Raw genomic sequence first — 57,671 nt, 5'->3', positions numbered from 1 at the left:
CTATAAAACTTGCTGCAACACCAAACCACCAAAACTTATTTTTAGTTTGTTTTTTAGCGTCGGCATTTAATTGTCCTTCCAAACGATGCCAAGCATTTTCAGATGGCGGAAGCGTTCGTTTTTCGAGCTTCTCTTTTATATTTTCTTCAAATTTAATTGGTGCCATAATCTGCTTTGTTTAATGCTTTAATTTTTTGCTGAAGTGCTTTTCGTGCTTTGAATAATTGGGACTTGGAAGTGCTTTCCGAAATACCCAACATGTTTGCTATTTCCTGGTGTTTATAGCCTTCAATGGCATACATCACAAATACTATTTTATAACCTTCTGGTAAATTATCTATGAGTTGCTGAATTTCGGCAACTTCCATATTTGTTTCTATAGGATTAGAATGATGGATATCATCACTTAGATCTTCGGAAGAAAATGGTATTTGCTTTTTTTGTCTTAAAAAGGAAATCGATTCTCGAACCATGATGCGTCTAATCCAGCCTTCAAAACTACCTTCATTTTTAAAACTTTTTAGGTTCTGAAATACTTTAAAAAAACCATTCAACATCGCTTCTTCAGCAAACTGCGTGTCTTTTATATAATAACGACAAACGCTTAGCATTTTGGGTGCATGCATTTGAAACAATACGTGTTGTGCCTCACGATTATTTTTGATTGCCTTTTTAATAAGCAAAGGTTCGTTTTTATACAGTTGTATTATTTTCAAAAAATAAGTATGTTTTGCTTTCTATTTATAAAGACGCAAAAAGGATGCAAAAGGTTGCCTGAAGATTATTTTTTTCTGTCAATTACATAATTCACCATAAGTTCTAGGGAATTTCTGTATTGATTTTCTGGATATTTTTGTAGTATTTGCAGAGCTTCGGTTTGAAATGCTTTCATTTTAGCAACTGCATAATCTAATCCGCCATTATCTTTCACAAAAGCAATAACTTGTTTTACTCGCTTTTGGTCTTTGTTATGGTTTTTAATAGAATTAATTAACCACTTTTTATCTTTTTTGCTCGCGTGATTTAAAACATGAATTAGAGGCAAGGTCATTTTTTGCTCTTTAATATCAATTCCGGTTGGCTTACCTATTTGTTCTTTACCATAATCGAACAAATCATCTTTTATTTGAAAAGCCATACCAATAAGTTCTCCAAACTTTCGCATGGTTTCTACATGTTCGGATTCTGGTTTTACAGATGCAGCACCAAGACTACAACAAGCAGCGATTAAAGTTGCTGTTTTTTGTCTTATAATCTCGTAGTAAATAGCTTCGGTAATATCTAATTTTCTAGCTTTTTCTATTTGAAGTAACTCGCCTTCACTCATTTCGCGAACAGCAATAGAAATGATTTTTAATAAATCGAAATCGTTATTATCTATAGAAAGTAATAATCCTTTAGAAAGTAAATAATCACCAACTAGAACGGCAATTTTATTTTTCCAGAGTGCATTGATAGAGAAAAAACCACGACGACGATTACTTTCGTCTACCACATCATCATGTACTAAAGTTGCGGTATGAATAAGTTCTATAACCGAAGCGCCTCTGTAAGTACGTTCGCTAATTTCGCCATTAGAAACCATTTTAGAAACCAAAAACACAAACATTGGTCGCATTTGTTTTCCTTTTCGGTTTACGATATAGTGTGTTATTCTGTTAAGTAATGCTACTTTAGAAGACATAGAAAGTTGAAACTTTTGTTCAAAAAGTTCCATTTCATAGGCAATAGGCTGTTTTATTTGTTCTACAATTTTCACAAGAAATCAAATATAATAAATACAATGATAGAATTAGCTTTTATTTGCTAGTTGTCCGCAAGCAGCATCAATATCTTTCCCTCTTGAGCGTCTTACAGTAACCGTAATATTATTTTGCTCTAATATAGACACGTACATATCTGTTGCCGCACTATCTGCTTGTTGAAACTCACCATCGTCTATTGGATTGTATTCAATTAAATTCACTTTACTAGGTGCAAATTTACAGAACTGTACCAATGCTTCGGCATCTTCTCTTTTATCGTTAATACCTTTCCAAACCACATACTCGTAAGTAATTCTGTTTTTGGTTTTTTCGAACCAATACACTAAAGCTTCTCGTAAATCTTTTAAAGGAAAAGTGGCATTAAATGGCATGATAGAAGTACGTACCTCATCTATTGCAGAATGCAGAGAAACGGCTAGTTTAAACTTCACTTCATCATCTGCCATTTTTCGAATCATTTTTGGCACTCCCGAAGTAGAAACTACAATTCGTCTTGGCGACATTCCCAATCCTTCTGGGGAAGTAATTTTATCTATGGCTTTTAGAACATTGTTATAGTTCATGAGTGGTTCTCCCATGCCCATGAAAACAATATTACTTAAAGGTTTGTTGTGGTATAATCTACTTTCTTTATCTATGGCAACTACTTGATCATAAATCTCATCTGGATTTAGATTTCGCATGCGTTTTAGTCTGGATGTTGCACAAAACCTACAATCTAAGCTACAACCTACCTGACTAGACACACAAGCTGTGGTTCTTGTTTTTGTAGGAATTAAAACAGACTCTACAATTAAACCATCATGTAAACGCACTGCATTTTTTATAGTACCATCGCTACTTTTTTGCATGGTATCTACATGAATATGATTGATAACAAAGTTATCTTCTAGCATTTGTCTGGTTTCTTTGGAGAGATTTGTCATATCTTCAAAAGTATGTGCAGACTTGCTCCATAACCATTCGTAAACCTGGTTACCACGAAATGCTTTATCCCCTTCTTTTACAAAGAATTCTCTAAGTTGTTCTTTGCTTAATGCTCTTATGTCTTTTTTTGTTGTTGCCATTGCTTTGCAAAAGTAGTGAAAGGAATTACGATTTACGAATTACTGTTATTGAATTTGTGTAAATGCCATTGGTACGTGCATTAGGGATTGCGCAATTGTTGGAGCTCTTTTTATGTTGTTGCGTATATGCAACATAAAAAAGCGACTTGCAAAAGCCCGACGTTTTGCGATCCTGCTAGGTATGAGCAAAAGGTAATGCCATAAAAAAAGCCTCTAAAAAAAGAGGCTTTATATATTTGATAATTTATTTGTTAGATGATTAGCATCGCATCACCATAACTATAGAAATTATATTTTTCTTTTATTGCTTCTTCGTACGCTTTTAAAATAAACTCATGACCTGCAAAGGCGGAAGCCATCATTAAAAGTGTCGATTTTGGCGTATGAAAGTTTGTAATCATACAGTTTGCAATACTAAATTCGTACGGTGGAAAGATGAATTTATTAGTCCAACCATCATATTCGTTTAATGTACCGCTTGATGAAACCGAACTTTCTACGGCACGCATTGCTGTGGTACCTACTGCACAAATACGTCTTTTATTCTTTTGTGCGGTGTTAATAATATTTGCTGCTTTTGCGTCAATAATTATTTCTTCGCTATCCATTTTATGCTTAGACAAATCTTCTACCTCAACGGCATTGAAAGTTCCTAAACCTACGTGAAGTGTTACTTCAGCAAATTGTACTCCTTTAATTTCTAAACGCTTTAAAAGGTGCTTAGAAAAGTGCATACCTGCAGTTGGTGCTGCTACTGCTCCTTCGTTTTTAGCGAAAATAGTTTGGTAACGCTCTTCATCTTCTGGAGTTACGTCACGCTTGATATATTTAGGTAAAGGTGTTTCTCCTAATTCGGTAAGTTTTCTTCTAAATTCTTGGTAAGAACCATCGTAAAGAAAACGCAATGTTCTACCTCTAGAGGTTGTATTATCAATAACTTCTGCTACTAAGGTTTCGTCATCCCCAAAGTATAATTTATTACCAATACGAATTTTACGTGCTGGATCTACAAGTACATCCCAAAGGCGTTGTTCTTCATTAAGTTCTCTTAATAAAAACACTTCGATACGCGCTCCAGTTTTTTCTTTATTACCGTATAAACGTGCAGGAAATACTTTGGTATTGTTAAGTATTAATACATCATCTTCTTCAAAATAGTCTATAATATCCTTGAACATTTTATGCTCAATCGTTTGTTTTTCTCTGTTTAAAACCATTAAACGAGACTCATCTCTATTTTCTGCTGGATGTTCTGCTAATAATTCTTCTGGAAGCTCAAATTGATAGTGAGACAACTTCATTTTAAAGTTCTGCATGTAGTAGTATTAGGTATTGTAATGTATTTTACAAGATTGCAAATATACAATCTCAAAGTAGGCGTTGTCAAGTAAATAGCCAATTATTATTCAGAAATTTTAAATCCGATACTTTTTAAGTCCGACCAAAATGTTGGATACGATTTAGAAACTACGAAGGCTTCTTCAATAATTATGGACGTTTTTAAAGCTAAAGGAGCAAACGCCATCGCCATTCTATGATCTTGGTAGGTTGCGATTTTTATATCTTTATTTATAGCACTAGAAGTTTCTAGTTGTAAGGTTTTATCTGTAATAGTTACGTTACCTCCTAGTTTTTCAATTTCTGTTTTTAGAGCTACAAGTCGGTCTGTTTCTTTAATTTTTAAAGTATGCAGTCCTTTTAAATCGCATGCAATTCCTAGTCCAAAACAAGTGACAGCAATAGTTTGCGCTATATCTGGCGCATTTTTAAGATCTAAAGTTATTACCGTTTCCGGAGCAACCGTTGCTACTTTTTGAAGTGTTATTTTATGATCTTTAAAAGTGGTTTCAACACCAAACTGCGTATAAATTTTAGCTAAGGATGCATCGCCTTGCAAGGAGTTTTCTTTATACGATGCTAATGTAATTTGGGTACCAACCGGACTCATTGCAGCAATACTGTAATAATAAGAAGCGGAAGACCAATCGGATTCGATAGTTAATTTTTGTTTCTTAATTTCAGATTGCGGAGTTACTTTAATTACATTATTTTCAAAGCTTGTTGCTACTCCAATATCGTTAAGTAGCGATAATGTCATGTTTATGTAAGGAATAGAAGTGATTTCACCATCTAAAGTAAGTTCTAAACCGTTTTCTAGTTTTGGCGCTATTAGTAATAATGCCGAAATATATTGGCTACTTACGTTTGCTTTTAAGGTTACTTTATTTTGTGTTATTTGTTTTCCTTGGATTTTTATTGGAGGATAGCCATCGTTTTTTTCATAACTAATTTCGACACCCAATTGGCTTAATGCATCTACCAAAATAGCAATAGGTCTTTCTTGCATTCTTTTAGATCCTGTAAGAATCACTTCTCTATTCTTTTGAATAGAAAAATATGCGGTTAAAAAACGCATTGCGGTTCCTGCGTGATGAATGTCTATGTGATTTTCTACAGAAAGTAATGCTTTTTGCATGACTTTAGAATCGTCTGAATTAGAAACATTATCGATTTCTAAATTTGGATACAAAGCTTGTAATAGCAATAGTCGGTTAGATTCACTTTTAGAACCTGTTACTTGTATTGTAGATTGCTTTGCAATGGTTGATTGTTGAAGGTGTACGTTCATAGGTACTTAAACTTTATGAGATATCTCGACGGTGCTCGATATGACAAAATAATTGTTATTTTAATTTTTCGTTGTTATGGTGGCGATCGTGATCGCGTTTGGTTTTAATGTCTAGCTTTTTGTCGAATGCATCTTGTAGATCGATTCCGGTTTGGTTTGCTAAACATAATACCACAAACATAACATCTGCTAGTTCTTCACCAAGGTCTTTATTTTTATCGCTTTCTTTTTCGCTTTGCTCTCCATAACGTCTTGCAATAATACGAGCTACTTCGCCAACTTCTTCTGTTAGTTGTGCCATATTAGTAAGTTCATTAAAATAACGAACGCCATGGTTTTTAATCCAATTATCGACTTCTAGTTGTGCGTTTTTTATGTTCATGATTTCTTTTCCGCGAAAGCGAAAACCTATTTTAAATTAAACTTTCTGTGAAAAACAAAGTTATCATTTTCTTTTATAAAAGTATAGTACCGCAAGGATTATAAAACATGGAATAGCGATATATTGTAATTCGCTAAAAATTACTTGGATTCCTCTTTCTGAAAAAAACTTTCCAATACCAATTGGGGAAACTTTTATGACTTGCCAAGGAAAGAAATATCTGGAATTATCTAAAGTAATAAAAAAAACAACTCCTTTCCCTCCTGTTGTCATGGCGTCTAAAAGTCCGTGAGATACTGTGGATAAAAACAGAACGATAAAGAAGATGTATTTTCTAGAATTGCAGCATTAGCATTTGGTTCTAATAGATGTTGCTTTTCCTCTAATTCTGCTTTACTTACTTTTCCAGATTTAAAATATTGAGAAAATGTGAATTGCGCGATTAATAACGTAATGATTACTAATATTTTATTCATTAACTAGATTTTAATACTATTTTAGATTTATCATGTTTTGCTACTAACAATAGAAAATCTCTAAATGCTTTATATTCTTCTTTTGTGTAATCTCCTTTTTTTAATTTAAATTTTCTATTAAACAAAAGTGTGTTTTCATCTTTTTGAATAATAGAAAAATGATAATCACCAAACTTATTAGAAATGGTAACACTGTCTTGCAACGCTTCTACTTGTAGCGTATTTGGTAGTTCTATTTCAAAGGTGCTTATATTTACTTTTCCTCTACTAATTTGAAAAGGTAATTTTCTATTTTTATAACGCGGAGGTACATACTCTTCCATTATAAAAACATTAGGTTTCAATAAAATTCTTTCTCCGAGTTTAGATGCATATTTTTTTGCTTTGACATCTAATTTTTCTGTAAAAACAATATCTTCTTTATTATTGTTAAAAGTTACACTATGGATTTCCAGATTATTAACCGTATTAAAACTTTCTTTGTAATGTAATTTTTGATCTTTTTCTAATTCGTTTTCTAAATAATAATGATGAGAATATCTTGTGCCTTTGGAAATAATTTCTACTTGTGCAGTAATATCTCCCGTTGCCTCTAGTTGTATTTTTGCTTTGTTCTCTGTTGTGTTTTCATCTGCAGTATATACTTTGGTGTGTACAATTTTTCCGCCTTCTGGAGTAACTACTAAAACATCTCTATCATCTGTAAAGTTTGCATTATATGCAAAAGGACTTGTTTGACTAGTACATTCTAACCATAAATAACCTTCTTCATCTGGAACGCTTAATATCACATGATTTCCTTGTAATGAAGAAAAACCCTTATCGATATCTATAATATCATAATCACCATGTACCACCGTATAATAAGACACTACTCCCACTTCTGTTAATAAGGATTTGGTGTAATTTGTTAATGCTTTACAATCCCCATAACCCAATCTATCTACTTCTGATGCTAACATTGGTTTCCAGCCACCAATACCTACTTGCACGCTAATGTATCGTGTTTTGTTTTGCATGTACGCATAAACAATTTTTGCTTTCTCTCTATCTGAAGTTGCTGTTGCTGTTTTAGCTCTTATTTCATCTTTTGCTGTTTGTGGTAATTCTTCGGTTCCAGAAATTAATTCATCATACATCCATTTTCCAAAATCTTGCCAATTGTTGTTCACTCCTCGAATACCTTCCATGTTAAAATCTGAAAGTGTAGCTTTTAAATATGGTACATAGGTTTTAAAAGAAGGACTGTAAGATTCACTTTTAATAGCCTTTAGATTTTCAGCAATAAAATGATACTCACTTTTCTTAGTAATATTATAATTTTCAAAATTTAACGTTTGTATCCTAACTTTTGCATCAGATAAATTTGTAATTTTATATTCTGCCTTTTCAGTACTAGCATAAAAACCTTCAACAGGTCTCCAACCATATAAAAAAGCAGTGGATTTATAGACCACTTCTGCTTCAAATTGAATAGTATACGGATAACTTATTGGTGTATATTTTAAATATTTAACACGATTATCTGAGTATAGTGTTCCTCCGCTTACAGCACTTACATCTAAAAAATCTTTTTCTTTAAATTTCTTGATTTCTTCACCTTGAGCGTTATAGATTCTAGCTTCTAATCTTTTAATATTTGTATTCTTATCGTAATATTGATATGTTCTTTGCTTGCTATCTCCTTCTTTATTTAGTATGGTAACTATGCGTTTATTAGTATAGACCATTTGATCATAATCTTTTATTTCAAAATGAATTATCTCTGACCGAATTACAGCATTAGCATTTTCCTTTAAAGCAAAAGGAATTGTTTTATACTTTAATAGGTTTTCATCCTGCGATTGTATTGAAAAAACAGAAATAATGAAGAAAAAAATAAGTAGGAATTGCCTTGAAATCATCTAGTTGGGTTTGCGATTTTAAAAGTACTACTTTTTACAAATTCACAAAACAAAATAGAGATTTTATTCTCTACTTTTAGTATCTATAATGATAGTAACCGGTCCATCGTTTAAAAGGGCGACTTGCATATCTGCACCAAATTCTCCTGTCTGAATAGATTTACCTAAATCTTTTTCTATTTGGGAAATAAAATCTTGATATAAAGGAATAGCAACATCTGGTTTTGCTGCTTTAATATAACTTGGTCGGTTTCCTTTTTTGGTATTTGCGTGTAATGTAAACTGACTAACCACAATGGCGTCACCATTACTATTTAAAAGTGAAGTATTCATCACGTCATCTGCATCATTAAAAATACGAAGGTTTACTATTTTATTAGATAACCACTGGATGTCTTCTTTGGTATCTTCTGGAACGATTCCTAAAAGAATTAACACACCTTGTTGGATGGAAGCTACTTGATGATTTGCAATAGTAACGCTTGCTTGAGAAACTCTTTGTATAACTGCTTTCATATTTATTTTCCAAGAAAGTAAAAATCTGTTCCTTTGTTAAGTTGGGTTCTCGATACAAAATACTTTTGCAAAGCATTTCACTCGAACTGACGTTAATTATAATTATCTGTTCTGTAGTGTTCGTCTTCGCCTTCAATAATACTTACGTAGCTTCGGTAACGAGATTCTGCAATAACACCTTTTTCTACGGCATCTTTTATGGCACATTTTGGTTCTTCGATATGCAAACAGTTATTGAACTTACAATTTTGTTTTAGTTCGAAAAACTCTGGAAAATAATCGCTTATTTCTTCCTTTTCCATATCTACAATACCAAATCCTTTTATTCCTGGAGTATCAATAATTTTAGCATTAAAACTAAGATCAAACATCTCGGCAAAAGTGGTGGTGTGCTGTCCTTGGCTATGTTGGGTAGAAATAGCTTTGGTTTTTAAGTCTAAATTTGGTTCTATCGCGTTTACTAATGTAGACTTACCAACTCCAGAATGACCAGCAAACATACTTACTTTATCATCCATCATGGCTTTTACTTTATCTACATTTTTCCCTGTAGTTGCTGAAACACCAATACATTCATAACCTATTTCTCTATAAATATGTGCTAGAAAACGCACTTCATCTAAAGTCTCTTTATCATAGGTATCTACTTTATTAAAAAGTAAAACGGTTTTTATAGAATAGGCTTCTGCGGTAACTAAAAAACGATCGATAAAAGAAGTCGATGTTGGCGGATTATCAATAGTAATCAATAAAAATACCTGATCGATATTAGATGCAATGACATGTGTTTGTTTAGAAAGGTTTACCGATTTTCTAACAATGTAATTTTTTCTATCGTGAATATATTTAATTACGCCTATCGGATTTTCATTATTATCGGTATCTAAATCAAAATCAACAATATCGCCAACAGCAATAGGATTGGTACTTTTAATACCCTGCAATCTAAACTTCCCTTTTATTCTACAAGGATATGTAGTACCCAGTTCTGTTTTCACTGTGTACCAACTTCCTGTCGATTTATAAACTAGTCCTGTCATTCATTTAATTAAGCTACAAAATAACGATTTTTATATTGATTTTATTAACCTATAATTGCTTTTTTAGTTGGTAATCTTTCATCATCTGCAATTATATTAATAATATAAATTCCTGAAGAAAACCTAGAGAGATCTAAACGCTCTATATTATTTACATTCTGATATATATTAGACTGTATTATTTGACCAGAAATATTAGCAACAAAAATCGCTACTTTCTTATATTTTTTAAGAAATCTTAAATTAAAATCTCCTGTTACAGACGGATTTGGATATAATTTAACTTGGTTTTCCTCTAATGTTTTATCCAAATACATATCGGCTATTTCACGATAGACACCACAACAAGCAAATTCACTTTTACACCTTCCAATACATCCTGCAATTACCACAACTTCTTCTATAGCATTATCTATTTCTAAAACGGTGTTTACACTTTTTTGATTTTTAATTACTACGTCTTTTGTAGTATAACCAATATAAGAAATTGAAATGGTGTCCTTTGGATTTACTTCTAATTCAAAATAACCATCGGGATTGGTTATTGCTCCCATTGTTGTTCCTTTTATTATAATATTTGCACCAGGAAGCACATCTATAGTATCGGAAACTAATCCTGTAATTTTCACTTGGGAAAAGGCTGTAAACGAAAAGCTTAATACTAAAAAGAATATTGTAATTTGTTTCATAACGATTGGTTTTTTGGTTTGTTAATCAAATATAAAACTAATCTGTAGTCTATAAAACCGATAATGAGTGAAACGTATTTTTGACTGCGTGAAAGAGCTGTACATAAAAAAGGCCCACATAATTGTGAGCCTTTTATTAAATTTATAGTGTAAACTATGCTTTTAGAATCTTTTCTTGGTGATTAATAGATTCTTGGTGAATTGCTTTAAACATACGTAAAATAAACTCTTCACTTAATCCTTTTTCATCTCCTTCAAGAACCATTTTACCTAGTATTTCGTTCCATCGTTTGCTTTGTAAAACAGAAACGTTTTTCTGTTTTTTAAGCGATCCAATACCATCGGCAACTTTCATTCTTTTACCTAATAAATCAATAATTTGATTATCTACCACATCAATCTGTGCTCTAAGGTTGTTTAGTTCGGTATTGTATTCTGCTTCTGGATCCGATTCTTTTCTAATACGTAAATCCGTCATGATTTGCACTAAAGTTTTTGGTGTTACTTGTTGCGCTGCATCACTCCAAGCATTGTCTGGATCGTAATGTGTTTCTACCATTAAACCATCAAAATTAAGATCTAATGCTGTTTGTGACACATCAAAAATCATTTCTCTATTTCCTGTAATATGCGAAGGATCGTTAATTAAAGGAAGGTCTGGAAATTTATTTTGAAACTCAATAGCTATTTGCCATTCTGGAATATTTCTATATTTCGATTTTTCGTATGTTGAAAAACCTCTATGAATTGCTCCTAAGTTTTTAATTCCTGCAGTATGTAATCTTTCAATTCCACCTAACCATAAAGCTAAATCTGGATTTACCGGATTTTTCACAAGTACAATTTTGTCTGTTCCTTGTAAAGCATCTGCAATTTCTTGCATGATAAACGGACTTACAGTAGAACGTGCGCCAATCCATAATAAATCAATATCATGTTCTAAAGCTAATTTTACGTGGTTTGCATTTGCAACTTCCGTACAAGTTTTCATTCCTGTTTCGGCCTTTACTTTTTGTAACCATTTTAAACCTAAAGCACCAACACCTTCAAAATTTCCTGGTCTTGTTCTTGGTTTCCAAATTCCAGCTCTAAAATAGTTTACATCAGTATCTTTTAACTCATGTGCAATTTTTAAAACTTGCTCTTCTGTTTCTGCGCTACATGGCCCTGCTATTACCAGAGGATGATCTAAATTCATGTCATCCAACCATGTTCTTAATTCTTTCTTGTTTTCCATACTCATTTTCCACAAAAGTGGAATCTTATTAATTCAACTTATTTTATTTACGCTTCTGACTTCCAATTCACATCTAAAGCCACCTTCCCATAAAAAAGGAAGGAATTTTGTTATTTATATTTACTGTATTCCGTTTAATATATCTTTAATGTAATTGGTGTTTTCCATTTCATTAAAAATGGTTTCAAAATCATCTGCTTTCATACTATCTTTAAAATGGGTAAGATTGCTGATGTATTCTTCTAAAGTTTCAATTACATTTTCTTTATTCTGCTTAAAAATTGGTGTCCACATTGCTGGAGAACTTTTTGCCAATCGTACTGTGGAAGCAAATCCACTTCCTGCCATATCAAAAATATCGCGTTCGTTTCGTTCTTTATCAATTACTGTTTTCCCTAGCATAAATGCACTAATATGCGATAAGTGCGATACGTAAGCAATGTGTTTATCGTGTGCTTCCGGATTCATATAACGAATACGCATTCCCATTATTTGAAAAATAGCCAATGCTTTTTCTTGTAATTTGAAGGCTGTTTTTTCTACTTCACAAATGATATTTGTTTTCTTTTGAAACAAACCTACCATGGCTGCTTTTGGTCCGGAAAACTCCGTTCCTGCAATAGGATGTGTTGCTAGAAAATTTCTGCGTTTTGGATGATTTTCTACCGATTTGCAAATATCTCTTTTAGTAGAACCTGCATCCATAACCAAGGCATCATCACTTACCATATCTAGTATTCCTGGTAATATTTTCACCGAAACATCTACAGGCACTGTAAGTATTACAAAATCTGCCTGTGCGACATCTTTTAATGTTGCTTCAAAATCAATTACATTTAATTCTAAAGCTTGTTTTAAATGCTCGGCATTAGAATCTATACCAAATATGCTAATACTAGGATTTAAGTCCTTCACATCTTTAGCGATGCTTCCTCCAATTAATCCTACGCCAACTATGTATATATTTTTCATTCCCATTTGTCTTTTCAAGACCGCTTCCTAAAAGGAAGCATTTTATCTTTTTTAGACCTACAATTTTGTTTTAAACCTTGCAGGTCATTTCTCTGTTATACTGTAAACGAACTAAATTCTAGCTAGCGCTTCTTCTAAATCCTCGGTCGAAGCACATAGTGAAAACCTTACATAACCTTCTCCTTGTGTTCCAAAAATGGTTCCTGGAGCAATAAATATGTGGTTTTCTTTGAGTAGCACGTCTATAAATTCTTCCGATTTAAAATGTGGCGGTAATTTTGCCCAAACAAATAATCCGGAAGCCTCTTTATTATAAGTACAGTTTAATGCATCTGCCAGTTTCCAAACTAATTTACGTCTTTGCTCATACACACTATTTAAACTCTTATACCACATGCTAGAACATTTCAAAGCTTCTATTGCTCCTTTCTGAATGCCATAAAACATGCCAGAATCCATATTACTTTTTACTTTTATTATCGCTTGAATATGGGTTGCGCTTCCTAAAACCATCCCTACTCGCCAACCAGCCATATTAAAGGTTTTACTAAGTGAGTTTAGCTCTAAACAAACCTCTTTCGCTTTTCTAACGCTTAAAATACTTCTTGGTGTATCGTTTAAAATAAAACTATACGGATTGTCATTTACAATTAAAATATCATGCTTTAAAGCAAAGGCAACCACATCTTCAAATAACTGCTCTGTTGCTTTTGTTCCCGTTGGCATGTGTGGATAATTAAGCCACATAATTTTCACTTTACTTAAGTCTGATTTCTCTAATTCCTTTAAATTAGGAAGCCATCCTTTGTTTTCTTCCAAATCATAAAAAACGGGTTTTGCACCAAGTAATTTTGTCACCGAAGCATAGGTTGGATATCCCGGATTTGGAATTAGCACTTCGTCACCTTCATTTAAGAAAGCCATAGAAATATGCATGATACCTTCTTTGCTTCCCATTAATGGCAACACTTCTGTCATAGCACTTACATGCACCGAAAATTGGTCTCTATAAAAACCAGTAATAGCTTCGCGTAATTCTGGTAAGCCTTGATAGCTTTGGTATTTATGCGCTGTAGCATCTTGAAAACTATTTGCTATAGCTGTTATTACTTTTGTTGGAGGTTGTAAATCTGGACTACCTATACCTAAATTAATAATTGGTTTTCCGTTTGCTTTAAGCAAGTTTACTTCACGCAACTTTTTAGAGAAGTAGTACTCTTCTACGGTATGTAATCTATCTGCTACTTGTATCATTGCTTTGCGTTTTTAAATTCGCCTAATATTTTAAAATCTTGTGCCATTATCTCTAATATCGATTTTGCTTTTTTATAATCTGCATACGCATCAAAAGTGATATCTACAAAAAAAGCATAGGTCCAAGGTGTTTCTATTTTTGGTAGCGATTGTATTTTGGTAAGACTCATCTTACAGTCGCTCATCACATTAAGAATTGCTGCCAAACTTCCTCGTTTGTGTTCTAGCTCAAACTTAATAGACGCTTTATTTATTTCGTTTTCCGGAATTTCGTGATTCTCGCGTTTTACAATTACAAAACGAGTTTCATTCAGTTTAATCGTTTGAATGCTTTCGGCTAAAACTTCTAATTCAAAAATATCTGCTGCTAAAGCACTTGCTATTGCTCCCACATTTTTTAAATTATTTTTCTGAATTCGTTGTGCAACCTCAGCAGTATCTTTATCTTCAATAAGCTTAATGTGCGGATGCTTTTTAAAAAACTCCTTACATTGTAATAATGCCATAGGATGCGAATATACTTCGGTAATATCTGCTATACTCTGATTTGGCAAAGCCATCAAATTATGCTGAATATCTAAATACTGCTCACCAACGATATGTAAATTATGATTATCTATCAATGCGTAATTAGGGATTATAGATCCTGCGATAGAATTCTCTAAAGCCATAATTACAGCATCCACTTTTTTATCTAAAAGGTTTTGAACTGTTTCGTCAAAAGACAAACATTCTTGAATAGCAACCTGGTTTCCAAAATATTGCTGTGCTACAATATGGTGGAAAGATCCTTGTACTCCTTGAATTGCTACTGATTTAATCATAATTATTTATTGTGATCCTTTTTTACAAAAAATGATGCAAAAAAAAAAGCCTCGATATATCGAGACTTTTTGTTTAATTTATATTTAAAAATACATATACAACGTCTCGTTCCTTTATCTAAAAAAGAAATATACCCAGCTATAAAATGTAAAGTTTGTTATCATGTTCATTATTACGTGGCTAAAGTAATTAATTATATGAATAAACAAAATTGTTGAAATAGTTTTTTGCCTTTTACCTTGAATTTTTAAAGATTTAGTAGTTATTAATCTATTAAATTATATAATTACTATTATTTTTGAAGAAACTATTTATCTATGTCTATTGAAGTTACAAACATTTCTAAAGTATATGGAACGCAAAAAGCGTTAAACCAAATATCTTTTAAAGTCAGCAAACCCGAAATAGTTGGTTTTCTTGGTCCTAATGGTGCAGGAAAATCTACCATGATGAAAATCTTAACCACCTATTTAGATGCTACAGAAGGGGAAGCAAAAGTAAACGGACATGATGTAAAAAGCAACACCAAACAAGTACAGCAAAGTGTTGGCTATTTACCAGAACACAATCCTTTGTATTTAGAACAGTACGTTAGAGAATATCTTGCTTTTAATGCGCAAGTGTATGGTGTTACTAAAAGTAGAATCGATGAAGTTATTACACTTACTGGCTTAACGCCGGAAGCACATAAAAAAATAGGACAGCTTTCTAAAGGATACAGACAACGTGTTGGTTTGGCAAATGCGCTTTTACACAATCCCGATGTTTTAATTTTAGACGAACCAACCACAGGTTTAGACCCAAATCAATTAGTAGATATTAGAAACCTGATAAAAAGTATTGGTAAAGAAAAAACTGTTTTCCTTTCTACACATATTATGCAGGAAGTAGAAGCGATGTGTGATCGTGTGATAATAATTAATAAAGGGGAAATTGTAGCGAATAAAACCTTGAAAGAATTACGTACCGAAAAAGAACAAGTAGTTATTGTGGAATTTGATTACCGTGTGGAAGATGCCTTTTTACTAAAACTACCAAAGGTAAAAAGTGTAAAAAACACACATGACTTTATTTACGAAATCACTTTTGCTACTACCGAAGATATGCGATCTCATGTATTTGATTTTGCTCATGATAATGAGTTGAAAATTCTACAACTAAACCAAAAAAATGCGAGTTTAGAGAGCTTATTTAGAGAGTTGACAAGCTAGTTTTTAACAAATTATAATTATTCCTAGAAAAGCCACACGGAATATAATCGAAACTATTTTCTCGTTTCTTTAATGGTAGACCTATTAAATAAGGACCAACATTCTGTTTTTTTTATAGTGATTTTTCTTACTTTAGTTCCATCTTTTAATCTTAAGAACAAAAGAAATATTCTTGGATAACAAATAAAAAAGGAAAATTTAAAACCATTTTAAAATGAGAAACCTAACCAAAACTCTTTTACTACTGCTTTTTGTAACGACCATACAAGGGCAAGAATTACCTGAAATGATAAAGATAACCGGAGGCACATTTACTATGGGAGCAGGACATAATGGTATGAACCCTACACCTCAAATAACCTTAAGTGATTTTAACATGGGTAAAACAGAAGTTACTATTGCCCAATATCGTTATTATTGTAAAAGTACAGGAATAGATATGCCGGAAAGACCGGATGGTATAAATTGGAATGACAATTATCCTGTGGTTAAAGTTTCATGGTATGATGCTGTAAACTACTGCAAATGGCTAACGGAACAAACCGGTAACACTTATAGCTTACCTACCGAAGCACAATGGGAATTTGCCGCTCGAGGTGGTACTAAAAGTAAAGGGTATAACTTTTCTGGTTCCTTTAACTTGAATACCGTAGGTTGGTACAAAGAAAACAGTGAATCTAACACAAATATAGTAGCTACAAAAGAAGCAAATGAATTAGGTCTATATGATATGAGTGGAAATGTAGGGGAATGGTGTCTAGATTGGCACGACAGAGACTTTTATTCTAAAAGCCCAGAAGTTAATCCTGAAAACACTACCGAAGCCAAATATCGTATCTTTCGTGGTGGCCATTTTATATCCAGCAAGGAACGTTCTATCACTAGATTTCGCAGTTTCGGGAAGCCAGAATCAGAATATGATCGCGTAGGTTTTCGAGTGGTTTCTTATTAAATTTAAATTGTGAAATGCCATGCTTCCGTACGGCATCTAAAAATAGCATCTTCTAAGCTTACAATTTGTAGAACAAAATGTTACACCGATACTCCTAATGAAGATTATTGAAATGAATATATGGATTTTACTATTTGCACTACTTTCAATACCGGGATATGCGCAATCCGAAAAGGACACCATAAATAGTACTATTATAATACCGTTAAAAACTGGAAAAAACCCAACCATCCATTTAGAGACAGTAGACATAGAACCCACCAACCTATTCGTTCAGTCCAAGCCAATAACTAAAAATGCGCCACATATTCAGTTAGCATTACACATCACAGAAAACGACACGAAACACATAACGTATCTCTGGCGCAAGAATGACGCTACAGATAGCCCAAAAACAAACTATCCAAAAGCATGTAGCAACTATACTTTTAATTTAAAAATCAACAAAGAAGAAGATAAAGTTGCATTGGTTATCGAAAAATCGGCTTTTGAAAAAGCTTTTTTTCTGGATATTAATCAGACTGCGGTTATAGGAAACCTTAGCATTTTGTTTGATCAATGTATAGGAGAATGGACAGAAGATATAAACGGAAATCAAGTAGCTGCTTTTAACACCTATTCTATTTCGCTTTCCGAAGAAAAGGAACAGAAGACTATTTCCTTTACTTCTCGAAAGGATCCTGTTAAAAATGAACTGTCGCTAACATGGAAAAATTATAAAATCTTGGTATTGGAGGATTCAGAAAAAGCATTACAATTAATGGTTTTCCAAAATGATTGAATCATAAATATAACCAATGAGATTGCGCTTTACTCAAAAATCAATCGTCCATTATAAAATTCTTCCACAGTAACCATTGCTGGTTGATTATAAGCAATAACATCGCCTGTACTTCTAATTTCTCCTGTAATAGATGCTTGCGGGTTTACAAGAATATCATTCGTTCCTCTATGGTAAACATCTACATCTTGGGCAATTAAATCTTTCCCTTCAAAACGTCCGGTTCCAGAGAAAAACCCAACATATAAATCTTGAGTAAAACCAGAAATATAAAAGGAAGAAATATTATTCCCTACAACTCTTATGCTTTGCGAATTCACTTGTAGCTTAAAATCGCCAACGGTAAAACTATCTGGAGCATTAAAATCTTCAGAAAACAATTCTAAATTATTAAAATTCAAAACACCATCACTAGAAATATCATACTGTGTAGAGCTTCTAATTTCAGTAATATTTGGTGCCGTTACATATACTTTGGTGACACCATAATCCCGAACGTAATTACAAGTATTATTATCGGTAAGTTGTAATTCATTGTCTACCACTTTTGCCTCCACATCCTTTAATAAATTTTCACCAGTTTCAATAACTACTTGAAAATCGATTCCTTGTTTTAGTATTAGTTCTACTTCTCTATTTACTAGAATTTTCTCAAACGAAGTAAGCATTACTTCCTCTTGCACGATTTTTCCAGTTTTTTGAAAGCAATCGTTTGCATCCTCGCTATCACAAGAAAACACCAATAATGTAATAAGTATGTATATGTAGTTTTTCATTTTCAATCTCATTCTTCGCTGCGACGCAGCATCTATTTTTAATACTATTATAGAATATTTATGTTTCCTATTACAATCTAATCCCAACACCAAGCTCTACAGCTTCCGCTTTTGCTCCGTGTGATTTTAACGTTAATGCAGCAAACCATTTTTCGCCAAAATAGCGTTTTAAACCAATTCTTAAATAAGTTCTTCCTTCAAAATCATAAGGGTAATACACGTAATAACCAAACTGTGTGACTAAAGACATTTTGTTGATAAACAACTCATGACCAGCAAAAACACCAACACGTTTGTAATCTGCAGATCCATCTTCTCCTTCTTCCGGAAAAGCAGCTGCTCTATATTTTATATGTTCCTTTAAAAAAGTAGAGAAGAAAACATCGGTTCCTAATTGAATGGCACTTTTACGATTCAAACGTTTGTCTGCATAAGCCGAAAGAATATAAAAAGGAAACTGTCCAGTACCAACAACATCACTTTCATTCACACCACTTCTAAAAACAACATTATATTTTATAGGCTGTTTAAATTTTTCTTTGGTTAACGTGTCGATGTATTCCGTTTCTTCTTCGTCTAAACTATAGGTCACACCAACATTAAAAGCAATAGTATTTACACTCGCATTTGGCGCTTTTACATTGGCATTAGAATAGTGAATTAAGGAAACTCCAGCCTGCAAACCAAACCGATCGAAAATGCGTTCTTTTTTATAGTTCAGCATCGCATAAGTACTACTTAAAAAACTAGACCCAAAAGCGACATTTTTATGGTTATCTACTTTATCATACGGATTGGAAGTATAGCCAATACCTTGCCCAATACGAAACATGAGGTTTCGCTTTAAAAAGTAAAAATTATAATGTGCATAAACAGATACATTATTACCAAGCACGCTATTTTTTAAATCTTGGTATACTAGAGAAAACCCGTAATCCGGATAGTTGTAGCGCTGTTGCCAAGATTCTTCTCCAAAGGTTTTCTTATTCCAACTTAAAATAAATCCTTCCGGATGTCCTTTAATTAAATGTGAAATATCATTATTATGTAACGCTATATTTCCTGCAAAATAATTCACATCAAAATAAGCATTGGTGTTTTTCTTTTCTTGCGAAAAAACACAAGCACAAAAAAGGCAAAGAATGTAGGTTAATAAACGCTTCATTAAATTTAGTTAGAGCGCAAAAGTATAAAAATTAAAATAAAGCCGAAGCAATCGTTTTTATATTATCACTTTTCCCCATAGAATAAAAATGAAGCACAGGAACACCTGCTTGCTGCAGCTCTTTAGATTGCTTTATAGCCCACTCTACGCCTACTTGTCGCACCTGCTTATTATCTTTACAATTCTCTACTGCCTGAATTAAATCTTCTGGTAAATCTATTTTAAAAACCTGAGGCAATAACTGCAAGTGTCTTTGTACGGCAATGGGCTTTATTCCCGGAATAATAGGCACATGAATTCCTGCTTTTTTAGCAGCTTCCGCAAACTCAAAATATTTCTGATTATCAAAAAACATTTGCGTCACCACATAATCTGCTCCCGCATCCACCTTTTCTTTCAATCGTTTTAAATCGGTTTGTAAAGATGGTGCTTCAATATGTTTCTCGGGGTATCCAGCAACACCAATACAAAAATCAGATTTATCATCCACCTCCAAAACGTCGTGTAAATATTTTCCGCAATTCAAATTCTGAATTTGAGCCACCAATTCACTAGCATATTTATGTCCACCTTTTTGGGCTTCAAAATATTTTTGATGACTCATCGCATCGCCACGTAAAGCCATCACGTTAGTAATCCCCAAATAATGGCAATCGACCAACAAATATTCGGTTTCCTCTTTACTAAAACCACCACACAATACATGCGGCACCGCATCTACATCATATTTATGTTTAATTGCAGCACAAATACCAACAGTTCCAGGGCGCATTCTTGTGATTTTCCGATCTAAAAGCCCTTGTTTTTCTATATAAATATATTCTTCTCTAGAAGTAGTAACATCTATAAAAGGAGGTTTAAATTCCATTAAAGGATCAATATTATCATATAAATCCTGAATGTTTTTTCCTTTTTTTGGCGGAATAATTTCAAAGGAAAACAGCGTTTCCCCTTTTGCGTTTTTTATGTGTTCAGTTACTTTCATACTTACTTCCCACGAAAATGGGAATCTGTTTAATTAAACTATTTTTTTCTTTTTGGGCGCCTGCCTGCCGGCAGGCAGGTTACCTTTTACTCATACCTGCTAGGTTTTTAAAACCTGCCAGGATCGCAAAACGTCAGGCTTTCACTACTCGCTCTCTTCGAGGAGCTCAAACAAACCGTTCTATCCTTAACGCGTCTACTTGCTACGGTTGGTTTCTAAATAAAGAATCCTTTCTATTTGCTAATAGATTCCTGCCTGCGCAGGAATTATTAATCCGCTACATTCGGACTCAACCATTTCTCTGCTTCTTCTAAACCTATAGCTCTTCGCTTTGCGTAATCTTCTAACTGGTCTTCTTTAATTTTTCCTAGTCCAAAATACTTCGCTTCGGGATTGGCAAAATAATAACCACTTACACTTGCTGCTGGCCACATCGCTAAACTTTCAGTAAGTGCTACGCTTATTCTTTTTTCTACATCTAACAATTGCCATATCGTTCTTTTTTCTAAATGATCCGGACAAGCAGGATAGCCTGGTGCCGGACGAATACCTTTATAGCTTTCTTTTATTAAATCTTGGTTGCTTAATTTTTCGTCTGCAGCATAACTCCAATATTTGGTTCTTACTTCTTTGTGTAAATATTCGGCATAGGCTTCTGCTAATCGATCTGCTAATGCTTTTATCATAATGGAATTATAATCATCATGTGCATCTTCAAATTGTTTTGCTAATTCTGCGGTTCCAAATCCTGTGGACACACAAAATGCGCCCATATAATCTTGAATTCCACTTTCTTTAGGCGCAATAAAATCGGAAATAGAAAGATTTGGTTTCCCTACTGCTTTTTTAGATTGCTGACGTAACGTTAAGAAGTTTAATTTGTCTGGTCGAGCGCAGTCGAGACCTTCTGGTAAACAGACCTCTATATCATCATCATTTACTGTATTTGCAGGAAACAACCCGAAAACAGCCTTCGCTTTTAAAAGTTTTTCTTGAAACACACGTTGTAATAATTCTTGTGCGTCTTTAAATAATTCGGTTGCTTGTTCGCCAACCACTTCATCGGTAAGAATATCTGGATATTTACCGTGTAAATCCCAACTTCTAAAAAATGGAGACCAGTCAATAAAATCTTCTAATTTGGTAATATCAAAATCTTGAAAATCTTGAATCCCTAATTGTTTTGGTTTTGTAATTTGAGACGTATTCCAATCGATAGCAAACTTGTTTTTTCTAGCATCTGCAATAGTTAGATATTCTTTCTTTCTGGTTCTGCTTAAAAACTGTTCTCTAAACTTATCGTATTCTTCCCTTATTTGTTCTTTATAAATTTTATTGTTTCGGTTTAATAACTCACCAACAACCGTTACTGCTCTAGACGCATCATTAATATGCACGACCGTATTGCTGTAATTCGGCGCAATTTTAACCGAGGTATGCGCACGAGATGTTGTTGCACCACCAATAATGATTGGGATAGTAATATTCTTTTTTTCTAGTGATTTAGAAACATACACCATTTCATCTAGCGAAGGTGTAATCAATCCGCTTAAACCAATAATATCTACATTTTCTTTAATCGCGGTTTCTACTATTTTTTCTGGTGGCACCATAACGCCTAAATCGATAATTTCGTAATTATTACAACCTAAAACAACACTCACAATATTTTTACCAATATCATGCACATCTCCTTTTACGGTTGCCATTAATATTTTACCAGCAAATTCTTGTTTACCATCTTTTTCCGCTTCAATAAAAGGCTGTAAATACGCTACTGCTTTCTTCATAACACGAGCAGATTTCACAACTTGTGGTAAGAACATTTTTCCACTTCCAAAGAGATCACCAACCACACTCATTCCAATCATTAAATGCCCTTCAATAACTTCAATTGGTCTGGTAACTTCTTGTCGTGCTTGCTCTACATCTTCAATAATAAAAGCATCAATTCCTTTTACAAGTGCATGTGTTATTCTTTCTTGCAATGGATTGCTTCGCCATTCTAAAACCTTAGTAACATCTTCCTTTACATTTCCTTTTACGGTTTCTGCAAAGTCTAATAAACGTTCGGTTGCATCGTCACTCCTATCAAATAAAACATCTTCTACATGCTTTAATAAATCTTTATCAATCTCATCATAAACCTCTAACATCGTCGGGTTTACAATTCCCATATTCATTCCGTTTTGAATGGCATGATATAAAAACGCTGCGTTAATAGCCTCGCGGACGGTATTATTTCCTCGAAAAGAAAACGACACGTTACTCACACCTCCAGAAACATTGGCATAAGGTAAGTTTTCACGAATCCATTTGGTGGCTCTAAAGAAATCTAAAGCATTTAATCGATGTTCGTCCATTCCTGTTGCGACAGGAAATATATTAGGATCGAAAATAATATCTTGAGGTGCAAAGTGGACAATGTCCACCAATATTTTATAAGAGCGTTCGCAAATTTCAATTCTGCGTTCATAGGTATCTGCTTGCCCATTTTCATCAAACGCCATCACAATGACCGCAGCACCATAACGTTTTACCAGTTTTGCTTGTCGGATAAATTCTGCTTCACCTTCTTTTAAACTAATAGAATTTACCACACATTTTCCCTGTGCGACTTGCAAACCAGCTTCAATGATTTCCCATTTGGAGCTATCAATCATTATGGGAACACGAGAAATATCTGGTTCGGATGCTATCAGGTTTAAAAACTTCACCATGGCATACTTTCCGTCCAGCATACCTTCATCCATATTTACATCAATAATTTGTGCGCCTCCTTCTACTTGATCTCTAGCAACACTTAATGCTTCCTCGTACTTTTCTTCTTTAATTAAACGTAAGAATTTTCTAGATCCAGTAACATTGGTTCGTTCTCCTACATTTATAAAATTACTTTCTGGTGTAACCACTAGAGGTTCTAATCCAGATAAAGTCAGATATTTAGGTTTCATTTCTTTCATTATCTATAATGTTCTACTGTTGGAAATGGTTCGTAAAAATGATGTAATAAGTCTTTCCACACTTTATATTCTTCAGACTTTCTAAATCCTATTTCATGATCTTCTAAGGTTTCCCAGTTCACTAATAACAAATACTTATTTTCTTCTTCGATACATTTTTTGAGTTGATGAGAAATATATCCTTTCATTGAAGAAATTATTGCTTCTGCGCTTTTAAAAGTTTCTTCAAATTCTTCTGAAACACCTTCTTTTATCTTTAAAATTGCTACTTCTAATATCATTACGCTTGTGTTTGTAATTTTCTTGGGGCATATTTTTTAGCAACCTCAGCAATTGCTTTAATATGCGCTGGACTTGTGCCACAACAGCCACCAATAATATTGATTAAATCGTCTTGTAAATATTCTTCAATATATGCCTGCATTTGTTTTGGAGATTCTTCATACTCCCCAAAAGCATTTGGCAATCCTGCATTTGGATGTGCAGAAGTGAAAAATTCTGTTTTATCGGATAAGCGTTGTAAATAAGGCTTCAATTGTTCTGCTCCTAAAGCACAATTAAATCCGACACTTAATAAAGGTATATGAGAAATGGAAGTCAAAAATGCTTCTACGGTTTGTCCAGATAATGTTCTACCGGAAGCATCGGTAATGGTACCAGAAACCATTATTGGAATATCGATATTACGATCTTCTTTCACTTCTTCAATAGCGAATAATGCCGCTTTGGCATTTAACGTATCAAAAATAGTTTCTACTAAAAGTAGATCTACGCCGCCATCGATTAAAGCTTCTACTTGTTGTTTGTAAGCAACGCGTAATTCATCAAAAGTAATCGCTCTATATTCTGGTCTATTGACGTCTGGAGATAAGCTTGCTGTTTTATTGGTAGGCCCAATACTTCCGGCGACAAATCGCGGTTTGCTTGGGTTTTGTTTTGTGAATTCTTCCGCAACTTTTTTAGCGATTTTAGCAGACTCGTAATTTAGCTCGTATACTAAATCTTCCATGTCATAATCTGCCATAGCTATGGTAGTTCCAGAAAAGGTATTGGTTTCTACAATATCTGCTCCAGCTTCAAAATACTTCGCGTGAATGGTTGCAATTGCTTCCGGTTGTGTAAGCGATAGTAAATCGTTATTTCCTTTTAAAGAAGAAGGATAGTCTTTAAAGCGTTCGCCACGAAAATCTTCTTCAGAAAAATTATATTGCTGAAGCATGGTTCCCATCGCGCCATCGAGAACTAAAATATGTTTTTGTAAAATGTTTTTTATATCAGACATGTTATATTAAATTATATAAATGTCATCAGGAAAGTAAGTAAGAGAATTACTTGTGGTTATCTGTCTAATTCCTGAAAATACATTCAGAAAAAAGTAGAATTTAGCACCTTCTTTTTAATAAAGGGTTGCCAAGGCTTCAATGGGTCTATTCCCTCTGCCTTTCGTGATAACATTCAATACGATTAAGAACGAATACCATTTACCAATTGAAATTACAGTAATAATTTCAATTAACAACTAGTATTAAAGTGTAAATTAAGGGAATAAAAACAGGATAACCAATTTTTATTCGTATAAATCTGAGGAAATGTATCGATCCCCAATATCACAGATAATAGCAACAATAATTCCTTTTTCTATTTGTGCTGCAATTTCTAATGCCGAAGCAACAGAACCACCACTACTCATTCCTGCAAAAACACCTTCTTCTTTTGCTAGTCGGTTAGCAACCAATCGTGCATCTTCTTCACTAACATCTACTACTTGGTCTACTTTAGAAGCATTAAATATTTTTGGTAAATAGGCTTCTGGCCATTTACGAATTCCAGGAATTTTCGCACCATCTTTAGGTTGTGCACCAACAATTACGACGTCTTTATTTTGTTCTTTTAAATAGGTAGAAACGCCCATAATAGTTCCCGTGGTTCCCATTGCAGAAACAAAATGTGTGACTTCTCCATTGGTATCTTTCCAGATTTCTGGTCCTGTGGTTTTGTAATGTGCTTTCCAATTATCCTCATTTGCAAATTGATTCAGCATGAAATATCCTTTTTCTTTTTCTAGTTGGATCGCTAAATCTCTTGCACCTTCTATACCAACTTCTACCGAAGTTAATATTAATTCCGCGCCATAAGCACGCATGGTTTTAATACGTTCTTGTGTAGAATTCTCAGGCATTATAAGCACCATATTTAATCCGAAAAGCTGTGCTATAAATGCTAATGCAATTCCGGTATTACCACTTGTCGCTTCCACTAAAGTGTCTCCTTTTTTAATATCTCCACGTTTTAAAGCTTCGGTAATCATATTAAAAGCAGCTCTATCTTTAACGCTTCCACCAGGATTTTTACCTTCTAATTTTAAAAACAATCGCACACCTTCCTTTTTCAAAATATGAGTTGCTTCTACTAAAGGCGTATTACCAATTAAGTCTGTTATCGATTTCCCTTCTATCATTATTTTCTAGTCTTAATTTTAATTTCCGATTGATACGTTACCAACGAATTTGCTGGAACAGATTCTGTAATCCAAACATTTGCACCAATAATACTATTCGCACCAATCACAATATCGCCACCAAGAATAGTAGCGTTTGCATAAATAGTAACATTGTCTTCTATGGTAGGATGCCTCTTTGTAGATGCCAAGCTTTTTTTAACCTGAATACCTCCTAAAGTTACCCCTTGATAAATTTTAACCTGACTTTTAATAATTGCCGTTTCACCAATTACCACTCCGGTTCCGTGATCAATAAAAAAAGAATCCCCAATAGTAGCTCCTGCATGAATATCTATTCCGGTGATGCCATGAATATATTCCGACATCATTCTAGAAAGAATATATAAATCCAATTTATAAAACTCATGACTTAAGCGATGTACAGCAATAGCATGAAAACCTGGATATGCTAAATACACTTCCTCTAAACTTTTACAAGCAGGATCATTATCTTTTGCTGCTTTGGCGTCTAACTCAATATTCTTTTTAATTAAGGATAATTTATCAGAAAAAGTATTCCAAACAGCTTCACTATCTTTCACCGAAAGTGCTTTTGAGAAATTCAAAAAAACTGCTTTTAAGTACTTTAATTCTTCTTTTTGCTTTTCCTCTTTTTCGAATAAAGCATAAAACAAATCTTTGGTAAATACTGCTACTTCTTCTTTTAAACGAAGGTTAAAAATCATTCAAATTAATTAATGGATTGGACTACTGCTTTTGGCGCTTCTTTACGTGACCCATCAAAACCATCAATACCACTAACTGTTGTATATTTTAAAACATACTTTTTACCAGGATTAATAATTTTATATGCCGATTGACACATTAAAGTTGCTTCATGAAAACCACACAAAATCAATTTAAGTTTGCCTTCGTATGTGTTTACATCTCCAATTGCAAATATACCGGGAATATTTGTTTGATAATCTAATGTATCTACTTTTATGGCATTTTTAACAATTTCTAACCCCCAATCTCCAATAGGTCCTAATTTAGGAGACAATCCGAAAAGCGGAATAAAGTGATCCGTTTCCAACAATATTTTCTCCCCATCTTTGGTAACTGTAATTCCTTCCAGTTTATTATTACCATGTAATGCGGTAACTTCTGCTGGAGTGATTAAGTTTATTTTACCCAGCTTTTTTAATTCTTGCACTTTTTCTACGGAATCTAAAGCGCCACGGAATTCATTTCTTCTATGAATTAAAGTTACTTCGGAAGCCACATTTGCTAAAAACACACTCCAATCTAATGCAGAATCTCCTCCTCCAGAAATCACTACTTTTTTATCTCGGTATACTTCTGGATCTTTAATAAAGTACTCTACCCCTTTTTCTTCATAATATGCAATATTTTCAATCTTTGGTTTACGTGGTTCAAAAGAACCCAACCCTCCAGCAATGGCAACAATTGGCGCTTGGTGTTGCGTACCTTTATTAGTCGTTACAATGAAACTTCCATCTTCCTGTTTCTCGATAGTTTCGGCACGTTCTCCCATGGTAAAACCAGGTTCAAACTGTTTTCCTTGTTCTAATAAATTCGTGGTTAAATCTCCTGCTAAAACCTCTGGAAATCCAGGAATATCATAAATAGGTTTTTTAGGATAAATCTCAGAACATTGTCCGCCAGGCTGAGGCAATGCATCAATTAAATGGCACTTTAATTTTAGCAATCCTGCCTCAAAAACTGTAAATAAACCTGTTGGACCTGCTCCTATTATTAATATATCTGTTTTAATCATGATGTACTTCTTTCTTACTAATTAATCCTTTGGTGAACTCGTTTAACGTTTCTACTTTTTCTTCGAAATCGCCTTTTATTGTTTTTCTAAAAACGTTTAAATTCTTAACCATATCATCAATATTATTTGGAATGACATCTTCAAAAAACTGACGTAATCGTTTTGCTGTAGTTGGTGATTTCCCGTTGGTAGAAATGGCAATTTTCACGTTTCCTTTAGTAACAATACCACCCATATAAAAATCACAATACGGCGGATTATCGGCAACATTTACTAGAATATTTCTTTGTTTACAATCTTCGTAAACTTCTATATTCACATCGATATTATCTGTGGTGGCAATAACAATGTGTTTATTACTTAAAAACGCATTATTATAAATACCTTTTATCATTTCAATGCCAAATTTTGTGGCCAATGCAATGGTTTCCGCTCTAAAAAAAGGAGCTACCATCTGCACATTTGCATTCGGACTAGACTTTAGCAAAAAGCTTAATTTTTCTAATGCTACGTTTCCGCCTCCAACAATAAGAACGTTGAGTTGTTCTACTTTTAAAAATATTGGATATAAGTTATTTCTCTCTTCCATCTTAAAATAATCTTATGCAGAAATTAATTCTGGTTGCGTATTCACTTCTTTAAAAATAGAATCCAATTGCACGCGTTTTTCAACTACTTCTCCTATAACAATTATTGCAGGATTTGCTAGTTGTTTTTCTTTAACCACATTACAAATAGTTTCTATGGTTCCTACACCAAACTTTTCGTCTTTTGTAGTACCATTTTGAATGATTGCAATTGGTGTTTTTTGTTTTCCTTCCGAAGAAAAAATAGATACAATTTCTTCTAGTTTTCCCATTCCCATTAGAATAACAACGGTTGCTGTAGATTTTGCTGCAAGTGCTACATCACTAGAAATAGTATGTGCTTTTGTAGTTCCAGTAATTACCCAAAAACTTTCAGAACTTCCTCTTTTTGTTAATGGAATTCCTTGATATGCAGGAACTGCTAATGACGAAGAAATACCAGGAACCATGTACGTTTCTATACCAAACTGTCTTACATGATCAATTTCTTCGGCACCACGACCAAATATAAAAGGATCTCCTCCTTTTAATCGTACTACATGTCCGTGAGACTTTGCTCTAGCAACAATTAAATCGTTAATTTGCTCTTGTTGGTATGCATAACAACCGCGACGTTTACCCACAAAAATAAGTTCTGCTTTTGGCGATGCGTATTCTAATAAATCGGCATTTACAAGTGCGTCATATAAAATAACATCTGCATTTTTAATGGCTTTAATTGCTTTTAAAGTTATTAAATCTGGATCCCCAGGACCTGCTCCTACTACGGTTAACTTTGGTGTTGTTCTCTCTTTCATGTTACAAATAATTTAGCTTACTAATTGTTTTTCCTGTTCTCTGAACACACGAACCTCTTTTAAGAAATCGGTTGCGTTTTCTATATATTTTTTCGCAAATGCTTCGGTAGGTGCATTATTTTTTATCTGATATATTAATTCGGAAAAAGAAATCCCTAAATTAATTTTATTGCTTTCTACAAATTCGGCCTGAAACGTATTAATAATTCCTGCTTGTGTATTCACTGAAATATTTTCGGAAAGTAAAATTGCTTTCGCCGAATTCACCATCGAGCTATATGCAAAGTAGATTGCATTAGAAAACACTTTATTATCCAAAGCCTCTTTTGCTGTTTCTATTTTTTCTTCACTTTCTAAAAATAAAGTTGCAATTAAATCGATAACAACTCCTGCACATTCGCCAATTCCAATCGCTTTTACATACGCTTCATTGGTTCCCCAATCAATAAAATCTTCTTGTGTTAGGTTTGTAGCATCCGAAAGGTCTTTCAGCATTTCATAGAAATATTTTTCACCTTGTTGCAAGTAATAATCGACAAACAGTTTTTCGTTTCCGTTCGCTTCAAAATCGTTTAAAATTCTACGTAACGCTTCCGGCCCTCTTCGACTTGGCATTTTCACTACCTTATCTGCAAAAACTCCTTGTCCGTTTCCTCTATTCCCTCCTCCTAAAAGTACTTGTAAAGCTGGAGCAACTAATTTATCTGGCGTACGAATAGACATTCCTTGAAAACCAATATTCGCGGCATTGTGTTGTCCGCAAGCATTCATACAACCACTAATCTTAATGACTAAATCTTCATTTTTTAAATATTGTGGATACTCTGCTTTTATAACACGTTCTAGTTCATCTGCAATCCCGGTACTACTTGCAATCCCTAAATTACAAGTATCTGTACCCGGACATGCAGTAATATCTACCGCTTTATTATAACCAGCTTCTACAAAACCTAGCTTGGCTAATTCTTGGTAGAAAAATGGCAACAAATCCGCTTTTACAAACGGAATTAATATGTTTTGGCGCAGGCTCAAACGTAATTCTCCTGCGGCATATTCCTCTGTTAAACTTGCTAATAATCTTGCTTTATCTGTATAAAAATCTCCTAAAAGGACTTTAATTCCTATAGCGAAATATCCTTCCTGTTTTTGTGGAATAACGTTTGTTTGCTTCCAAAGATTATACGCTTCTTGGTTCTTGATTTCTACTTTTGGCGCTTCTACAGTAACTGGAGTAGAAACTGGATATGCATTAGCATCTATTACTACCGTTTTATATTCGATAGCACCTTGCTCTTCTTCTACAAGTCTTTTAAATTCTTCTAATCCAATATCTTTTATTAAGAATTTCATTCTTGCTTTGGCACGACTTTTACGTTCGCCATAACGATCAAAAACTCTTAAAACACCTTCCATTACTGGAATAATCCTATCGGATTCTAAAAAGTCATAAAACAAATCTGCATGTCTTGGCTGTGAACCTAATCCGCCACCAAGCATCACTTTAAAACCTCTAACACCATTTTGTATTTTGGCAATAAAACCTAAATCGTGCATGTATGATAATCCGGTATCTTCATCGGAAGCAGAAAAAGAAACCTTGAATTTCCTTCCCATTTCCTGACAAATAGGATTACGTAAAAAGAACTTAAAAATAGCATCCGCATACGGCGAAACATCAAAAGGTTCGTCCACATCTATTCCTGCAGTCTCACTTGCGGTTACATTTCTAACCGTGTTACCACAGGCCTCACGAAGTGTCACATCATCTCTTTCTAATGCTGCCCAAAGTTGTGGCGTACGATCTAGATCTACATAATGAATTTGAATATCTTGACGCGTAGTAATGTGTAATCTTCCACGAGAATATTCATCAGAAACATCTGCAATTCTATGTAGCTGATTGCTTAAAACTTTACCATAAGGCAGTTTAATTCGAATCATTTGCACACCTTGTTGGCGTTGTCCATAAACTCCTCTTGCCAAACGAAGACTTCTAAATTTTTCTTCGTCTACTTTTCCTGCTTTAAAGAGTTCAATTTTGTTGGCTAAGTCAATAATATCTTGCTCAACTACTGGGTTTTCTATTTCGGTTCTAAAACTTTCCATACGCTTTCTACTTTATTGTAAGTGTATTCCACACTCTCTATTCTCTAATGCTTTAATTGGATCAAAATACCCATGGTTTTTAGGCAAATTGTGGACTTCTAAATAATTATCTAAATCATAATCTGTCCAATAATAAAAAGGACTAATTTTTAAAATGTCATCTTTACTATAACTCAAAATGTCTTTTTTATCACGTAATTCGGTTTGACGAACTCTAATATTTGTAAACCATAAATCTGGTTGATGCTCTTGTAGTGCTCTTCGGAAAGGCTCTAGTTTTACTACTTCAGAAAACAATGCATGATTATCATCTTCTACATTTGGCAAACCTATTGTTGCATCTATTTCTTCTTTCGTTTTTAAAGACTGATACTTATTAATCTTTAAATTAAAATCTGTAATAAGGTTGTCTGCATGCTCATAAGTACTTGGCTGATTATATAAAGTATCACACCAAATCACTTTGATATCTTTATCATGCTTAGACATGGTACTTAATAATATTGCAGAATATTTACCAAAACTGGTAGTTACTATTCTGTTGTTGGATAAAGTTAAAGCCCATTGAATAATCTCATCTGGGGTTTTATTTTTTAACTCTTTATTTAAGGTATCAATATCTAATTTTATCATTCTATTTCATTTTAATCTATAACTCCTATCGACTTACTAGGAATATAAAACAAATGTATCATTTAAATATTTTTTAAGCACTAATAAAATGATAAAAATATTGGAGGATTTTTAATAATCTGTTAACGCGTTAAATCTGCAAGCGACGTATTTCTGAAAATATCTAATGTATTATCGCGGACTTTAATCATTAACAAATGCACAGCACAAGAGGCTTCGTCTGGACAATCGGAACATTTTTCGTAGAAGTTTAAACTTACACAAGGAACCATTGCGATGGGACCTTCTAAAATTCGCATGACATCCACCATTTGAATTTCATTTGGTTTTTTTAGCAGGTAATACCCGCCAGATTTTCCTTTTTTAGATCCTAAAAAACCGTTTTTACGTAAGCTAAGTAATATACTTTCCAGGAATTTTCTTGAAATATTTTCACTTTTTGAAATCGTTTCAATGGGTACAGGCGTATTTCCTTCTTGTTTAGCTAAAAAGGTGAGCGCTTTAATTCCGTATTTTGTTTTCTTTGAAAGCATCCTACAAAGATACTTATTTTACAGACTAATTTAGCGCTTGTTTTAAATCGTTAATAATATCTTCTACATTTTCTAAACCTACAGAAACACGAACCAATCCGTCGGTAATACCAACTTCTAATCTATTGGCTTCGGTTAATTTACTATGCGTTGTAGAAGCGGGATGCGTTACAATGGTTTTGGTGTCCCCTAGATTTGCGGAAAGTGATGCCATTTTAATTTTATTTAAAAAATTTCTTCCTGCTTCAATGCCTCCTTTAACTTCAAAAGCGACAATATTCCCCCCTTTTTTCATTTGCTTTTTTGCAATTTCATATTGTGGATGCGATTTTAAAAACGGATATTTCACTAGATTCACATTTGCATGCGACTCTAAAAATAGCGCTACTTTTTCTGCGTTTTCACAATGTCTATCCACACGAACTGCAAGTGTTTCTAAACTTTTAGATAAAACCCAAGCATTAAATGGAGATAAAGCCGGACCTGTATTTCTAGAAAATAGATATATTTCTTTTATCAACTCCTTACTTCCAACGGTGATTCCTCCTAAAACGCGACCTTGACCATCTATTAATTTTGTTGCAGAATGAATAACTAAATCGGCGCCAAACTTAATCGGGTTTTGTAAATATGGCGTTGCAAAGCAATTATCTATGATTAGTAAAATATTGTGCTTTTTTGCGATGTCTCCCAAACGTTCTAAATCTAAAATATCGACTGCTGGATTGGTCGGACTTTCGGCATATAGAATTTTTGTGCTTGGCTGAATTAAATCTTCAATAGCATCTAAATTATTAATATCGAAGTAGCTCGTATTAATATTCCATTTTGGCAAATAATTAGTAAACAATCCATGTGTAGAACCAAAAATACTTCTTGCAGAAATAATATGATCACCAGCATTTAACAAGGCTGCAAAGGTGGAAAAAATGGCAGACATTCCGGAAGCAAAAGCATAACCAGATTCCGCTCCTTCCATTTTGCAAATTTTATCTACAAACTCGGAGGTATTTGGGTTGGAATAACGACTGTAAATATTACGCTCTTTTTCTTCCGCAAAAGAAGCTCGCATATCTTCTGCATCTTCAAAAACATAACTAGAAGTTAAATATAAAGGAGAAGAATGCTCTAAATATTGGGAACGTTCTATTTGGGTTCTAATTGCTTCGGTTTCAAAATGCTCACTCATTATAACTACTGCATTAAAGGTTTAATTATTGTTTTCTACTAGTCTTAAAATATCTCCAAAAACACCTCTTGCAGTTACTTGTGCTCCTGCTCCAGCGCCTTGAATTACTAAAGGTTGTTCTCCGTAAGATTCGGTATAAATTTCGAAAATAGAATCCGATCCTCTTAAAGCTCCCAATGGAGAACTTTGCGGAACAGAAACTAATTTCACTTCTAATGCAGCACCATTTTCATCTTCTAAATTTCCAGATAAATCGCCTATATATCGTAAAACATGATTTTTTTCTTGATTATTTTTCAACTGCGAATACGTTTCATTCATTTGATCTAACGCCCCTAAAAACGCTGAAACATCACCACTTTGCAATGCTTCGGGGATTAAATTCTGAATAACAACATCTTCAATTTCATTATTTAAATCTAACTCTCTAGCCAAAATAAGCAGTTTTCTTGCAACGTCATTTCCGCAAAGATCTTCTCTTGGATCTGGCTCTGTAAATCCTTTATCGATGGCATCTTTTAGTACTTCGGAAAACGACTTGTCTTCCACAGAAAAACTATTAAACAAATAACTTAGCGAACCGGAAAACACACCACGAATTCGTGTAATATTTTCACCCGAAAGATGCAGTAATTTTATAGTATCAATTAAAGGTAAACCGGCACCAACATTGGTTTCGTATAAATATTTCTTCTGATGCTTATCTAAGTTGTTTCTTAATTCCTTATAAAATTCTAAGCCTATGGTATTTGCAATTTTATTAGAAGACACTAAATCAAATCCATTAGAAACTAAATCATTATAATGCTCTACAAAAGTTTTACTTGCTGTGTTATCTATCGCAATTAAATTCTCTAGATGGTGTTTTTCCGCGAAAGCGATGACATCTTGCATGGTATACGGGATACCTTGTTCCTCTATTTCTTCTTGCCAATTTTGCGTAAAACCATTTTTAGATAATGCTACTTTCTTTGAATTAGAAATAGCAAAAATATTCAATTTTACTCCTTTGCGTTTTTCAATCTCTTTTGCCGAAGAAATAATTTGATTAATTAATGCAGCACCAACTAAACCATGTCCAAAAATAGCAAGATTCACCTTTTTAGAACTACTAAAAACTTCGCCATGAATAACGTTTGCCGCTTTTAATAATTGCTCTTTTTTAACCACTAAGCTTACATTTTTTCCTGTAAACGTATTATTAAAAAGCAATGGTGTAATTTGATTTTTAATAAGTGCATTAAAGGGTTTATGAAAAGCACTTAACTCGATACCAATAATGGAAATTACAGCAACATCATCTACAACATCAATTTTATTGACGTCTTGCGAATAAAAATCATTTTCAAATTCACGCTCTAAAGCAATGACCGCTTGGGTAGCTTTATCTGCGTCAATAATTAGCCCAATTCCTCTTTCTGAAGAACCTTGAGAAATAATACTCACACTAATATCATGCGCACTTAATGCTTTAAAAACTCTAGCATCGACACCCACTTTCCCCAACAAACCTCTACCTTCCAGATTAATCAAAGCAACATTATCTAAAACCGATAATGAAGTCGCTTGTGTACTATCTTTTTTTGCGGTTATTAAAGTGCCTTCATCTTCTAAATTAAAAGTGTTTAAAATACGAAGATTTATATTTTTTTCTAATAACGGAATGATTGTTTTTGCATGTAAAATGGTCGCTCCAAAATTGGCTAACTCATTCGCTTCTGTAAAAGAAAGCTCTTTGATTTTTTTTGCATCTGGAACTAAATTAGGGTCTGCCGTATAAATTCCGTTGACATGCGTATAATTCTGAAGCTCTTCGGCATCTAGATAATTAGCCAATAAAGCAGCAGAATAATTACTTCCATTTCTTCCTAAAGTAGTGGTTTCATTTTTAAGATTGGACCCAATAAAACCAGTGACCACATTTACTGTTGTGCCATTATATTGTTTAAAATGTGCTAAAACATTTTCTTTAGTTATCGCATAAATTGGTTGCGAATTATTAAAATGACCTTCCGTTTTAATTAACGTTCTGGCATCTGTTGCATTCGCGTTTACATCTTGTTCTTGAAGCAATGCGGTGATTAATTTAGCAGATAAAATTTCGCCATAAGCCAAAACTTGATTTTCAATTTTCTCGCTATAATCTCCTAATAAGGATACACCTTCAAAAATAGTTTCCAATGCTTTAAATTCTTCGGAAAAATCAATCGTTTTTAAAGGTGCTATTTGGTATTCCTGAAATGCTAAAAAGGCATCTTTATACGCTTCTTTTTTGGAAGCTTTTTTAAGAATTGCCTCTAACTCGTTAGTCGCATTATCTCTAGCGGAAACCACAACGGTAATACGTTCTTGATTTTCGACTTTATTTTTTATAATAGAAATAGCGTTATGTAAACCTTCGTTATTTGCCAAAGATTTACCGCCAAATTTTAATACTTTCATCTTATTGTTTTTGGAATTCGGTCTAAAAATAGTTTCAATTATTTTTTCTAATTGTTCGAATTCTATTAAAAAAGCATCGTGTCCATGATCGGAATTAATCTCATTATACGTCACATTTGGATGTGATAATGCTAATTGTTTTTGTGTTTCTCTGTTTTCTTCCGCCGTAAAAAACAAATCCGAATCTACTCCAACAATAGTAATATTTGCTTTAATATTTTTTAAAACCGCATCGTAATCTGTTCTGTCTTTAGTGACATCAATACTTCGTAGTAATTGATTCATTAATTTATAAGCAGACAACTGAAAACGTTCTTGCAATTTCTTGCCATGATGTAGCAACCAGCTTTCCACATTAAAAATTTCTAGCTCCGCATTTCTGCTTCTTTTAAAACGTTCTTTAAAAGACTTTGGAGTTCTATAGCAAAGCATCGCGTGCATTCTTGCATCATGCACAGGATTACTAGAATTTAATAAAAACTGTTCTTGTATCTGGCAATTGGCAATGAGCCAATCGGTCGATTTCCAATCGGTAGCCACAGCAATTAAATGATCTGCTAGATTTGGAGAAAGCACAGCCATTTCCCAAGCTATTCCACCACCAAGAGAACCTCCTATAAGTGCAAAAACAGAAGCTATCTCTAGTTTTTCTAAACCAACTAAAAATAGTTTTGCAATATCTCTAGCTACAAAATCTTTGTAGTTTTCAATAACAAAACCATCGTATCCATTTCCAGGAATATTAAAAGATAAAACGGTATATATATTGGTATCAATGACTTTCTCCGGACCAATAACATCACGCCACCAACCGTCTTTTCCCGACACATTACTATTTCCGGTAAGCGCATGGTTGACCAATACAATTGGTGCTTCGTGTAAAGGCTGTCCAAAAATTTGATAGGATAATTCTATATTTTGAGATACGCAAGAAGCAAGCTCAAAACTAGAAACTGTTATATATTTTAATGCGGCCATTATTGGGTTTGGAATAGTAATACATGCTGCGCAAAAAAATTACACAGCATGTATTTATGATCACTAATTGATTTGTTTTAAGCTAGAACCGTTTTCTTTAAAACTTCAAAAGCTTCTTTTAAATCCGCTTTTAAATCTTCAATATTTTCAATCCCAACAGACAAACGAATTAAATCCTTTGTAACACCGGAAGCCTCTTGTGCTTGTGCATCTAATTGTTGATGCGTAGTACTTGCTGGATGAATGATTAAAGATTTTGTATCTCCAATATTGGCAAGCAAAGAAAATAACTTGGTAGTATCTGCTATTTTTTTAGCAGACTCATAACCGCCATCAACTCCAAAAGTTACCACTCCACTTTGTCCGTTAGGCAAATATTTTCTAGCCAAATCTCTATATTTACTAGTTTCCAATCCTGGATAATTCACCCAATTTACTTCTGGTTGTTCTTGCAACCATTTTGCTAATTCTAGTGCATTTTGACTATGCTTTTTAATACGTAATTCTAAAGTCTCTAAACCTTGAATAATTTGAAAAGCATTAAAAGGGCTCAATGCCGCACCATAATCTCTTAATCCTTCAATTCTAACTTTCGCAATAAAAGCTGCAGCACCAATAGCTTCGCTATAGACTAAACCATGATAACCAGCAGAAGGTTCTGTGAATTCTGGGAATTTTCCGTTGGTCCAATCAAAAGTTCCAGCGTCAATAATTACGCCTCCTAGGGAAGTTCCATTACCAGTAATGTATTTTGTTAAGGAGTGAATTACAATGTTTGCACCATATTCAATTGGATTTAACAAGTAAGGTGTAGCCACGGTATTATCCACAATTAAAGGCACTTTGCTGTTTTTGGCTTCTTTAGAAATGGCTTCTAAATCTAAAACATCTAGTTTAGGGTTTCCTAAAGACTCTACAAAAAATGCTCTTGTATTTTCTTGGGTTGCTTTTTTAAAATTTTCTGCGTCTGAAGGATCTACAAAAGTAGTCGTAATACCATGTCTTGGTAGCGTAACACTTAATAAATTGTATGTTCCTCCGTACAAACTGCTAGACGCAACAATATGGTCTCCTGCTTTTAAAAGGGTTAGTAAAGTTGTAGAAATAGCTGCAGTTCCAGAAGCGGTTGCTACGGCTGCAATACCTCCTTCAAGAGTTGCTAATCGTTGTTCTAAAATGTCGTTTGTAGGATTATTTAATCGGGTGTAAATAAATCCTGGAACCGAAAGATTAAATCTTCCTGCGGCATCATCCGAATCATTAAAAACATAAGAGGATGTTTGATAAATAGGGACTGCTCTAGTTCCTGCTGTTTGACTAACGTCGTGTCCTGCGTGCAATGCTTTGGTTGCGAATTTTTGTGTACTCATTTTTCTAAGTTTTGAATTAAAATAAATTAAACCAAAAGCCAATAAGCCTCGTGAGAAGCGTACTTAATAGAAAAATGTTAAAAAGAAAATACTAATTACAGATGAGTAATTAGATTTGAGTTATCTATCCAATATTTCGATTAATGAATCGAACATTAAGTAGAATTTAGCACCTTCATAGTAAATCTAAGGGTTGCTAAGGCTTCAGCGAGTCTATCTCTCCACCTTTCTTGATAACATTTCGGAAATTTTTTAATACAAATTTTTTCGTTACTTCCATATTTTTAAATCCGCATTTACAAAAGTAAACTGTGGTGTTAAAAATATTTTGTGTCTCAAACTTTGAGATTAAAAATTTTTCCTTTTCAGTAAGTGTTTGAACTTTGTGAGCACAAATATTGCATCACAAAAGTTTAATATCCAAATTTTTTTAAGCTTTTTTTATTTCTTTTTTTTGAAATCCGTAAAATATCTATGCATAATTTTCAAGATACTTGTCTTTGATAACCTGGCCTACAGGCTTATTTTCAATTTTACTTTCTAGCCAAGAAATAATATCTAAATATAAAAATGCACGACGCTCATACGGATGATCTTCATATTGTTTTAAAACTTCTAACAGTTTTTTGAACTCTTTTTTAAGGTCTTGCGGATAAATATCTTGTAAACCTCGAATGAATTTTATCATCTCTTTTTGCACTTCATGCAAATCGTTCATCTTAATTAAAAACTTATACGTACTTCTTAGCAAGGTTTCTAAATGATAATCTAAACCTGCTTCATAATGCGCTACAAGATTTAAAACTCTAGAAAAACAGAGTAAATCTTCTCGCATAGAAAGCGTTTTATTGGATATAATTTTATCTAAATATTTAATACATTCTTTATTATTTCCTGCTCCAAAATGCATACTTGCAAACTTGTAATAGAAAACCATTTTATGATGTGCATCAATTTTAGTTTTGAATGGAATTAACTCCATTTCTATTTGAGGAATAAGCGACAAACCTTCATTAAAACTACCGTCGATGAAATGTGCATTTATTTTATGAAAATTAGTATATAGAAAAACTAAGCTTGCTACATTTTCGTCTTTAGGAAAATTATCTGCATTTGCTGTAGTTTGAAACTCGGTTAATTTTTCAATAAACTTAGGCTTATTTCTAATAAAAAATATGGCTTCTAAAAGGTAATTATTTCCTTTTAAAAAGAATACTGGATTTAGATTTATCATACTAGGATTCTGATAAAATAAATCGACCCATTTGGAAGCATATTTATAACAATTTAAAAAATCTTGCAGTAAAAAACTATACCATAAATGTGCTTTATAAAACCATAATTTCTCTCTAAAACCGACTTTAGTTATATCAAAATTAGGGAGTCTTTTATTGAAATAATCGGTTACTAAAAGGCTTTCTTCTTCGTTTTTAACATAACCTGTTTTTAAAATAATACTATATAATTGTAGGGATAAATTTGACAACTTACTAGCAATAACATTTAAAGAACTGATCTCTTTTGCCTGCATTGCCAATTCATCTGCACGTGTACTTATACTTCGTGTTATGTATTGGGATTCTATTATTTTTTCTAACTCAATAATCTCAAAAGCAGCATTTTTTTCTTCATTAACAATAGCTAATTCCTTTGCTTTATCGAGTATTTTTAAACTTTGCTTATACAATCCTTTATGATATAAAATAGAAGCAAAATCTAATTGTTCTCTAATTTGAGAACGTATATTTTGGTGCGAAGGGTTTAGTTTTAAGCTAATTAAAATTTGCTTGTACAAATGTGCTTTTACATTCGCAATCTGCTGTTTTTTAACAATACCACTTTTTATAATAGCCGTTTCATCATATCCTGAAGCCTTATCCAATAAATTAAATAATTTTAAAAATTTAGAATCTGAATTCACCCCAAGTCTCCCCACGTACAACTTAAATTGTCGCTTTTCAGACTTAGTTAAAGATTTAACTAATAAAAATAAATTATCTTTTTGTTCTTTAGTTATCAATAGAATATTCTTTTAACTATTTGATTTTCAGTGTTTTGAATTTAGTTTGTGCTTTTGAGCATCGTAAAAGTAAATCAAAAACAAATAATAATACCCAATCAAAATATAAATTCGTAATACAATACTAAAAATATATTTTGATATATGTCAAATAACAATATACAAATCTTCGATACAACACTGCGTGATGGGGAACAAGTTCCTGGTTGCAAACTGAACACAGAACAAAAAGTTGTAATTGCAGAACAGCTAGACCAACTTGGAGTAGATGTCATTGAAGCAGGTTTTCCCGTCTCTAGTCCAGGTGATTTTAAATCTGTTCAAGAAATTGCGAAAATTGTAAAAAACGCTACCGTTTGTGGTTTAACTAGAGCTGTAGAAAACGACATAAAAGTTGCTGCCGAAGCATTAAAATATGCTAAAAAACCAAGAATACATACAGGTATTGGCACATCAGACTCTCATATTCTTCATAAGTTCAAGTCGAATAAAGAAGCGATAATAGAACGTGCTTATGATGCTGTAAAATATGCAAAGTCCTTTGTTGAAGATGTAGAATTTTACGCAGAAGACGCAGGAAGAACAGACAACGAATATTTAGCAAGAGTTTGCGAAGCTGCCATTAGAGCCGGAGCAACCGTTTTAAATATTCCAGATACTACAGGATATTGCCTACCTAGTGAATATGGCGCAAAAATCAAATATTTAAAAGAAAATGTTAAAGGCATAGAAGGCGCCATTTTATCTTGCCATTGCCATAACGATTTAGGTTTAGCAACTGCTAATTCTATTGAAGGTGTTATAAACGGAGCTCGCCAAATTGAATGTACCATTAACGGTATTGGTGAACGCGCAGGAAACACTGCTTTAGAAGAAGTCGTCATGGTATTAAAACAACATCCATACCTAAATTTAGACACCAATATTAAAACCGAAATGCTGTACGGAATCAGTCAATTAGTTTCTGATAGCATGGGAATCTACACACAACCAAACAAAGCAATTGTTGGCGCAAATGCTTTTGCTCATAGCTCAGGAATACACCAAGATGGTGTTATTAAAAATCGTGAAACTTATGAGATTATTGACCCTAAAGATGTTGGAGTAACAGAATCTGCTATTGTTTTAACAGCAAGAAGTGGTAGAGCAGCTTTAGCGTATAGATCTAAAAATATTGGTTATGAATTAACCAAATTGCAATTAGATGAAATTTATGCAAGTTTTTTAACTTTTGCCGACAACAAGAAAGAAATTAATGATTCAGATATTCATCAAATCATTGAATCAAGTAAAGTATACCAACAAATAATTAGCGCGTAGTTAATTAAAATTACCGCTTTCGCGGAAACAAATATGAGTAAGAAAACACTATTCGATAAGGTCTGGGATGCACATGTGGTAGATACTATAGAAAATGGTCCACAGGTGCTTTATATAGACAAACATTTAATACACGAAGTAACAAGTCCGCAAGCTTTTAATGAATTAGAAGATCGCGGAATTCCTGTTTTTAGACCAGAACAGATTGTTGCTACAGCAGATCACAACACACCAACACAAAACCAAGACCAACCGATTAAAGATGAATTGTCTAGAAACCAACTAGAACAGCTATCTATTAATTGCAAAAAAAATAATATTACACTGTATCAATTGGGACATAAGTACAATGGCATTGTACATGTAATGGCTCCAGAACTAGGTTTTACACAACCAGGAATGACGATGGTTTGTGGCGATAGTCACACCTCAACACATGGTGCTTTTGGTACTATTGCTTTTGGAATAGGAACAAGTCAAGTAGCACAAGTTTTTGCTAGCCAATGTTTATTACTTACAAAACCAAAAAGCTTAAGAGTTTCTGTGAACGGAAAACTAAAAGCTGGCGTTTTACCAAAAGATGTTATTCTATATATTATTTCGAAACTAGGTACCAATTCTGGAACCGGATATTTTTGCGAATACGCAGGAAATGTTTTTGAAGAGATGAGCATGGAAGGAAGAATGACCGTTTGTAATATGAGTATTGAAATGGGCGCTCGAGGCGGAATGATTGCACCAGACCAAACCACTTTTGATTATGTAGAAGGAAGAGAATTTGCTCCAAAAGGAGAGGATTTCAATAAAAAAGTAGCCTATTGGAAAACCTTACCAACAGACGAAGGCGCTACTTTTGACCAAGAATACTTTCTAGATGCAGCAGATATAGAACCAATGATTACCTATGGTACTAATCCTGGAATGGGAATTAAAATTACTGAAAACATCCCGACAGAAGACAATGCTTCATTCAAAAAATCTTTGGAGTACATGAACTTTAAAGCTGGGGAAAGCTTAATAAATAAACCTATTAATTTTGTGTTTATAGGAAGCTGTACCAATTCTAGAATTGAAGATTTTAGAGTGGCGGCAAATTACATAAAAGGAAAGCAAAAAGCCGATAATGTTACTGCTTGGTTGGTTCCAGGAAGCAAACAAGTAGAAGCTCAAATTATTGAAGAAGGATTAAAAGATGTTTTTGATGCCGCTGGATTTGAATTAAGACAACCAGGTTGTTCTGCATGTTTAGCCATGAATGATGATAAAATTCCGCAAGGCGAATATTGCATATCTACTTCTAATAGAAATTTTGAAGGACGACAAGGACAAGGTTCTAGAACCATTCTTGCTAGTCCGTTAGTAGCAGCAGCAACAGCAATTGCGGGAAAAATAATAGATGTAACGCAAGAGATTGAAGAATTAGAACTAACGTAAAACAAAAAAAGTGTCACCTCGAGCGCAGTCGAGAGGTCGCATAATAATTAACAAAATAGTAAGGTCTCGACTGCGCTCGACCAGACAACAGCTAAAAGATGGAAAAATTTACAACATTACAGTCTAGAGCAATTCCGTTACAAATTGAGAATGTCGATACCGATCAAATTATTCCTGCGCGTTTTTTAAAAGCGACAGACAAAAAAGGATTTGGAGACAATGTTTTTAGAGATTGGAGATATAAAAAAGATGGATCTGTAAACAAAGAGTTTGCTCTGAACAACCCTAATTATTCTGGAACAATTCTTGTAGCTGGAGATAATTTTGGTTGTGGTTCTAGTAGAGAGCATGCAGCTTGGGCTTTAACCGATTATGGTTTTAAAGTAGTTGTTTCTAGCTTTTTTGCAGATATTTTTAAAGGAAATGCTTTAAATAACGGTTTGCTACCTGTTCAGGTTAGTGAAGAATTTTTAAAAGAATTATTAAATACTATTGAAAATAATCCGGAAACTGAAATAATTGTTAATTTAGAAGCGCAAATTATTTCGATAGAGAACAGTAATATATCAGAAGCTTTTGAAATTGATGCATACAAAAAAACCTGTATGATTAATGGCTATGACGATATTGACTATTTACTTAGCAAAAAAACAGAGATTGAAGCCTTTGAAAATGCTGCTAGCATATAAGTGCGTTAGGGATTGCAGTGGCATCCTTTTTGAGGTACGAAAAAAGATATAACGAAAAGCGCGACCTTTAGGTAACGCAAAAAAAAGATATAAACTAATTAAGATTGTAGGGAGAGGTTCCTGCTTTCGCAGGAAATAATATGAAATTAAAAATAGCAGTTTTACCAGGAGATGGTATTGGCCCAGAAGTGACAAAGCAGGCAATTAAGGCTTTACAAGCAATTGCTTTAGAATTTGATCATTCCTTTTCATTTACGCATGCTTCTGTTGGAGCAATTGCCATTGACGAAACCGGAAATCCGTTGCCAGAAGAAACATTAGATGTTTGTGAAGCAAATGACGCCATTTTATTTGGTGCGATTGGAGCTCCGAAATACGATAACAATCCAGATGCAAAGGTGCGTCCGGAACAAGGTTTATTGCGTTTACGTAAATCATTAGGTTTATACGCAAACATTAGACCTGTGAAGGCTTACGAAACTTTAATTGATAAATCTCCTTTGAAAAAAGAGATTATTGAAGGTACAGATATTAGTATTTACAGAGAATTAACTGGCGGAATTTATTTTGGGGAAAAACAATTAAGTGAAGATGGTAATACGGCTTCCGACTTGTGTTTATACACCAGAGTAGAGATTGAACGTATTGCACATTTAGCCTTTAAAGCTGCAGGGTCGAGAAGAAACAAAGTGACTTTAGTAGATAAAGCGAATGTTCTGGAAAGTTCTAGACTTTGGCGAAAAGTAGTTAAAGAAGTTGCTACAGAATATCCTGAGGTTACTCTAGATTTCTTATTTGTAGATAATGCGGCCATGCAAATGATTTTAAACCCGAAACAGTTTGATGTTATTTTAACAGAGAATATGTTTGGCGATATTATTAGCGATGAAGCTAGTGTAATTGGCGGTTCTATTGGTTTATTAGCTTCGGCATCTGTTGGCGATAAATATGCCATGTTTGAGCCTATTCACGGTTCGTACCCGGAAGCAACAGGAAAAGGGATTGCAAACCCAATTGCTTCTATTTTATCTGCTGCCATGTTATTAGACCATTTTGGTTTATCTGAAGAAGCAGAATTAATTAGAAAAGCGGTTGAAAAATCGTTACTTCTTAATATTACAACGCCAGATTTAAATACAGAATACAGCAATGTAACAACATCTAAAGTTGGTGATTTCATTGCAGATTATATTTCTAACCCTAAAGATTCTAATCTTAACTTTAACAATATACATTTAGGTCAATCTACTATCATATAACATATGTCTATACAACCAAAACTTACAAGATTTAATCAAAACGTACTCTCAAAATACCAGATATACAATAGTATTTTCATGACGCTGCCTTTTGATTCGATTACAAAGACAGGTGTTTTGTTGCCATTGTTTCATGAAACTTGTAAAAATGGTTTTGAAAATGGAGAAGACCCAACCACTATTGTAAATACATTTTTTAAAAAATACCAAGCGCGAAGATCCTCCGATAGTCAGATTAGTTTGTTGTTTAAATTTATTCAATATATAGAGCGTCAGGTCGTATTATTTGATGCCATTGAAGATGCTGCATTTCCTATAGTGAATAACATGGACGGGATTGGTACTTTAAGAAGTTTAAAGGAGACCGCTTCTGCGGAAGGCAAACTAGAAACGCTTCAGAAATATCTAGAAGAATTTAAAGTCCGAATTGTTCTAACTGCGCATCCTACCCAATTTTATCCTGGTTCTGTTTTAGGAATTATCACGGATTTAACCGAAGCTGTTAAGGAAAACGACTTGCTACGTATCAATGATTTATTGGCACAATTAGGAAAAACGCCTTTCTTCAAACACAAAAAACCGACACCTTATGATGAGGCAGTAAGTTTAATTTGGTATTTGGAGAATGTATTTTATGAATCCTTCGGAAGCATTTATGATTATATTCAGCAAAATATTTTCGACGGAAAACAAATAGATAACGACATTATAAACATTGGCTTTTGGCCAGGAGGAGATAGAGATGGAAACCCATTTGTAACTCCAGAAATAACACTTAATGTTGCAAAAAGATTACAAGAAACCGTAATTAAAAATTATTATAGAGACGCAAGAAGGTTAAGACGAAAGCTTACTTTTCATGGTGTGGAAGACAAAATAGCCTCGATTGAAAAAGCCCTCTATAAAATGATTCTTAATGAAGCATCTTATTTAACCTTAGACCTTTTGGTTTCCGAATTAAAAGAAATTAAACAAATTATTATTGATAAGCATCAGTCGCTTTATGTAAGTGAAGTGAATAGTTTATTGAATAAAATTCACCTTTTCGGATTTCATTTTGCAAATCTGGATATTCGTCAAGATAGCAGAAAGCACGACCAGTTCTTTAATGATATGGTAAATGCTTTAATTAAAGATGGAAGTACTATTTTTCCAGAAAACTATCATTATTTATCGGAAACCGAGCAAGTACAAATCTTATCTAAAGTAAAAGGAAGTGTAGACCTATCTTTAATTAAAGACGAAGAAACTTTAAAGGCGTTAAACACGATGAAAGCCATTAAAACAATTCAAGAATCTAATGGAGAAAAGGCTGCAAATCGATATATCATTAGCAACAATCAAACGACATTAAATGTCATGCAATTGTTTGCCATGCTAAAACTAGTTGCTTTTCAAGACAAATTAACGGTAGATATAGGACCACTATTTGAAACGATTACAGATTTAGAAAATGCGCCTGCAGTTATGGAAGCGTTATATACCAATCCAGAATACGCCGCTCATTTAAAAGCTAGAGGGAACAAGCAAACTATTATGCTTGGGTTTAGTGATGGAACAAAAGATGGCGGTTATTTAATGGCAAACTGGGCAATTTATAATGCCAAAGAAAACCTAACAACCATTTCTAGAAAACATGGCATAACTGCTATTTTCTTTGATGGTCGTGGTGGACCTCCTGCACGTGGTGGTGGAAAAACACATAATTTCTATGCCTCTTTAGGACCTACTATTGAAGATAAAGAAGTACAATTAACCATACAAGGACAAACGATAAGCTCTAATTTTGGAACCTTAGATTCGTCGCAATACAACCTAGAACAACTGATTACTTCTGGAATTCACAATAGCTTTAGCGAGAACAGTTTAAGCATGCTTCCTGAAAATAGAGAAGTCATGGATGATATTGCCAAGCTAAGCTATGATGCGTATGTAAAATTTAAAGCACACCCTAAATTTATTTCGTATTTAGAACACATGAGTACTTTAAAATACTACGCAAAAACAAATATTGGTAGTCGCCCATCCAAAAGAGGAAAAGCGGAAGGTTTGGTTTTTGAAGATTTAAGAGCCATACCATTTGTAGGATCTTGGAGTCAATTAAAACAAAATGTACCAGGTTTTTTTGGTGTTGGTACTGCATTAAAAAAATATGAAGATACTGGCGAATTTGAAAAAGCACAGCACTTATTTAAAACATCCGATTTCTTTAAAACATTAATAGAGAATAGTATGATGTCTTTATCTAAATCGTTCTTCGACTTAACGAAATACATGTCTGAAGACCCTGAATACGGTGAATTTTGGAACGTAATATACAACGAGTATGAAACTTCAAAACGTCTTATTTTAAAACTTACCGGTTATAAAGAATTGATGCAAGAAGAACCTGCAGGAAAAGCATCTATTGCAGTTAGAGAATCTATAGTATTGCCGTTATTAACGATACAACAGTTTGCTTTAAAAAAGATTCAAGAACTTGAAAAAGCCGAAGTTAGAGATGAAGAGCAACTTAAAATTTATGAAAAAATAGTAACACGTTCCTTATTTGGAAATATAAACGCAAGCCGTAACTCTGCCTAACCTAATTATTTTATTGTTAGTCTAATTAAAAAAACCTCGAAACATTACGTTCCGAGGTTTTTTCTAACAAACAATTAAACTAAACTTAATATTCATACGAACCAACAATATGGGACTTAGTACCCATTTCATTTTATGAACATCAAAACTTTCTAATTCTTCTTCGTACTGAATATGTAAATCTTTAAAAAGAATAATATCCGTACTATCTTAATATCTTGGAGCCTTTCTCTCCTGTTCTAATTCTGTAAATTTCATTTACTGAAGAGACAAACAACATACCATCACCATCTTCACCAGAGTTTGCAGATTCTAGAATTGCCTTTATAGTTACCTCTTCAAAATCATCATTAACAATAATGGTCAAATAACATCTTTCCATTTTATTAACCTCATTTGTAATCTGACTTAAAACGGTACTTTCTTCTTTATCAATTCCTACACCTGTAACATCCCAAAAAGAAAAAAAATTGACCCCTACATCGTGTAATGCTTCTTTAACAATGGTAAACTTAGATTTTCTAATAATTGCTTCTACTTTTTTCATTGTATCTAATTTCAATTTCTTTTAAAACAAAAATAATAGTCCTAGGAAATAGTTTCTAGGACTATTATTTGATTTAAAATAGTATATTTTATTAACCTCTTTCTCTCTTTCCTGGATAAGCAATCTCACCGTGTTCGGAAAGATCCAATCCAATTGTTTCTTCTTCTTCGGTAACACGAAGACCTAATGTAGATTTTAATATTTTCAAAATAATAAATGATAAAACAATAGCCCAAACAGCATAAGCTAAAACCCCAGTTGCTTGTACACCTAGTTGACCAAATCCTCCGCCATTAAATAAACCTATTCCAGTATCACCATCTATTCCCCAAAGTCCGATCACTAAAGTTCCCCATGCACCACATACACCATGCACAGAAGCTGCTCCAATAGCATCATCAATTTTAAGTTTCTTTTCAATAATCTCAATAGAAAAAACAACTATGATACCTCCTATTAATCCGGCAAAAATAGCTCCGACCGCAGACATATTTCCACAACCAGCAGTAATACTTACTAAACCAGCTAAAGCACCATTTAAAGTTTGTGGTAAATTAGGTTTACCGTACCAGATCCATGTAGTAATCAAAGCTCCTAAACCACCTGCAGCTGCAGCTAGATTTGTTATTAAGACTACATTAGAAGCAGCAATAGCATCTGCTCCACCCCATGCAAGTTGTGATCCTCCATTAAATCCGAACCATCCTATCCATAGAATAAATACACCTAAAGTTGCAAGAATTTGATTGTGTCCTGGAATAGAATGCACTTTACCATCTACAAATTTTCCAATTCTTGGACCTACCATAAATGCAGCTACAAGTGCAGCCCAACCACCAACAGAATGTACAATAGAAGAACCTGCAAAATCAATAAATCCTAATTCGGTTAACCAACCAGAACCTTGCCATTGCCATCCACCAGCTATTGGATAAATTAAAGCTGTCATTAATATAGAAAATATAGCATAGGTAGAATACTTAGTTCTTCCTGCAATAGCTCCAGAAACTATAGTTGCAGCTGTTGCGGCAAACATGGTTTGAAAAAATAAATCAGCACCTTCTCCTTGCATTAATCCGCTCCAGAAAAACCATCCGTTAGAAGTATCTCCATACATTAAAGAATAACCAACTAACCAATATGTTAATGAGCCAACACAAATATCAAGCAAGTTTTTCATTGCTATATTTGCTGCATTTTTCGAGCGCGTCATCCCTGTTTCTACTAGTGTAAAACCAGCCTGCATAAAGAATACTAAGATACCTGATATTAGCATCCATAACATTCCCATATCTGCATTAATAGCAGATACCGCTTCTTCTATATCTTTTGTTGTAGCAGCCACAACTTCTTGCGTTGCGACTAGATTTGGTAATATTGTTAAAAAATAATCCATAATAATTGTTTGTAGTTAGTTATTATTTAATTAAAACTGGTAGATAGCAGCCATTGTAAATGCAGCGAAACTTTTAGTGCTTTCTAAATCACTATCCGCATATACTTCTTGCGAGTTACTATCTAATCTTAATTCTGGTTTTATCGTTAAAGCTTCATAAGTATAGCTTCCTGTTAACGTAAGTGCAAGTACATCTTGATCATCTACAGAAGTATCTGCATCACTTAACCAATCAAAGTATTCTCCTCTTAAACCAATAGAAAATTTATCAGTTGCAGCAAATTGTGGATAGATAGCAGCTCCCATAAAACCTTCACCATCATTATCTGCATACGCAGCATTTAATCCTAAGTAGAAAGAATCTGAAATATCAAATCCACCGGTATAATCTATTTCAAAACCTAAAACCTCATTATCATCATAGTAGAAGTTTAAAAATTGTCCGGAATACCCTAATTGCGCACCGAAAGCATAACCTCCAATATAATTATTGTTCACATCTGTTGGATTCATAACCGCAAGCATTAAGCTAAAATCATCCGATAAAGCAAAGTCTGCTTTTAAACCAACATGTGAGAATGGTCCGCTAGAAAATAAATACGAAGTACTATAGTTAAAGTTTCCTGTTGGAGAAATTACTTCGTAACCTAAATACGTATTAAAACGACCTAAAGTTAAAGTAGTACTTTCTGTAACATTCCAGTATGCGTATAATTGATTTAAATTATAACCGCCAATTGCAGCATCACCTCTTGGTCCAAAAACTAAATCGGCAACAACTCCTGTTTTCTCCCCTTCATACTTAGCAATAATATTTGCCATACCTAAAGCAAAACCTGTTTCATCTGCAAACGAAGTTCCAAAAGATTGAAAAGCATCACCGTCAGCGCCAAAAATAGCTTTATCACTTGAGGTTAAATTGGATTGATAATAAGCATCTACACTTCCTTCAAAAGAAAACTTCTTTTCTTTTTTCTCTGTTTCTGTAGCTTCTTGTGCAAAAAAGTATGATGATGATAACACCATAACGGATAGAAATAATTTTTTCATAAGTATATAATTTAGTTAGTAATCAGATTCAAACCTATATAAAAAACAATTTAACCCCTAAATTTTAGGGGGTTAAATATTCATTTTTATGATTTAATCAATTTATACCCTTTTTTTTATAGGGCAAAATAAAATAAACACGATTTTATTCACAATTCCATATTTGCGAAAAAGCATTATTTTCATCATTTATGCTTTTTTATTAAATTATATTCAATTTTTCTGTTTTAACGAAAACGTTTTCGTAACAAAAGCTTATTTTTATTAAGTATTATTCATTGCTTATTTATTAGTTATACTACATATTATTGCTGAATTTTCATTTAGAACCCACTAAATTATCGATATGAAAAAAGTGTTTGCTCCTTTTTTTATATCGAATAATAGCTTCTATATTAGAGACGTAATAAGGCCTTAAAAGCCTTTAAATTTGACTCATTATGCTAAAAAAACAAGGACTTTATTTACCAGAATTTGAACACGATAATTGTGGTGCAGGATTCATATGTAGCTTAACAGGAAAACGATCGAATGACATCATCCATAAAGCTCTTGAAATTTTAGTTAAACTAGAACATCGAGGAGCGGTAAGTTCTGATGGTGTAACAGGTGATGGCGCGGGAATCTTAATCGATATTCCTCATAAATTTTTTAAGATTTTTTGCGAATTTGATCTGCCAGAAGCTGGAGAATATGCAACCAGTAATGTATTCCTTCCTAGAAAAGAAAACCAACGTCAATATTGTATCGATGTTTTTGAAAAAGAAATTCAAAATCAAGGCCTTAAATTAATAGGCTGGAGAGACGTACCTGTGAATAGTGATGTATTAGGTGAAATTGCTAAAGTGACAGAACCTTTTGTAAAACAAATATTTATAGGAAAGGAAAACGATACACAAACCGAAAGAGAATTCAACATAAAATTATATGCTGCACGAAAAATTGCAGAACATACTATATATGATTCTAAATTATCGGAAGCTAAATTCTTTTACCTACCAAGCTTATCTACTAAAATCATTATTTTTAAAGGCTTATTAATGCCGGAACATATTAATGAATATTATTTAGATTTATTTAATTCGGCCCTAGACACTAGATTAGCATTAGTACACCAACGTTTTTCTACCAATACATTTCCTACTTGGGATTTAGCACAGCCATTTAGATACATCTGTCATAACGGAGAAATAAACACCGTAAGAGGTAACGTATCTCGTATGTTTTCTCGCGAAGAAATCATGGAAAGCCCATTATTTGGTGATGATATTAAAAAGATTATCCCAACGGTTTTAAGAGGAAAATCAGATTCTGCAACCTTAGATATGGTTGTCGAATTATTATTAATGACAGGTCGCTCACTTCCAGAAGCGATGATGATGCTTGTGCCTGAAGCTTGGGAGAAAAACCCAAATATGTCGGATGCTAAAAAAGCATTTTACGAATACAATTCATGTCTAATGGAACCTTGGGATGGACCAGCTTCTATACCATTTACAGATGGTAATTTTATTGGCGCCGTTTTAGATAGAAACGGATTGCGTCCTTCACGTTACACGGTTACCAAACAAGGAAATGTTATCATGTCTTCAGAAACTGGAGTTGTAGATATTGCTCCTGAAAATATAGAATTCCATGGTCGTTTAGAGCCAGGAAAAATGTTTTTAGTAAACATGAGCGAAGGTCGTATCGTTAACGATGAAGAAATTAAAGAAGAAATTGCAGCCAAACATCCTTACAGAAAGTGGTTAGATGAAAACTTAGTCCACCTTCGAGATATTGAAGCTAAAGAAGGCCATATTAAATATGACGAAATCGATCTGAAAAAGCGTGAAGTTGTTTTTGGTTATACCGAAGAAGATTTAAATACCATTATTCGTCCCATGGCACAATTAGGTAAAGAACCTATTGGATCTATGGGAAGCGATACTCCTATTGCTATTTTATCGGAAAGACCACAACTAATCTATAACTACTTCAAACAGTTATTTGCTCAAGTTACCAATCCTCCTTTAGATGGTATTCGTGAGGAATTAATTACAGATATTAGTTTAACACTTGGTAGTGATGTTAATATATTCGACATTAATGCCGAGCATTGTAAGAAATTAAAAATTCAGAATCCTGTTATTTCTAAACATGATTTAGATAAAATTAGAGATTATGATACGAATCCCGATTTTAAAATCGAATCTATTTCGATGTTATATGAAGTAAATCGTGGATTAAACGAACTGGAAGTTGCACTAGAAAATTTAGTCACTAAAGCTTCTAAAGCGATAGATGAAGGCGCAAATATTATTATTTTATCTGATAGATTTGTAGACGAAAATCACGCACCAATTCCTGCGCTTCTAGCATGTTCTTACGTAAATCACGCCTTACACAAATTAGAAAAACGTTCTAGAATTAGTTTAATTATTGAATCTGCTGAACCTCGTGAAGTACATCATTTTGCACTACTATTTGGTTATGGCGCAAGTGCTGTAAATCCATATATTGTAAATGAAATTGTTCAGAAACAAATCAACAATGCAGACCTTACCGATTTAGAATATTTAGCTGCTATTAAAAATTACAATAAAGCAGTTGGTAAAGGAATTCTGAAGGTGATGAACAAAATCGGAATTTCCACCTTAAACTCTTATCGTGGTTCTCAATTATTTGAATGCATCGGGATTAAAACTTCAACAGTTGAAAAATATTTCCCAAATACACCAACGCGTATTCAAGGTATTGGATTAAGAGAAATTGAGCAAGAAATTGTGAAACGTCACAAAAGAGCTTTTCATAAAAATACAGAACCAGAAATTGAAGTTGGTGGAGAATATCGATGGAGACGCGGACAAGAAAAACACATGTTTAATCCGTTAACCGTTGCGAAACTTCAGGAATCGGTAAGAACCAATAAAGCCTCTACTTTTAAGGAATTTTCAGATTTAGTTAACAACCAATCTAAAAACCTAATGACTATTAGAGGGTTGTTTGAATTTGACCAATTTGACCCAATTCCTTTAGAAGAAGTAGAACCTTGGACCGAAATTGTAAAACGTTTTAAAACTGGAGCCATGTCTTATGGTTCTATTAGTAAAGAAGCACATGAAAACTTAGCCGTTGCCATGAACAGAATTGGAGGAAAATCTAATTCTGGTGAAGGTGGAGAAGACCAAGAACGTTTCTATAAAAGCTCACAAGGAGATTGGAGAAACTCCGCAATCAAACAAGTAGCTTCCGGACGTTTCGGAGTTACCTCTAACTACTTAACAAGCGCAAGCGAAATTCAAATAAAAATAGCACAAGGTGCTAAACCAGGTGAAGGCGGACAATTACCTGGACCTAAAGTAAATCCGGAAATTGCAAAAACAAGAAATTCAACGCCTTATGTTGGATTAATCTCACCACCTCCACATCACGATATTTATTCTATTGAAGATTTATCCCAATTAATTTACGATGTAAAATCTGCAAACAGAGAAGCTAGAATTAATGTAAAACTAGTATCCGAAATTGGTGTAGGTACTGTTGCAGCTGGAGTCGCTAAAGCAAAAGCAGATGTTATTCTAATTGCTGGTTTTGATGGAGGAACCGGAGCAACACCTTTAACTTCACAAAAACATACCGGTTTACCTTGGGAACTTGGTATAGCAGAAGCACAACAAACTCTAGTAATGAACGATCTTAGAAATCGCGTAGTTTTAGAATGTGACGGACAATTAAAAACGGGTCGAGATGTAGCCATCGCATGTTTACTTGGAGCAGAAGAGTTCGGTTTTGCAACCGCACCTTTAGTAGCTTCCGGATGTATTATGATGCGTGTGTGTCATTTAAATACGTGCCCAGTTGGTATCGCAACGCAGAATCCGGACTTGCGTAAAAAGTTTAAAGGAAAACCAGAACACGTAGTCAACTACATGTATTTTGTAGCACAAGAATTACGTGAAATTATGGCAAAATTAGGGTTTAGAACCATTAACGAAATGGTTGGACAATCTCAAAAACTAAACAGAAATAAAGCGATAGATCATTATAAATCTTCAGGAATTGACTTAACTCCTATTTTACACAAGGTAGAAGTTGCAGAAGATGTACAACTATTCAACACCTACTGTCAAGACCACAACTTGAATGTGCATTTAGATTTTAAAATTATCAAACAAGCACATCAAGCGTTATTCAGAAGGCAAAAAACAAACTTTGAAATGCCTATCACAAATATTGACAGAGCAGTTGGAGCAGTTATAAGTAACGAGATTTCAAAAATTTATGGCGCAGACGGATTACCAGAAGACACTATAGATGTTGATTTCACAGGTTCTGCAGGACAAAGTTTTGGAGCATTTGCAACCAAAGGTTTAAAATTCACCGTTCACGGAAACACCAATGATTATTTAGGAAAAGGTTTATCTGGAGCGAAATTAATTATTAAAGTCCCAGAAAAATGCACCATTGTTCCCGAAGATAATATCATTACAGGAAACGTGACTCTATACGGAGCAACCTCTGGTGAAGTATATATAAATGGAAAAGCAGGAGAACGTTTTTGTGTTAGAAATTCTGGCGCAAAAGCAGTTGTAGAAGGTATTGGAGATCACGGTTGTGAATATATGACTGGCGGTGTTGCCGTTATTCTTGGTACTGTTGGTCGGAATTTTGGAGCAGGAATGAGCGGAGGAGTTGCTTATGTTTTAGATGAAGATGAAACCTTCCAACAAAACTGCAATTCGGAAGATTTAAATATCGATCCATTAGAAAATGAAGTAGATATCCTTCAGTTGAAAGAATTGATTGAAAATCATCTAGAAGCAACAGGAAGTCCTTTAGCAGCACGTATTTTAAAAGACTGGAATAATTACCTTCCGAAGTTTAAAAAAGTGTTACCAGAAGAGTACAGACAAGCCTTAGTGAGATTAGAACAAGAACAATTAGAATTAGCGTAAATTATGGGAAAAATAACAGGATTTTTAGAATTTAAGCGTGAAAACGAAAGTTATATAGCGCCAGAAAAACGCATAGAGAATTACAAAGAATTTACGATTCCTTTAAAAGAAGACCACTTAGAAAATCAAGGTGCACGTTGCATGGATTGCGGTATTCCTTTTTGCCAAAGTGGTTGTCCGCTAGGGAATTTAATTCCAGATTTTAATGATAAAGTATACAAAGGCAAATGGAAGGAAGCTGCTGAAATTTTACATAAAACCAACAACTTTCCAGAGTTTACCGGAAGATTATGCCCAGCACCTTGTGAAGAAGCTTGTGTATTAGGTATAAATGAAGACCCAGTAACCATAGAAAATATTGAAAAAAACATTGTAGAAACGGCCTTTAAGGAAGGTTGGATTGTTGCACATCCACCAAAAGTTAGAACCGAAAAAACAGTTGCTGTTATTGGTTCTGGCCCTGCTGGATTAGCTGCTGCACAACAATTAAATCGCGCAGGACACACCGTTACCGTTTTTGAACGTGACGAAAAAGTTGGTGGTTTATTACGATACGGAATTCCAGATTTTAAAATGGAAAAAACCGTGATTGACAGACGTGTTGCTGTTTTAGAAGAAGAAGGCATTATATTTAAAACCAATGCACATGTTGGTAAAAATATAGATGCTAACAAATTAAAAGACGATTTTGATGCGGTTATTTTATGTGGTGGCGCAACCGTAAGAAGAAATATCCCTATACCTGGAGCGGATTTAAAAGGTGTGACGCAAGCGATGGACTTTCTAAAACTAAGCAATCAATATGTAGATGGTTTAATAGATTTTAAAGATGTGATTTCTGCGAAAGGAAAAGACGTTATCGTTATAGGTGGTGGAGATACAGGAAGTGATTGTATTGGAACTTCCAATCGTCATCATGCAAAATCGGTTACTAATTTCGAAATCTTAAGTAAACCTTCTATAGGTAGACCAGCAAACCAACCTTGGCCATATTGGCCAATGAAGCTAAAAACAACTTCATCGCACCAAGAAGGCGTAGAACGTTTTTTTAGTATTTCTACCAAAGAATTTATTGGAGACAAAAAAGGAAATTTAACCGGATTGAAAACCATAGAAGTAGAATGGATTTTCACACCTGGAGAAAGACCACAACTTAAAGAAGTACCAAATACTGAAAAAGAATGGAAATGCGACTTAGCATTATTAGCACTTGGATTTACAGGAGCTGAAAAAACGCTAGCAGACCAATTTGGTTTAAAAATGGATTTTAGAACCAACATTGAAGCTACAACAAAAGATTACAAAACGAATGTTCCAGGAGTTTTTGCCGCTGGAGATATGCGTCGCGGACAATCGTTAATTGTTTGGGCTATTTCTGAAGGAAGACAAGCAGCCTATCATATAGACACCTATTTAATGGGAGAATCTTGTTTGCCTTTAAAAGATGATAGTGATTTACCTAGAGTTTAACAAATTCCTGCGAAAGCAGGAATCTTAGAAATAAAAAAAGCACCTTTTTCAAGGTGCTTTTTTTATAGATTCATGCTACAAGATTTCAAAACCTACGCAGATGAAATAATCATTTTATTTTGGATATTTACCTCTAATCCCATCCAAACACAAATTACCAATACTGCCAACATGGCTATGTTTTTTTGAAGTATCTGGCACATAGGTCCCATTCTCCACTTCACCACCAATTTTTTGATAAGCTTCTCTAAACGGCATCCCTTCTACAACCAAGGTATTAATATTATCTACCGTAAATAGGTATTGGTATTTCGAATCGTTTAAATCGATATGCTTTACGATGACTTGCTGAATGGCATAATTAAAAATATCTAACAAATCTTTTACATCTTCAATTGCCGCAATGATATTTTCTTTTAATAGTTGAAAATCTCTGTGATACCCACTTGGTAAATTGTTCGTGATTAAAACCATTTCGGTATGTAAAGCTTGTATTTTAT

At 33.7% G+C, this 57,671-nt stretch carries 48 protein-coding genes and 2 riboswitches (2 of these 50 cut by a window edge); of the genes, 10 read left to right on the top strand and 38 right to left on the bottom strand.

Annotation, left to right across the window (positions count from 1 at the left end):
• The 16 genes from FG167_RS08490 to FG167_RS08415 form a co-directional block, all read right to left on the bottom strand.
• Positions 1-166: the 5' end (the start) of a hypothetical protein gene (locus FG167_RS08490; protein ID WP_203460973.1), read on the bottom strand. The gene continues 647 nt to the left of window position 1, outside the view; 166 of the gene's 813 nt are visible here — the first part of the coding sequence; its start codon is at positions 164-166; its stop codon lies beyond the left edge, outside the window.
• Positions 153-716, bottom strand: coding sequence for an RNA polymerase sigma factor (locus FG167_RS08485; protein WP_203460972.1), 564 nt, complete (start codon positions 714-716; stop codon positions 153-155). Before FG167_RS08485 ends, FG167_RS08490 begins: the two co-directional genes overlap by 14 nt.
• A gap of 65 nt (positions 717-781) precedes the next feature.
• Positions 782-1,759, bottom strand: coding sequence for a polyprenyl synthetase family protein (locus FG167_RS08480; RefSeq protein WP_203460971.1), 978 nt, complete (start codon positions 1,757-1,759; stop codon positions 782-784).
• Between the two features lie 33 nt (positions 1,760-1,792).
• Complete coding sequence (gene rlmN / locus FG167_RS08475) at positions 1,793-2,833, bottom strand: 23S rRNA (adenine(2503)-C(2))-methyltransferase RlmN (RefSeq protein ID WP_203460970.1); 1,041 nt, start codon at positions 2,831-2,833, stop codon at positions 1,793-1,795.
• Positions 2,834-3,084: 251 nt separating this feature from the next.
• Positions 3,085-4,134, bottom strand: coding sequence for a tRNA preQ1(34) S-adenosylmethionine ribosyltransferase-isomerase QueA (queA, locus tag FG167_RS08470; protein WP_203461084.1), 1,050 nt, complete (start codon positions 4,132-4,134; stop codon positions 3,085-3,087).
• Positions 4,135-4,235: 101 nt separating this feature from the next.
• Entirely contained in the window at positions 4,236-5,462 is a 1,227-nt protein-coding gene (locus FG167_RS08465; RefSeq protein WP_203460969.1) for a 3-phosphoshikimate 1-carboxyvinyltransferase, read from the bottom strand.
• A 55-nt stretch (positions 5,463-5,517) separates the two neighbouring features.
• A complete protein-coding gene (locus FG167_RS08460) occupies positions 5,518-5,844 on the bottom strand; it encodes a nucleotide pyrophosphohydrolase (protein WP_203460968.1) in 327 nt (108 codons plus the stop codon).
• A 278-nt stretch (positions 5,845-6,122) separates the two neighbouring features.
• Positions 6,123-6,320 (bottom strand): hypothetical protein, encoded by a 198-nt coding sequence (locus FG167_RS08455; protein WP_203460967.1) that lies wholly within the window; start codon positions 6,318-6,320, stop codon positions 6,123-6,125.
• The gene (locus FG167_RS08450; RefSeq protein ID WP_239004464.1) at positions 6,320-8,224 is read right to left on the bottom strand and encodes a DUF3857 domain-containing protein; all 1,905 of its coding nucleotides are present in this window, start codon (positions 8,222-8,224) and stop codon (positions 6,320-6,322) included. Before FG167_RS08450 ends, FG167_RS08455 begins: the two co-directional genes overlap by 1 nt.
• Before the next feature lie 63 nt (positions 8,225-8,287).
• Positions 8,288-8,740 carry a D-aminoacyl-tRNA deacylase gene (dtd, locus tag FG167_RS08445; RefSeq protein ID WP_203460966.1) on the bottom strand — a complete coding sequence of 151 codons (453 nt, stop codon included), beginning with the start codon at positions 8,738-8,740 and terminating at the stop codon, positions 8,288-8,290.
• Positions 8,741-8,832: 92 nt separating this feature from the next.
• Complete coding sequence (gene rsgA, locus FG167_RS08440; protein ID WP_203460965.1) at positions 8,833-9,780, bottom strand: ribosome small subunit-dependent GTPase A; 948 nt, start codon at positions 9,778-9,780, stop codon at positions 8,833-8,835.
• Between the two features lie 44 nt (positions 9,781-9,824).
• Positions 9,825-10,469, bottom strand: coding sequence for a carboxypeptidase-like regulatory domain-containing protein (locus tag FG167_RS08435; RefSeq protein ID WP_203460964.1), 645 nt, complete (start codon positions 10,467-10,469; stop codon positions 9,825-9,827).
• 154 nt (positions 10,470-10,623) lie between these two features.
• On the bottom strand, positions 10,624-11,706 hold the full coding sequence (locus tag FG167_RS08430; protein WP_055443609.1) for a bifunctional 3-deoxy-7-phosphoheptulonate synthase/chorismate mutase type II: 1,083 nt from the start codon (positions 11,704-11,706) through the stop codon (positions 10,624-10,626).
• 120 nt (positions 11,707-11,826) lie between these two features.
• On the bottom strand, positions 11,827-12,678 hold the full coding sequence (locus FG167_RS08425; protein WP_203460963.1) for a prephenate dehydrogenase: 852 nt from the start codon (positions 12,676-12,678) through the stop codon (positions 11,827-11,829).
• A 111-nt stretch (positions 12,679-12,789) separates the two neighbouring features.
• Positions 12,790-13,932: a pyridoxal phosphate-dependent aminotransferase gene (locus FG167_RS08420; RefSeq protein ID WP_203460962.1), complete on the bottom strand. Its 1,143-nt coding sequence runs from the start codon at positions 13,930-13,932 to the stop codon at positions 12,790-12,792.
• Positions 13,929-14,756 carry a prephenate dehydratase gene (locus tag FG167_RS08415; RefSeq protein ID WP_203460961.1) on the bottom strand — a complete coding sequence of 276 codons (828 nt, stop codon included), beginning with the start codon at positions 14,754-14,756 and terminating at the stop codon, positions 13,929-13,931. The genes FG167_RS08420 and FG167_RS08415 overlap by 4 nt, the downstream gene beginning before the upstream one ends.
• A 318-nt stretch (positions 14,757-15,074) precedes the next feature.
• Here FG167_RS08415 and gldA point away from each other — a divergent pair, with 318 nt between their 5' ends.
• The 3 genes from gldA (at position 15,075) to FG167_RS08400 (ending at position 17,701) form a co-directional block, all read left to right on the top strand.
• Positions 15,075-15,968 carry a gliding motility-associated ABC transporter ATP-binding subunit GldA gene (gene gldA, locus FG167_RS08410; RefSeq protein ID WP_203460960.1) on the top strand — a complete coding sequence of 298 codons (894 nt, stop codon included), beginning with the start codon at positions 15,075-15,077 and terminating at the stop codon, positions 15,966-15,968.
• A gap of 214 nt (positions 15,969-16,182) precedes the next feature.
• Positions 16,183-16,920 (top strand): SUMF1/EgtB/PvdO family nonheme iron enzyme, encoded by a 738-nt coding sequence (locus tag FG167_RS08405; protein ID WP_203460959.1) that lies wholly within the window; start codon positions 16,183-16,185, stop codon positions 16,918-16,920.
• A gap of 97 nt (positions 16,921-17,017) precedes the next feature.
• Positions 17,018-17,701, top strand: a complete 684-nt coding sequence (locus FG167_RS08400; RefSeq protein WP_203460958.1) for a hypothetical protein — start codon at positions 17,018-17,020, stop codon at positions 17,699-17,701.
• Between the two features lie 29 nt (positions 17,702-17,730).
• On the opposite strand, the gene FG167_RS08395 is transcribed toward FG167_RS08400, so the two are convergent.
• From FG167_RS08395 to FG167_RS08310, 18 genes are all read right to left on the bottom strand, one after another.
• The gene (locus FG167_RS08395; protein ID WP_203460957.1) at positions 17,731-18,477 is read right to left on the bottom strand and encodes a head GIN domain-containing protein; all 747 of its coding nucleotides are present in this window, start codon (positions 18,475-18,477) and stop codon (positions 17,731-17,733) included.
• A gap of 70 nt (positions 18,478-18,547) precedes the next feature.
• On the bottom strand, positions 18,548-19,642 hold the full coding sequence (locus tag FG167_RS08390) for an acyloxyacyl hydrolase (RefSeq protein WP_203460956.1): 1,095 nt from the start codon (positions 19,640-19,642) through the stop codon (positions 18,548-18,550).
• Positions 19,643-19,673: 31 nt separating this feature from the next.
• Positions 19,674-20,627 (bottom strand): methylenetetrahydrofolate reductase [NAD(P)H], encoded by a 954-nt coding sequence (gene metF / locus FG167_RS08385; RefSeq protein WP_203460955.1) that lies wholly within the window; start codon positions 20,625-20,627, stop codon positions 19,674-19,676.
• 269 nt (positions 20,628-20,896) lie between these two features.
• Positions 20,897-23,590 (bottom strand): methionine synthase, encoded by a 2,694-nt coding sequence (gene metH / locus FG167_RS08380; protein ID WP_203460954.1) that lies wholly within the window; start codon positions 23,588-23,590, stop codon positions 20,897-20,899.
• A complete protein-coding gene (locus FG167_RS08375; RefSeq protein WP_203460953.1) occupies positions 23,590-23,871 on the bottom strand; it encodes an antibiotic biosynthesis monooxygenase in 282 nt (93 codons plus the stop codon). Before FG167_RS08375 ends, metH begins: the two co-directional genes overlap by 1 nt.
• On the bottom strand, positions 23,871-24,872 hold the full coding sequence (locus tag FG167_RS08370; protein ID WP_203460952.1) for a homocysteine S-methyltransferase family protein: 1,002 nt from the start codon (positions 24,870-24,872) through the stop codon (positions 23,871-23,873). The genes FG167_RS08375 and FG167_RS08370 overlap by 1 nt, the downstream gene beginning before the upstream one ends.
• Positions 24,873-24,925: 53 nt before the next feature.
• A riboswitch (SAM riboswitch) is annotated at positions 24,926-25,045 on the bottom strand.
• 112 nt (positions 25,046-25,157) lie between these two features.
• Positions 25,158-26,048 carry a cysteine synthase CysM gene (cysM, locus tag FG167_RS08365; protein WP_370568418.1) on the bottom strand — a complete coding sequence of 297 codons (891 nt, stop codon included), beginning with the start codon at positions 26,046-26,048 and terminating at the stop codon, positions 25,158-25,160.
• Positions 26,048-26,776 (bottom strand): serine O-acetyltransferase EpsC, encoded by a 729-nt coding sequence (gene epsC, locus FG167_RS08360; protein ID WP_203460951.1) that lies wholly within the window; start codon positions 26,774-26,776, stop codon positions 26,048-26,050. The genes cysM and epsC overlap by 1 nt, the downstream gene beginning before the upstream one ends.
• Positions 26,777-26,781: 5 nt before the next feature.
• On the bottom strand, positions 26,782-27,831 hold the full coding sequence (locus FG167_RS08355) for an NAD(P)/FAD-dependent oxidoreductase (RefSeq protein ID WP_203460950.1): 1,050 nt from the start codon (positions 27,829-27,831) through the stop codon (positions 26,782-26,784).
• Positions 27,824-28,420, bottom strand: a complete 597-nt coding sequence (locus FG167_RS08350) for a bifunctional precorrin-2 dehydrogenase/sirohydrochlorin ferrochelatase (RefSeq protein WP_203460949.1) — start codon at positions 28,418-28,420, stop codon at positions 27,824-27,826. Before FG167_RS08350 ends, FG167_RS08355 begins: the two co-directional genes overlap by 8 nt.
• Before the next feature lie 12 nt (positions 28,421-28,432).
• Positions 28,433-29,215 carry a uroporphyrinogen-III C-methyltransferase gene (cobA, locus tag FG167_RS08345; protein WP_203460948.1) on the bottom strand — a complete coding sequence of 261 codons (783 nt, stop codon included), beginning with the start codon at positions 29,213-29,215 and terminating at the stop codon, positions 28,433-28,435.
• 12 nt (positions 29,216-29,227) lie between these two features.
• Positions 29,228-31,321, bottom strand: coding sequence for a HEPN domain-containing protein (locus FG167_RS08340; RefSeq protein WP_203460947.1), 2,094 nt, complete (start codon positions 31,319-31,321; stop codon positions 29,228-29,230).
• Positions 31,322-31,333: 12 nt separating this feature from the next.
• Positions 31,334-31,954, bottom strand: a complete 621-nt coding sequence (locus FG167_RS08335; protein ID WP_203460946.1) for a phosphoadenosine phosphosulfate reductase family protein — start codon at positions 31,952-31,954, stop codon at positions 31,334-31,336.
• Between the two features lie 122 nt (positions 31,955-32,076).
• Positions 32,077-32,487, bottom strand: coding sequence for an Rrf2 family transcriptional regulator (locus FG167_RS08330; RefSeq protein WP_055443627.1), 411 nt, complete (start codon positions 32,485-32,487; stop codon positions 32,077-32,079).
• Between the two features lie 25 nt (positions 32,488-32,512).
• Positions 32,513-33,676 (bottom strand): PLP-dependent aspartate aminotransferase family protein, encoded by a 1,164-nt coding sequence (locus FG167_RS08325; RefSeq protein ID WP_203460945.1) that lies wholly within the window; start codon positions 33,674-33,676, stop codon positions 32,513-32,515.
• Between the two features lie 21 nt (positions 33,677-33,697).
• Entirely contained in the window at positions 33,698-37,096 is a 3,399-nt protein-coding gene (gene thrA / locus FG167_RS08320; protein ID WP_203460944.1) for a bifunctional aspartate kinase/homoserine dehydrogenase I, read from the bottom strand.
• 77 nt (positions 37,097-37,173) lie between these two features.
• A complete protein-coding gene (locus FG167_RS08315) occupies positions 37,174-38,466 on the bottom strand; it encodes an O-acetylhomoserine aminocarboxypropyltransferase/cysteine synthase family protein (RefSeq protein WP_203460943.1) in 1,293 nt (430 codons plus the stop codon).
• A 117-nt stretch (positions 38,467-38,583) separates the two neighbouring features.
• Positions 38,584-38,706, bottom strand: a riboswitch (SAM riboswitch).
• Positions 38,707-38,938: 232 nt separating this feature from the next.
• On the bottom strand, positions 38,939-40,483 hold the full coding sequence (locus FG167_RS08310; RefSeq protein ID WP_203461081.1) for a hypothetical protein: 1,545 nt from the start codon (positions 40,481-40,483) through the stop codon (positions 38,939-38,941).
• Between the two features lie 147 nt (positions 40,484-40,630).
• Here FG167_RS08310 and FG167_RS08305 point away from each other — a divergent pair, with 147 nt between their 5' ends.
• From FG167_RS08305 to FG167_RS08285, 5 genes are all read left to right on the top strand, one after another.
• The gene (locus FG167_RS08305; RefSeq protein ID WP_203460942.1) at positions 40,631-41,806 is read left to right on the top strand and encodes a 2-isopropylmalate synthase; all 1,176 of its coding nucleotides are present in this window, start codon (positions 40,631-40,633) and stop codon (positions 41,804-41,806) included.
• A 33-nt stretch (positions 41,807-41,839) separates the two neighbouring features.
• Positions 41,840-43,240 carry a 3-isopropylmalate dehydratase large subunit gene (gene leuC, locus FG167_RS08300; protein ID WP_203460941.1) on the top strand — a complete coding sequence of 467 codons (1,401 nt, stop codon included), beginning with the start codon at positions 41,840-41,842 and terminating at the stop codon, positions 43,238-43,240.
• Between the two features lie 98 nt (positions 43,241-43,338).
• On the top strand, positions 43,339-43,929 hold the full coding sequence (leuD, locus tag FG167_RS08295) for a 3-isopropylmalate dehydratase small subunit (protein ID WP_203460940.1): 591 nt from the start codon (positions 43,339-43,341) through the stop codon (positions 43,927-43,929).
• A 140-nt stretch (positions 43,930-44,069) separates the two neighbouring features.
• On the top strand, positions 44,070-45,188 hold the full coding sequence (leuB, locus tag FG167_RS08290; protein WP_203460939.1) for a 3-isopropylmalate dehydrogenase: 1,119 nt from the start codon (positions 44,070-44,072) through the stop codon (positions 45,186-45,188).
• Between the two features lie 3 nt (positions 45,189-45,191).
• Positions 45,192-47,771, top strand: a complete 2,580-nt coding sequence (locus FG167_RS08285; RefSeq protein WP_203460938.1) for a phosphoenolpyruvate carboxylase — start codon at positions 45,192-45,194, stop codon at positions 47,769-47,771.
• A gap of 205 nt (positions 47,772-47,976) precedes the next feature.
• On the opposite strand, the gene FG167_RS08280 is transcribed toward FG167_RS08285, so the two are convergent.
• From FG167_RS08280 to FG167_RS08270, 3 genes are all read right to left on the bottom strand, one after another.
• Positions 47,977-48,318, bottom strand: a complete 342-nt coding sequence (locus FG167_RS08280; RefSeq protein WP_203461080.1) for a P-II family nitrogen regulator — start codon at positions 48,316-48,318, stop codon at positions 47,977-47,979.
• 91 nt (positions 48,319-48,409) lie between these two features.
• Complete coding sequence (locus FG167_RS08275) at positions 48,410-49,714, bottom strand: ammonium transporter (RefSeq protein WP_203460937.1); 1,305 nt, start codon at positions 49,712-49,714, stop codon at positions 48,410-48,412.
• 30 nt (positions 49,715-49,744) lie between these two features.
• Positions 49,745-50,764 (bottom strand): outer membrane beta-barrel protein, encoded by a 1,020-nt coding sequence (locus FG167_RS08270; protein ID WP_203460936.1) that lies wholly within the window; start codon positions 50,762-50,764, stop codon positions 49,745-49,747.
• A 440-nt stretch (positions 50,765-51,204) separates the two neighbouring features.
• Between FG167_RS08270 and gltB the strand changes: the two genes are divergently transcribed.
• Together gltB and FG167_RS08260 are read left to right on the top strand one after the other, a co-directional pair.
• On the top strand, positions 51,205-55,701 hold the full coding sequence (gene gltB / locus FG167_RS08265) for a glutamate synthase large subunit (protein WP_203460935.1): 4,497 nt from the start codon (positions 51,205-51,207) through the stop codon (positions 55,699-55,701).
• Between the two features lie 3 nt (positions 55,702-55,704).
• On the top strand, positions 55,705-57,171 hold the full coding sequence (locus tag FG167_RS08260; RefSeq protein WP_203460934.1) for a glutamate synthase subunit beta: 1,467 nt from the start codon (positions 55,705-55,707) through the stop codon (positions 57,169-57,171).
• Between the two features lie 114 nt (positions 57,172-57,285).
• Here FG167_RS08260 and argH read toward each other — a convergent pair whose 3' ends face one another.
• On the bottom strand, positions 57,286-57,671 hold the end of the coding sequence (gene argH / locus FG167_RS08255) for an argininosuccinate lyase (RefSeq protein ID WP_203460933.1). The gene runs 889 nt beyond the window's last position; the window shows 386 of its 1,275 coding nt (coding positions 890-1,275); its start codon lies off the right edge, out of view — the gene reads right to left on this strand; it ends in the stop codon at positions 57,286-57,288.

The organism is Lacinutrix sp. WUR7 (genome assembly GCF_016864015.1).
Lineage (GTDB): Bacteria > Bacteroidota > Bacteroidia > Flavobacteriales > Flavobacteriaceae > Oceanihabitans.
This window is presented reverse-complemented; position numbering and strand designations above follow the sequence as displayed.

Coding starts and splice junctions, on each gene's coding strand:
- rlmN (WP_203460970.1), bottom strand. CDS start 2,833: ATGGCAACAACAAAAAAAGACATAAGAGCATTAAGCAAAGAACAACTT.
- queA (WP_203461084.1), bottom strand. CDS start 4,134: ATGAAGTTGTCTCACTATCAATTTGAGCTTCCAGAAGAATTATTAGCA.
- FG167_RS08465 (WP_203460969.1), bottom strand. CDS start 5,462: ATGAACGTACACCTTCAACAATCAACCATTGCAAAGCAATCTACAATA.
- FG167_RS08460 (WP_203460968.1), bottom strand. CDS start 5,844: ATGAACATAAAAAACGCACAACTAGAAGTCGATAATTGGATTAAAAAC.
- FG167_RS08455 (WP_203460967.1), bottom strand. CDS start 6,320: ATGAATAAAATATTAGTAATCATTACGTTATTAATCGCGCAATTCACA.
- FG167_RS08450 (WP_239004464.1), bottom strand. CDS start 8,224: ATGATTTCAAGGCAATTCCTACTTATTTTTTTCTTCATTATTTCTGTT.
- dtd (WP_203460966.1), bottom strand. CDS start 8,740: ATGAAAGCAGTTATACAAAGAGTTTCTCAAGCAAGCGTTACTATTGCA.
- rsgA (WP_203460965.1), bottom strand. CDS start 9,780: ATGACAGGACTAGTTTATAAATCGACAGGAAGTTGGTACACAGTGAAA.
- FG167_RS08435 (WP_203460964.1), bottom strand. CDS start 10,469: ATGAAACAAATTACAATATTCTTTTTAGTATTAAGCTTTTCGTTTACA.
- FG167_RS08430 (WP_055443609.1), bottom strand. CDS start 11,706: ATGGAAAACAAGAAAGAATTAAGAACATGGTTGGATGACATGAATTTA.
- FG167_RS08425 (WP_203460963.1), bottom strand. CDS start 12,678: ATGAAAAATATATACATAGTTGGCGTAGGATTAATTGGAGGAAGCATC.
- FG167_RS08420 (WP_203460962.1), bottom strand. CDS start 13,932: ATGATACAAGTAGCAGATAGATTACATACCGTAGAAGAGTACTACTTC.
- FG167_RS08415 (WP_203460961.1), bottom strand. CDS start 14,756: ATGATTAAATCAGTAGCAATTCAAGGAGTACAAGGATCTTTCCACCAT.
- gldA (WP_203460960.1), top strand. CDS start 15,075: ATGTCTATTGAAGTTACAAACATTTCTAAAGTATATGGAACGCAAAAA.
- FG167_RS08405 (WP_203460959.1), top strand. CDS start 16,183: ATGAGAAACCTAACCAAAACTCTTTTACTACTGCTTTTTGTAACGACC.
- FG167_RS08400 (WP_203460958.1), top strand. CDS start 17,018: ATGAAGATTATTGAAATGAATATATGGATTTTACTATTTGCACTACTT.
- FG167_RS08395 (WP_203460957.1), bottom strand. CDS start 18,477: ATGAAAAACTACATATACATACTTATTACATTATTGGTGTTTTCTTGT.
- FG167_RS08390 (WP_203460956.1), bottom strand. CDS start 19,642: ATGAAGCGTTTATTAACCTACATTCTTTGCCTTTTTTGTGCTTGTGTT.
- metF (WP_203460955.1), bottom strand. CDS start 20,627: ATGAAAGTAACTGAACACATAAAAAACGCAAAAGGGGAAACGCTGTTT.
- metH (WP_203460954.1), bottom strand. CDS start 23,590: ATGAAAGAAATGAAACCTAAATATCTGACTTTATCTGGATTAGAACCT.
- FG167_RS08375 (WP_203460953.1), bottom strand. CDS start 23,871: ATGATATTAGAAGTAGCAATTTTAAAGATAAAAGAAGGTGTTTCAGAA.
- FG167_RS08370 (WP_203460952.1), bottom strand. CDS start 24,872: ATGTCTGATATAAAAAACATTTTACAAAAACATATTTTAGTTCTCGAT.
- cysM (WP_370568418.1), bottom strand. CDS start 26,048: ATGATAGAAGGGAAATCGATAACAGACTTAATTGGTAATACGCCTTTA.
- epsC (WP_203460951.1), bottom strand. CDS start 26,776: ATGATTTTTAACCTTCGTTTAAAAGAAGAAGTAGCAGTATTTACCAAA.
- FG167_RS08355 (WP_203460950.1), bottom strand. CDS start 27,831: ATGATTAAAACAGATATATTAATAATAGGAGCAGGTCCAACAGGTTTA.
- FG167_RS08350 (WP_203460949.1), bottom strand. CDS start 28,420: ATGGAAGAGAGAAATAACTTATATCCAATATTTTTAAAAGTAGAACAA.
- cobA (WP_203460948.1), bottom strand. CDS start 29,215: ATGAAAGAGAGAACAACACCAAAGTTAACCGTAGTAGGAGCAGGTCCT.
- FG167_RS08340 (WP_203460947.1), bottom strand. CDS start 31,321: ATGGAAAGTTTTAGAACCGAAATAGAAAACCCAGTAGTTGAGCAAGAT.
- FG167_RS08335 (WP_203460946.1), bottom strand. CDS start 31,954: ATGATAAAATTAGATATTGATACCTTAAATAAAGAGTTAAAAAATAAA.
- FG167_RS08330 (WP_055443627.1), bottom strand. CDS start 32,487: ATGCTTTCAAAGAAAACAAAATACGGAATTAAAGCGCTCACCTTTTTA.
- FG167_RS08325 (WP_203460945.1), bottom strand. CDS start 33,676: ATGAGTGAGCATTTTGAAACCGAAGCAATTAGAACCCAAATAGAACGT.
- thrA (WP_203460944.1), bottom strand. CDS start 37,096: ATGGCCGCATTAAAATATATAACAGTTTCTAGTTTTGAGCTTGCTTCT.
- FG167_RS08315 (WP_203460943.1), bottom strand. CDS start 38,466: ATGAGTACACAAAAATTCGCAACCAAAGCATTGCACGCAGGACACGAC.
- FG167_RS08305 (WP_203460942.1), top strand. CDS start 40,631: ATGTCAAATAACAATATACAAATCTTCGATACAACACTGCGTGATGGG.
- leuC (WP_203460941.1), top strand. CDS start 41,840: ATGAGTAAGAAAACACTATTCGATAAGGTCTGGGATGCACATGTGGTA.
- leuD (WP_203460940.1), top strand. CDS start 43,339: ATGGAAAAATTTACAACATTACAGTCTAGAGCAATTCCGTTACAAATT.
- leuB (WP_203460939.1), top strand. CDS start 44,070: ATGAAATTAAAAATAGCAGTTTTACCAGGAGATGGTATTGGCCCAGAA.
- FG167_RS08285 (WP_203460938.1), top strand. CDS start 45,192: ATGTCTATACAACCAAAACTTACAAGATTTAATCAAAACGTACTCTCA.
- FG167_RS08280 (WP_203461080.1), bottom strand. CDS start 48,318: ATGAAAAAAGTAGAAGCAATTATTAGAAAATCTAAGTTTACCATTGTT.
- FG167_RS08275 (WP_203460937.1), bottom strand. CDS start 49,714: ATGGATTATTTTTTAACAATATTACCAAATCTAGTCGCAACGCAAGAA.
- FG167_RS08270 (WP_203460936.1), bottom strand. CDS start 50,764: ATGAAAAAATTATTTCTATCCGTTATGGTGTTATCATCATCATACTTT.
- gltB (WP_203460935.1), top strand. CDS start 51,205: ATGCTAAAAAAACAAGGACTTTATTTACCAGAATTTGAACACGATAAT.
- FG167_RS08260 (WP_203460934.1), top strand. CDS start 55,705: ATGGGAAAAATAACAGGATTTTTAGAATTTAAGCGTGAAAACGAAAGT.